This is a genomic window from Salipiger sp. (genome assembly GCF_048261495.1).
GTDB lineage: Bacteria > Pseudomonadota > Alphaproteobacteria > Rhodobacterales > Rhodobacteraceae > Salipiger.
The window spans coordinates 1-55,698 of sequence record NZ_JBLXFX010000008.1 but is presented as its reverse complement, the minus strand read 5'-3'; the positions used below and the strand labels follow the sequence as shown (position 1 = coordinate 55,698).

At 66.0% G+C, this 55,698-nt stretch carries 51 protein-coding genes, 1 tRNA gene and 1 pseudogene (1 of these 53 only partly in view); 30 read left to right on the top strand and 23 right to left on the bottom strand.

The window, feature by feature from the left end; all coding sequences use genetic code 11:
* The 6 genes from ACN0RJ_RS16360 to ACN0RJ_RS16335 form a co-directional block, all read right to left on the bottom strand.
* On the bottom strand, positions 1–2,021 hold the 5' portion of the coding sequence (locus ACN0RJ_RS16360; RefSeq protein ID WP_417724930.1) for a DUF3772 domain-containing protein. Its footprint begins 460 nt before the window's first position; the window shows 2,021 of its 2,481 coding nt (coding positions 1–2,021); the start codon lies at positions 2,019–2,021; its stop codon lies off the left edge, out of view.
* Positions 2,022–2,043: 22 nt separating this feature from the next.
* Positions 2,044–3,078, bottom strand: coding sequence for a cysteine synthase A (locus tag ACN0RJ_RS16355; RefSeq protein ID WP_417721712.1), 1,035 nt, complete (start codon positions 3,076–3,078; stop codon positions 2,044–2,046).
* A gap of 63 nt (positions 3,079–3,141) precedes the next feature.
* The gene (locus tag ACN0RJ_RS16350; protein WP_417724929.1) at positions 3,142–4,263 is read right to left on the bottom strand and encodes an NUDIX domain-containing protein; all 1,122 of its coding nucleotides are present in this window, start codon (positions 4,261–4,263) and stop codon (positions 3,142–3,144) included.
* 5 nt (positions 4,264–4,268) lie between these two features.
* Positions 4,269–4,709 (bottom strand): TrgA family protein, encoded by a 441-nt coding sequence (locus ACN0RJ_RS16345; RefSeq protein WP_417721714.1) that lies wholly within the window; start codon positions 4,707–4,709, stop codon positions 4,269–4,271.
* Between the two features lie 135 nt (positions 4,710–4,844).
* On the bottom strand, positions 4,845–6,266 hold the full coding sequence (locus ACN0RJ_RS16340) for a cryptochrome/photolyase family protein (RefSeq protein WP_417724928.1): 1,422 nt from the start codon (positions 6,264–6,266) through the stop codon (positions 4,845–4,847).
* Positions 6,267–6,312: 46 nt separating this feature from the next.
* Positions 6,313–7,515 carry an aminotransferase class V-fold PLP-dependent enzyme gene (locus ACN0RJ_RS16335; RefSeq protein ID WP_417724927.1) on the bottom strand — a complete coding sequence of 401 codons (1,203 nt, stop codon included), beginning with the start codon at positions 7,513–7,515 and terminating at the stop codon, positions 6,313–6,315.
* Positions 7,516–7,774: 259 nt separating this feature from the next.
* Here ACN0RJ_RS16335 and ACN0RJ_RS16330 point away from each other — a divergent pair, with 259 nt between their 5' ends.
* The 3 genes from ACN0RJ_RS16330 to ACN0RJ_RS16320 all read left to right on the top strand — a co-directional run bounded on the left by ACN0RJ_RS16330 (position 7,775) and on the right by ACN0RJ_RS16320 (position 11,193).
* Positions 7,775–9,871, top strand: coding sequence for a 4Fe-4S binding protein (locus ACN0RJ_RS16330; protein ID WP_417724926.1), 2,097 nt, complete (start codon positions 7,775–7,777; stop codon positions 9,869–9,871).
* Positions 9,868–10,740, top strand: coding sequence for an FAD:protein FMN transferase (locus ACN0RJ_RS16325; RefSeq protein WP_417724925.1), 873 nt, complete (start codon positions 9,868–9,870; stop codon positions 10,738–10,740). The genes ACN0RJ_RS16330 and ACN0RJ_RS16325 overlap by 4 nt, the downstream gene beginning before the upstream one ends.
* 90 nt (positions 10,741–10,830) lie before the next feature.
* Positions 10,831–11,193, top strand: coding sequence for a c-type cytochrome (locus ACN0RJ_RS16320; RefSeq protein WP_417721719.1), 363 nt, complete (start codon positions 10,831–10,833; stop codon positions 11,191–11,193).
* Between the two features lie 75 nt (positions 11,194–11,268).
* On the opposite strand, the gene ACN0RJ_RS16315 is transcribed toward ACN0RJ_RS16320, so the two are convergent.
* The 6 genes from ACN0RJ_RS16315 to pedF all read right to left on the bottom strand — a co-directional run bounded on the left by ACN0RJ_RS16315 (position 11,269) and on the right by pedF (position 17,400).
* Positions 11,269–12,057 carry an FAD binding domain-containing protein gene (locus ACN0RJ_RS16315; protein ID WP_417721720.1) on the bottom strand — a complete coding sequence of 263 codons (789 nt, stop codon included), beginning with the start codon at positions 12,055–12,057 and terminating at the stop codon, positions 11,269–11,271.
* A gap of 97 nt (positions 12,058–12,154) precedes the next feature.
* Complete coding sequence (locus tag ACN0RJ_RS16310) at positions 12,155–14,515, bottom strand: xanthine dehydrogenase family protein molybdopterin-binding subunit (protein ID WP_417724924.1); 2,361 nt, start codon at positions 14,513–14,515, stop codon at positions 12,155–12,157.
* A 95-nt stretch (positions 14,516–14,610) separates the two neighbouring features.
* Positions 14,611–15,096 (bottom strand): (2Fe-2S)-binding protein, encoded by a 486-nt coding sequence (locus ACN0RJ_RS16305; protein ID WP_417721722.1) that lies wholly within the window; start codon positions 15,094–15,096, stop codon positions 14,611–14,613.
* 92 nt (positions 15,097–15,188) lie between these two features.
* Positions 15,189–15,722 carry a CoxG family protein gene (locus tag ACN0RJ_RS16300; protein WP_417721723.1) on the bottom strand — a complete coding sequence of 178 codons (534 nt, stop codon included), beginning with the start codon at positions 15,720–15,722 and terminating at the stop codon, positions 15,189–15,191.
* Positions 15,723–15,808: 86 nt separating this feature from the next.
* Positions 15,809–16,714: a substrate-binding periplasmic protein gene (locus ACN0RJ_RS16295; RefSeq protein ID WP_417721724.1), complete on the bottom strand. Its 906-nt coding sequence runs from the start codon at positions 16,712–16,714 to the stop codon at positions 15,809–15,811.
* Positions 16,715–16,716: 2 nt separating this feature from the next.
* Entirely contained in the window at positions 16,717–17,400 is a 684-nt protein-coding gene (gene pedF, locus ACN0RJ_RS16290) for a cytochrome c-550 PedF (protein WP_417721725.1), read from the bottom strand.
* Positions 17,401–17,572: 172 nt separating this feature from the next.
* Between pedF and ACN0RJ_RS16285 the strand changes: the two genes are divergently transcribed.
* From ACN0RJ_RS16285 to ACN0RJ_RS16260, 6 genes are all read left to right on the top strand, one after another.
* Complete coding sequence (locus ACN0RJ_RS16285) at positions 17,573–18,745, top strand: ABC transporter substrate-binding protein (protein ID WP_417724923.1); 1,173 nt, start codon at positions 17,573–17,575, stop codon at positions 18,743–18,745.
* A 77-nt stretch (positions 18,746–18,822) separates the two neighbouring features.
* On the top strand, positions 18,823–19,785 hold the full coding sequence (locus ACN0RJ_RS16280; RefSeq protein ID WP_417724922.1) for a YVTN family beta-propeller repeat protein: 963 nt from the start codon (positions 18,823–18,825) through the stop codon (positions 19,783–19,785).
* Between the two features lie 124 nt (positions 19,786–19,909).
* On the top strand, positions 19,910–20,626 hold the full coding sequence (locus tag ACN0RJ_RS16275) for an ABC transporter ATP-binding protein (protein WP_417724921.1): 717 nt from the start codon (positions 19,910–19,912) through the stop codon (positions 20,624–20,626).
* Positions 20,623–21,414, top strand: a complete 792-nt coding sequence (locus tag ACN0RJ_RS16270; RefSeq protein WP_417721729.1) for an ABC transporter permease — start codon at positions 20,623–20,625, stop codon at positions 21,412–21,414. The genes ACN0RJ_RS16275 and ACN0RJ_RS16270 overlap by 4 nt, the downstream gene beginning before the upstream one ends.
* Positions 21,415–21,488: 74 nt before the next feature.
* Positions 21,489–22,025, top strand: a complete 537-nt coding sequence (locus ACN0RJ_RS16265; protein WP_417724920.1) for a tetratricopeptide repeat protein — start codon at positions 21,489–21,491, stop codon at positions 22,023–22,025.
* A gap of 633 nt (positions 22,026–22,658) precedes the next feature.
* A complete protein-coding gene (locus tag ACN0RJ_RS16260; protein ID WP_417721731.1) occupies positions 22,659–24,422 on the top strand; it encodes a PQQ-dependent methanol/ethanol family dehydrogenase in 1,764 nt (587 codons plus the stop codon).
* Between the two features lie 304 nt (positions 24,423–24,726).
* Here ACN0RJ_RS16260 and aroB read toward each other — a convergent pair whose 3' ends face one another.
* Together aroB and ACN0RJ_RS16250 are read right to left on the bottom strand one after the other, a co-directional pair.
* Positions 24,727–25,839 (bottom strand): 3-dehydroquinate synthase, encoded by a 1,113-nt coding sequence (gene aroB / locus ACN0RJ_RS16255; RefSeq protein ID WP_417724919.1) that lies wholly within the window; start codon positions 25,837–25,839, stop codon positions 24,727–24,729.
* Positions 25,836–26,411: a shikimate kinase gene (locus ACN0RJ_RS16250; RefSeq protein ID WP_417724918.1), complete on the bottom strand. Its 576-nt coding sequence runs from the start codon at positions 26,409–26,411 to the stop codon at positions 25,836–25,838. The genes aroB and ACN0RJ_RS16250 overlap by 4 nt, the downstream gene beginning before the upstream one ends.
* Positions 26,412–26,507: 96 nt before the next feature.
* Here ACN0RJ_RS16250 and ACN0RJ_RS16245 point away from each other — a divergent pair, with 96 nt between their 5' ends.
* The 4 genes from ACN0RJ_RS16245 to ACN0RJ_RS16230 all read left to right on the top strand — a co-directional run bounded on the left by ACN0RJ_RS16245 (position 26,508) and on the right by ACN0RJ_RS16230 (position 30,537).
* Complete coding sequence (locus tag ACN0RJ_RS16245; RefSeq protein WP_417724917.1) at positions 26,508–26,657, top strand: hypothetical protein; 150 nt, start codon at positions 26,508–26,510, stop codon at positions 26,655–26,657.
* Positions 26,647–28,206: a hypothetical protein gene (locus ACN0RJ_RS16240; protein ID WP_417725039.1), complete on the top strand. Its 1,560-nt coding sequence runs from the start codon at positions 26,647–26,649 to the stop codon at positions 28,204–28,206. Before ACN0RJ_RS16245 ends, ACN0RJ_RS16240 begins: the two co-directional genes overlap by 11 nt.
* Entirely contained in the window at positions 28,203–29,129 is a 927-nt protein-coding gene (locus ACN0RJ_RS16235; protein WP_417721735.1) for a site-specific tyrosine recombinase XerD, read from the top strand. The genes ACN0RJ_RS16240 and ACN0RJ_RS16235 overlap by 4 nt, the downstream gene beginning before the upstream one ends.
* Before the next feature lie 79 nt (positions 29,130–29,208).
* Entirely contained in the window at positions 29,209–30,537 is a 1,329-nt protein-coding gene (locus tag ACN0RJ_RS16230) for an HlyC/CorC family transporter (protein WP_417721736.1), read from the top strand.
* Here the strand turns inward: ACN0RJ_RS16230 and ACN0RJ_RS16225 are convergent.
* Positions 30,494–31,651 (bottom strand): histidine kinase dimerization/phosphoacceptor domain -containing protein, encoded by a 1,158-nt coding sequence (locus tag ACN0RJ_RS16225; RefSeq protein WP_417721737.1) that lies wholly within the window; start codon positions 31,649–31,651, stop codon positions 30,494–30,496. The genes ACN0RJ_RS16230 and ACN0RJ_RS16225 overlap by 44 nt on opposite strands.
* Before the next feature lie 935 nt (positions 31,652–32,586).
* On the opposite strand from ACN0RJ_RS16225, the gene ACN0RJ_RS16220 reads away from it, so the two are divergent.
* Positions 32,587–33,189 carry a nucleotidyltransferase family protein gene (locus tag ACN0RJ_RS16220; protein WP_417721757.1) on the top strand — a complete coding sequence of 201 codons (603 nt, stop codon included), beginning with the start codon at positions 32,587–32,589 and terminating at the stop codon, positions 33,187–33,189.
* Positions 33,190–33,286: 97 nt separating this feature from the next.
* Here the strand turns inward: ACN0RJ_RS16220 and ACN0RJ_RS16215 are convergent, their stop codons facing one another.
* Positions 33,287–35,947, bottom strand: a complete 2,661-nt coding sequence (locus tag ACN0RJ_RS16215) for a Hint domain-containing protein (RefSeq protein ID WP_417724916.1) — start codon at positions 35,945–35,947, stop codon at positions 33,287–33,289.
* A 1,003-nt stretch (positions 35,948–36,950) separates the two neighbouring features.
* Positions 36,951–39,764, bottom strand: a complete 2,814-nt coding sequence (locus tag ACN0RJ_RS16210; protein ID WP_417724915.1) for a TrlF family AAA-like ATPase — start codon at positions 39,762–39,764, stop codon at positions 36,951–36,953.
* Positions 39,765–40,152: 388 nt separating this feature from the next.
* Here ACN0RJ_RS16210 and ACN0RJ_RS16205 point away from each other — a divergent pair.
* From ACN0RJ_RS16205 to ACN0RJ_RS16195, 3 genes and pseudogenes are all read left to right on the top strand, one after another.
* Positions 40,153–41,306, top strand: a protein-coding gene (locus ACN0RJ_RS16205; protein WP_417723142.1) for an IS3 family transposase whose coding sequence is annotated in 2 segments (ribosomal slippage) — positions 40,153–40,405 and positions 40,405–41,306 — 1,155 coding nt in all. Because the reading frame shifts where the segments join, the coding sequence is not laid out codon by codon here.
* A 122-nt stretch (positions 41,307–41,428) separates the two neighbouring features.
* Positions 41,429–41,707, top strand: coding sequence for a hypothetical protein (locus tag ACN0RJ_RS16200; RefSeq protein WP_417724914.1), 279 nt, complete (start codon positions 41,429–41,431; stop codon positions 41,705–41,707).
* Positions 41,707–42,690: pseudogene (locus ACN0RJ_RS16195) on the top strand (recombinase family protein); the annotation flags it as partial. The gene ACN0RJ_RS16200 and the pseudogene ACN0RJ_RS16195, both read left to right, overlap by 1 nt.
* Before the next feature lie 36 nt (positions 42,691–42,726).
* Here the strand turns inward: ACN0RJ_RS16195 and ACN0RJ_RS16190 are convergent.
* On the bottom strand, positions 42,727–43,050 hold the full coding sequence (locus ACN0RJ_RS16190) for a hypothetical protein (RefSeq protein WP_417724913.1): 324 nt from the start codon (positions 43,048–43,050) through the stop codon (positions 42,727–42,729).
* Positions 43,051–43,234: 184 nt separating this feature from the next.
* Positions 43,235–43,318 (bottom strand) — tRNA-Leu (locus ACN0RJ_RS16185).
* 156 nt (positions 43,319–43,474) lie between these two features.
* Between ACN0RJ_RS16185 and ACN0RJ_RS16180 the strand changes: the two genes are divergently transcribed.
* The 6 genes from ACN0RJ_RS16180 to gap all read left to right on the top strand — a co-directional run bounded on the left by ACN0RJ_RS16180 (position 43,475) and on the right by gap (position 47,250).
* Positions 43,475–44,053: a YqaA family protein gene (locus tag ACN0RJ_RS16180; protein ID WP_417721739.1), complete on the top strand. Its 579-nt coding sequence runs from the start codon at positions 43,475–43,477 to the stop codon at positions 44,051–44,053.
* Positions 44,053–44,517, top strand: a complete 465-nt coding sequence (locus ACN0RJ_RS16175; RefSeq protein ID WP_417724912.1) for a disulfide bond formation protein B — start codon at positions 44,053–44,055, stop codon at positions 44,515–44,517. The genes ACN0RJ_RS16180 and ACN0RJ_RS16175 overlap by 1 nt, the downstream gene beginning before the upstream one ends.
* A gap of 381 nt (positions 44,518–44,898) precedes the next feature.
* On the top strand, positions 44,899–45,438 hold the full coding sequence (locus ACN0RJ_RS16170; RefSeq protein ID WP_417724911.1) for a cytochrome b/b6 domain-containing protein: 540 nt from the start codon (positions 44,899–44,901) through the stop codon (positions 45,436–45,438).
* On the top strand, positions 45,435–45,989 hold the full coding sequence (locus ACN0RJ_RS16165; protein WP_417721742.1) for a helix-turn-helix transcriptional regulator: 555 nt from the start codon (positions 45,435–45,437) through the stop codon (positions 45,987–45,989). The genes ACN0RJ_RS16170 and ACN0RJ_RS16165 overlap by 4 nt, the downstream gene beginning before the upstream one ends.
* Positions 45,990–46,021: 32 nt before the next feature.
* Positions 46,022–46,165, top strand: a complete 144-nt coding sequence (locus ACN0RJ_RS16160) for a hypothetical protein (RefSeq protein ID WP_417721743.1) — start codon at positions 46,022–46,024, stop codon at positions 46,163–46,165.
* An 83-nt stretch (positions 46,166–46,248) separates the two neighbouring features.
* The gene (gene gap, locus ACN0RJ_RS16155; protein ID WP_417721744.1) at positions 46,249–47,250 is read left to right on the top strand and encodes a type I glyceraldehyde-3-phosphate dehydrogenase; all 1,002 of its coding nucleotides are present in this window, start codon (positions 46,249–46,251) and stop codon (positions 47,248–47,250) included.
* Positions 47,251–47,304: 54 nt separating this feature from the next.
* Here gap and ACN0RJ_RS16150 read toward each other — a convergent pair whose 3' ends face one another.
* A complete protein-coding gene (locus ACN0RJ_RS16150) occupies positions 47,305–47,571 on the bottom strand; it encodes a hypothetical protein (protein ID WP_417721745.1) in 267 nt (88 codons plus the stop codon).
* A gap of 196 nt (positions 47,572–47,767) precedes the next feature.
* Here ACN0RJ_RS16150 and ACN0RJ_RS16145 point away from each other — a divergent pair, with 196 nt between their 5' ends.
* Entirely contained in the window at positions 47,768–47,938 is a 171-nt protein-coding gene (locus ACN0RJ_RS16145; RefSeq protein ID WP_417721746.1) for a hypothetical protein, read from the top strand.
* A gap of 32 nt (positions 47,939–47,970) precedes the next feature.
* Complete coding sequence (locus tag ACN0RJ_RS16140; protein WP_417721747.1) at positions 47,971–48,117, top strand: glyceraldehyde-3-phosphate dehydrogenase; 147 nt, start codon at positions 47,971–47,973, stop codon at positions 48,115–48,117.
* Positions 48,118–48,120: 3 nt separating this feature from the next.
* Here ACN0RJ_RS16140 and coaD read toward each other — a convergent pair whose 3' ends face one another.
* From coaD to ACN0RJ_RS16125, 3 genes are all read right to left on the bottom strand, one after another.
* On the bottom strand, positions 48,121–48,618 hold the full coding sequence (coaD, locus tag ACN0RJ_RS16135; protein ID WP_417721748.1) for a pantetheine-phosphate adenylyltransferase: 498 nt from the start codon (positions 48,616–48,618) through the stop codon (positions 48,121–48,123).
* 79 nt (positions 48,619–48,697) lie between these two features.
* Positions 48,698–49,132, bottom strand: coding sequence for a CBS domain-containing protein (locus ACN0RJ_RS16130; RefSeq protein ID WP_417721749.1), 435 nt, complete (start codon positions 49,130–49,132; stop codon positions 48,698–48,700).
* Positions 49,133–49,194: 62 nt separating this feature from the next.
* Positions 49,195–50,091: a LysR family transcriptional regulator gene (locus tag ACN0RJ_RS16125; RefSeq protein ID WP_417721750.1), complete on the bottom strand. Its 897-nt coding sequence runs from the start codon at positions 50,089–50,091 to the stop codon at positions 49,195–49,197.
* A 101-nt stretch (positions 50,092–50,192) separates the two neighbouring features.
* Here ACN0RJ_RS16125 and ACN0RJ_RS16120 point away from each other — a divergent pair, with 101 nt between their 5' ends.
* From ACN0RJ_RS16120 to ACN0RJ_RS16100, 5 genes are all read left to right on the top strand, one after another.
* Entirely contained in the window at positions 50,193–51,692 is a 1,500-nt protein-coding gene (locus ACN0RJ_RS16120) for a CoA-acylating methylmalonate-semialdehyde dehydrogenase (protein WP_417724910.1), read from the top strand.
* 240 nt (positions 51,693–51,932) lie between these two features.
* A complete protein-coding gene (locus tag ACN0RJ_RS16115) occupies positions 51,933–52,352 on the top strand; it encodes a hypothetical protein (RefSeq protein ID WP_417721752.1) in 420 nt (139 codons plus the stop codon).
* Positions 52,353–52,518: 166 nt separating this feature from the next.
* Positions 52,519–52,938, top strand: coding sequence for a hypothetical protein (locus tag ACN0RJ_RS16110; protein ID WP_417724909.1), 420 nt, complete (start codon positions 52,519–52,521; stop codon positions 52,936–52,938).
* A gap of 62 nt (positions 52,939–53,000) precedes the next feature.
* Positions 53,001–54,128 (top strand): carboxylate-amine ligase, encoded by a 1,128-nt coding sequence (locus tag ACN0RJ_RS16105; RefSeq protein ID WP_417724908.1) that lies wholly within the window; start codon positions 53,001–53,003, stop codon positions 54,126–54,128.
* Between the two features lie 75 nt (positions 54,129–54,203).
* Positions 54,204–55,343, top strand: coding sequence for a glycosyltransferase (locus ACN0RJ_RS16100; protein ID WP_417724907.1), 1,140 nt, complete (start codon positions 54,204–54,206; stop codon positions 55,341–55,343).
* The last annotated feature ends 355 nt before the right edge of the window (positions 55,344–55,698 follow it).

Here is a 55,698-nt window from a genome sequence, read left to right as displayed (position 1 = left end):
ATGTTGCCCTTGGTGTAATTGGTGACGGTGCCCGAGATGAAATCGGAATTCGGCACGATGACATCGGTGCGGTCGAAGGTCTCGATCCGGGTCGAGCGCACCGAGATGTCCTTGACGATGCCCATGTTCGGGCCGACCTCGATCCAGTCGCCCTCCGAGATCGGGCGTTCGATCAGCAGGATGATGCCGGAGACGAAGTTCGACACGATGTTCTGCAGACCGAAGCCGATGCCGACCGAAAGCGCCCCCGCGACATAGCCGAGCGCGGTGAGGTCGATGCCCGCCGTGGTGATGCCCAGCAGCGCGGCGAGGATGATCCCGGCATAGCCGAGCCCCGAGATGATCGCGTTCTGTCCGCCGATGTCGATCCTGGTGCGCGGCAGGACCGACGAGCGCAGCCCGCCCTGCAGCAGCCGGGTCATCCCGAGGCCGATCAGGAAGACCGCGATCATGGTCAGGAAGCTGGTCGGGGAAATCCGCGTTCCGCCCAGCACGAAGCCTTCGCCGAGCCGGGTCCAGAGTTCGGTAAGGTCCGCGACCCGCGCGCCCCAGATCAGCGCCAGCAACGGCAGCGAGGCAACGGCGAGCAGGAAGGCAGCGAACACCGGCGCGAGACTGTCCGCGCCATCCGCGTCCTTGCCCGTGATCAGGGTGTAGAGGTCGTTGAAGAAGCGTTGCAGCACCAGCACCAGCGCCAGCAGCGCCAGCGTCAGGATCGACGGATAGACCATCGCCTGCCCGACCCGGTCATAGCCGACCACCGACATCGCGGGCCCGGCAAAGGCCACGATCATCGACGCGCGGCCCAGCAGGCGCGCGATCTGCAGCCGGAAGGTCGATCCCTCGAGCAGGGGCGCATCGTCGCCGTCGGCGGGCGCGGCCTCGGGCGGCGTCAGCCGGACGAGGATATGCCCGAGCCGGAACAGCATCATCGCGCAGAGCACCAGCACCGGGAAATCCAGCACCACCCGGGTGCCGTCGCCATAGGCATATTGCTCGGCCATGGTGTCGCCGATCGAGCGCAGCACGAAGAGGAAGGCCAGCACCGTGGCATAGAGCCAGGCTTCGGTCCGCTGACCGGCCGGCAGCGGCAGGGTCGCGATGCTGTCGTCGCGGTTGAAGCTGCGATCCGCCAGCCAGCGGATGATGAGCAGCGTCCCGCCCCAGATCGGCACCATGTCGAGCAGGCGGCTGGCGTTCAGCCCGGCGAGTCCGGTCGCGCGCACCGCGGCGGTCAGGCAGATCAGACCGCTCAGCGGCAGGATGATCCCCCCGAGCGAGACCAGGAACCGCCATACGCCGGTGCCGCGGCGCGTCCGGCGGCGCAGCCGCTCGCCCAGCCGGCGGACCCAGTGCGGCCCGCGCGCCACCAGCAGCAGCGCCATCGCGAGAAGGATCATGATGACGGGCAGGTTCTTGCGCATCTCGGCCTGCGCCGTGGCCGACCCGGCCTTGCGGCGCATCTCGGTCCAGAGCTGTTCGACCGAGCCCAGCACCGCGCGGGCCGCCTCGGGCCAGATCTGCGGGTTGAGCGGCGTCGGCCCCAGCGCCAGCAACTCGTCGGTCTGGCGCGTCCGGATCAGGCCGTCGATCTCGCGCACGAGCCCGTCGGCGCGGGTATAGGCCTCCTGCGCGCGGGTCACGGGGGCCATGAGCTGGTTGAGCTGGCCGTCGAGGTCCGCCCGCCGTGCGGCGATCTCCGGGTCTTCGGTCACCCCCTCCTCTGGCGGCGCGCCGAGCGCGTCGATCTGCGACCGCAGGGTCTGGATGCGCGAGGCATTGGTGCTTTCCGCCCGCAGGAAATTCTCGCGCCAGCCGACGATCTCGGTGCGCAGCGTCTCGAGCGCGGCCTGCGACGCGGCATTGTCGTCGATCACCTGTTCGGCGCGGACGGCGAGCGTGTTCCACTCGCTGTACTGCTCTTCCTCGACCTGCGCCGATAGCGGCGCGGCGAGGAGGACGGCGAACAGGGCCGCGAACAGCCACGCGGCGACGCGGTGCAGGATGGCAGGTCGGATCATCTGGTCGCGCCCTTTTCCGGCGTCATGCGTCTTCGAAGACGCCGGGAATGCTGGCCGGCGCACGGTCGAGCCAGCCGGGAACCGGCAGGTTCCGCGCCTTCAGGAACTCGGGATTGAACAGCTTGGACTGGTAGCGCGTGCCGTAGTCGCAGAGCACCGTGACGATGGTGTGACCCGGCCCCATCTCGCGCGCCATGCGCATCGCGCCCGCCACGTTCACACCGGACGAACCTCCAAGGCAGAGCCCCTCTTCGGCCAGCAGGTCGAAGACCACCGGCAGGGCTTCCTCGTCGGGGATCTGGTAGTTGAAATCCGGGGTGAAGCCTTCGAGGTTGGCGGTGATGCGGCCCTGTCCGATGCCCTCGGTGATCGAGTCGCCCTCGGCCTTGAATTCGCCGCTGGTGTAGAAGCTGTAAAGCGCCGCGCCCATCGGGTCGGCAAGACCGATCTTCACGCCCCTCGGCTGCAGCGCCTCGGCCACCCCCGCCAGCGTTCCGCCCGACCCGACGGCGCAGATGAAGCCGTCGACCTTGCCGCCGGTCTGTTCCCAGATCTCGGGGCCGGTAGTTTCCACATGCGCCTGACGGTTGGCGACGTTGTCGAACTGGTTGGCCCAGATCGCGCCCTTCGACTCGGTGCGGGCCATTTCCTCGGCCAGACGGCCGGAGTATTTCACGTAGTTGTTGGCGTTCCGGTAAGGCGCCGCGGGAACCTGCACCAGTTCCGCCCCGGCAAGGCGGATCATGTCCTTCTTTTCCTGGCTCTGGGTCTCCGGGATCACGATCACGGTGCGGAACCCCATCGAAGCCCCGACCAGCGCCAGCCCGATGCCGGTGTTCCCGGCCGTGCCCTCGACGATGGTGCCGCCTGGGGCGAGCTGCCCCTTGGCGATGGCGTCGCGGATGATGTAGAGCGCCGCGCGATCCTTGACCGACTGGCCGGGGTTCATGAATTCGGCCTTGCCGTAGATCTCGCACCCCGTCGCTTCGCTCGGCCCGCGCAGACGGACAAGCGGAGTGTTACCGATCAGCTGAATCAGGTCTTCGGCCACGCGCATGGAGGCACCTTTCGTCCACGGAACTTCGTTGGCCCCAAGGTTTAGGACGCAGGCTCCGGGAACTCAAGCGCCTGCGCGCAGACCGGCACGCGCCCGCGCGAGCCAGAGCAGCATCATGGCGAGCGGCCCGGCGTTGATCTCGCCGCTGTCGACCAGCGCCATCGCGCGATCGAAGGAGAGCAGGTGGCTGCGGATGTCTTCGTGTTCGGCATCCAGCCCGCCGACTCCGGCCTCGTATGAGGAAAGGTCGGCAAGACCCAGATAACAATGAAAGAACTCGCTGGAATAGCCCGGAGACGCATAGACCCGGACCATCGGCTTCACCTCGCGCAGGGTCAGCCCGGCCTCTTCCACCGCCTCGCGAAGGACACAGGTCTCGGGATCTTCGCCGGCATCGACGAGGCCCGCCACGGGTTCCAGCACCCAGGGCCGCGGATCGCCGCGCAGGATCGGGCCGTAGCGCAGCTGTTCGATCAGAAGGACGTGATCGGTGGCCGGATCGTAGGGCAGCACCAGCGCGGCATCATAGGCGACAAAGCCCTCGCGCCCGATCTCGGGCGATTGCGCACCGTCGAAGCGCCGGTGCCGCATGTCGAAGGCGCGCAGGCGGAAGAACCCCTCGTGACCGGGCCGCTCGCGCAGGATCTCGACACCCTCTTCGGCCGTCGTCGCCATCCGCACCTCCGCCGGGGCCGGGGTCCGCGCCAGTTGCCGCGCCCAGGCCCGCGCAGCGAGATAGGGCCGCAACCCGGCCATGCGCGCCGGTTCGGTCTGGCCGTACTGCGCCATGATGTTGCGCGCGGTGTCCAGCGCCAGCGGGCCCCACTCCTCCAGCCAGCGCGCCTGATCCCAGGGCGGCGCGCCGTCGCCCGGTGCGTCGTCGTGCAGCGCCACCCGGGCCGAGACCAGGTCGCCCCCGCAGCGGACCTCGGTCACCATGCCGTCGGCGTCGGTGCCGTTGAAATAGGCCATGCGCGCGCCGTCCTCGGGGTCGGGATCGAGGATCAGCAGCCCTGCGGCCCCGCCCTCGGGAACGGCACAGAGCGTGCCGGGGTCCAGCGCCCCGCCGCCCGTTCCATAGACCGCGTAGCCCGGCAGCCGCGCCGGCCGCAGATCGGCGGCGCGTCCCAGAACCCGTTCGAGCAAGGGCGGCCAAGCCAATGCGCCGAAGACAAAACGGCGCATCGGCCCTACCTCCAGTGTCTCGAGGTGATCTCGCTCAGGATGCCGGTCGTCAGCGCCCCCGCGATCATCAGGAGGATGAAACCTCCGTTCACGAGCATGCTACCATACCCGACGCCGATTTCGAAGATCGCGCCGAGCGCCTCGACCGGACCGTCATAGCGGTGCCGCATGGCCAGCCGCGTCATCTCGTTCGCAGATTGCAGGAACAGCGCCCAGAAGATCATCGCCACGGTGCCGGTGATGCCGTGAGAGATCGCCGAGGACATGCCCCGACCGGCGCGCGGCCCGATGATGATCCAGCCGCAGAAGAAACCGACGGCGAGGTTCACGAAGTTGAAATAGCCGAAGGCCGTGCTTTCCGGCATCAGCGTGCGCACGTAATCCGATCCGAGCCATCCCAGCCCTGCCATACACAGGGCCGCAACCAGTCTTGCTGCGGTGAACATGTTTCGCTCGGCCTCTTCCCAGGTCTTCCGGTCCGCTTTCGGGGAGTGTTCAATGGCCGGGCGTCGCGCGCAAGATGTCAGAGGCGCTTCGGTGCGATCTTCTAGATGTTGTGTCGTCCGCGAAACAATCCCCGGTCAGAACTCCCGCGCCTCGTAGGCGCCGAGCGCGGCCTTCCGGCCGTCCTCGTGGCTGACGACCGGCTCCGGATAGGGGTCGGAGGCGGAGATCGCCCAGCGTTCCGGGATCGCGTCGAAATAGGCGAGCGCGGTGTCCGGCGGATTGCGCTGGCCCTCCGCGATCCAGCGGCGGCGGTAGGTGCCGTCGGGGTCGAACTTTTCGGCTTGGGTCAGCGGGTTGAAGACGCGGAAATAGGGCGCCGCATCGGGGCCCGATCCGGCCGTCCACTGCCACCCCAACGCATTGGCGGCGGGGTCCCAGTCGACAAGGCAGTCCGCGAACCAGTCGAGACCGATTTTCCAATGGCACATCAGATGCTTGGTCAGATAACTTGCCACGACCATCCGGGCGCGGTTGTGCATCCGTCCGGTCACGTACATCTCGCGCAGACCCGCATCCACCAGCGGGATTCCGGTGCGCGCGCGCTCCCAGGCGATGACCTCGCGACGGCGGCGATCCTCGTTCCAGGGAAACCGGTTCCAGTCGCGCCGCCAGTTGTCGTCCAGCAGGTGCGGCGTGTGCCACATCAGGTGGTAGGCGAATTCGCGCCAGACCAGTTCCTTGAGCCAGGTTTCGGCCCCCGCCTTGCCCGCCTGCCGGGCGCGCAGGCCGGCGTGCCAGCACTGGGCCGGGCTGATTTCGCCGAGGCTGAGGTATTCCGACAGGTTCGAGGTCCCGTTCTCGGCCAGCATGTTGCGCCCGGTCTTGTATCCGTCGATGCCGGAGGCGGCAAAGGCGCCGAGCCGTCCCTGTGCCGCGCACTCTCCCGGCGAGACATGCGCGCGCACCACCGCGGCCCCGCGCCGCATCCGTGCCCCCAGCGCCCAGTCCGAGAGGTCGTCGCTTTCGGGCCAGCGCTCCGGCGCGGTCAGCCGGGCGGGCGCGGGCAGCGGTTCCGCGACCTCACGCCCCTGAACCGCGCGCCAGAAGGGACTGTAAACCTTGTAATAATCCCCCTGCTGGGTGGCGACGCTCCAGGGTTCGAACAACAGGTGTCCGGGCCAGCTCTTCGCCTCCAGCCCCATCTCGCGCAGCGCGCTCTTCACGTCGGTGTCACGCTCGACCGAGGCCGGATCATAGGCGCGCTGCCACCAGACGGTGTCCGCCCCGGTCTCCTCCACCAGGCCGCGCAGCACCTCCTGCGCCGGTCCCGCGCGAAGAACGAGGCGCAATCCCTTGTCCTTCAACGCCTTTGCAAAGATGTCCAGTCCAAGTTCCAGACGCCAGGCCGGTGCCGCCCCAAGGCTGTCCACGGTGTGATCGCGAATGAAGACCGGGATCACCGGCCGCCCCGACGCGGCGGCCTCGTGAAGGGCGGCATGGTCGGTCAGCCGCAGATCGCGGCGTATCCAGAGAATGACGGGCGGTTGGTCTGACATGGAATCCTTCGGCTTTGTTCCCACGGGATACGCAGGCGCGGGCCGATCAGATCACTTTGTCCAGCGCCTCGATCAACCGCGCGACCTCGTCCTCCGAGGTGTAGTGCACGAAGGACAGGCGCAGAACGCCCCGTTCCGGGTCCACGCCCAGAGCCTGCAAGGCCCTGACCGCGTAGAAATCCCCGCCCCCGGCCATGATCCGGTGCTCTGCCAGCGCCGCCGCGACCGGCTCCGCAGGCCTGGCGAGGTCGAGCGCCACGGTGGGTGCCCGCAGCGCCGCGTCGCGCGGGCCGAGAAGGCGGACGGAGTTGCGCTCGCCCAGCCAGTCGAGCAGTGGCTGCAGCAGCGTCGTCTCGCGCGTGCGCATCGCCCCGGCGACCTCTCCCGCCGCGATGCCGTGATGGCGTGCGACGTCCTCCACGTAGTCGACCATCCCGGCACAGGCGGCGATCTGGGCGTGGTCCGGCCCGGCGGGGGTAAAGCGTTTGTAGAGCGCGTCGCCGTTGAAATAATGCCCCTGGTTCGGCAGGGTTTCGGCCAGCGCGCGGCGGATCACCATGATGCCCTGATGCGGGCCGTAGGTCTTGTAGGCCGAGAACAGGTAGATGTCGCAGCCCAGATCCCCGACATCGGGAAAGCCGTGCGGCGCATGGCTGACCCCGTCGACGCAGGTAAAGGCCCCGGCGGCATGGGCAAGCGCGGTGATCTCGGTCACCGGGTTGATTTCGCCCACGACGTTGGAACAATGGGGAAAACACACCAGCCGGACCTTCTCGTCCAGCAGGGGTTCGAGCGCGGCGGGATCGAGATGCCCGGTCTCCGGGTCCATCTTCCATTCGCGGATCTCGATGCCCTCGTCGGCGAGGCGCCGCCAGACGCCGCTGTTGGCCTCGTGATCCTGGTTGGTCACCACGATGGCCTCGCCCGGTTGCATGAACCGGCGGAAGGCCTGCGCCAGCACGTAGGTGTTCTGGCTGGTCGAGGGGCCGAAGCTGACCTCGGCCGTCTCGACGCCGAGCAGACCGGCCAGGCGGCGGCGCGCCTCGTCCATCTCCGCGCCGCCCGCCATCGAGGCGGGAAAGGGCGCGTAGGGTTGAACCTTGCGTTCGCGGTAGAAACGGGTCAGCCGGTCGGTCACCTGGCGGCAGGGATAGGACCCCCCGGCATTCTCGAAGAACGCCCAGCCGTCGAGCGCAGGTTGCGAAAACGCGGGAAACTGCGCGCGAACGAAATCCGGATCCAGCATCATCCCTCTCCTTTCTGGCACGGGCCGTCCGGTCATGGGGCCGTCCGGTCACGGGCGGACAAGAGCGGTGAACGGCGGTGCCGTCAAGCATCCGCTTGCCCGCGGCGGCCCTGTCCTTGCGGCAGCCGCGCGCCCGGTGGAGGTCCGGGGTCGGCGCCATGCCCTGCGACATTGGTCCCGACGCCCCGGGCGTGGCTGCAACCAAGGTCGCATTTCCCCGCGCGCCCGCGCCGCAATAGGCTCCCCCGCGAGGGAGGACGACATGGCGGGACGCATCATCATCGCGGCGCTGGCCTTGCTGCTGGCCTTTGCCGCCCAAGCGGCCCCCCTGTCGCGGGACGAGATCGCCGCCCGCATCACCGCTCCGATGGAACTGGGCGCGGAACTGACCGGAGACGGTGTCTATGCCCTGCTGAATTCCGGCGGCACACAGGTCGGCTACGTGTTCGAGACGGCCCCCCTCGCCCCGCTGCCCGGCTTTTCCGGGGGGCCCATCGACATGCTGGTGGTGCTCGACCTCGAAGGGCGCTTCCTCGACGTGCAACTGCTGCACCACAACGAGCCGATCTTCGTCTCCGGCCTCGGCGAAGCCCCGTTCCGTGCCTTTCTCGAACAATATCAAGGCCATTCCATCAACGAAAGCCTCGTCGTCGGCACCCCCTACGGCGGCGCGGCACAGGGCGGGCAGCTGACCTATCTCGACGGTGTGACCAAGGCCACCGCCTCGGTCCGCATCGCGCATGAAAGCATCCTTGCCGCCGCGCTCAAGGTCGCGCGGGAAAAGATGTCGGGGGTCGCCTCGACGCCCCCCGCCGCGCCGGACCCGGACCACGACGAGGCGCTGACCTTCGAGGATCTGCGCGACGGCGGCATCCTGACACATCACGTCGTCAGCAATGCCGCGTTGCAGTCGCGGTTCGACGGCACGCGCTGGCAGTTCGACGATCCCCAAGCGCTCGCGGAGCCCGACGCGCCCTATCTCGACCTCTGGATCGCCGACCTCGGCCCGCGCTCCATCGCGCGCGCGCTGCTGTCGCCCGACGGGCTGGAGGAACTGGACCGCTTCCGCGCCATCTCGCCGGATGACGAACCGATCCTGATGATCGAAACCGCGCGCCACGGCCTCGTGTCGCCCGACTTCGTGCGCAACACCGCGCCCGACCGGATCGGCGCCGCCCAGGACGGCTACCCGGTTGCCCTGCGCGACGCGGATCTGCTGGTGGACCTGGCCGAGACCGTGCCCGAGGCGCTGCGCGAGGGCACCGCGATGATCCTGCGCACCGACCGGCGTCTCGGGTTCGATCCGGCGTCCCCCTTCACCGTGACCATCGAGGCGGTGCGCGAACACGGCATGTTCCAGCCCGAGATCGGCACCGTCGAACTGACGGTCGAGCACGCGACGCCCGAGCGTTTCTTTTCCCGGCCCGTGCAGGCGCGGCGCCTCGGCCCGTTCGAGGAGGCGGTGCGCAACCGTCGGGGCGATCTGGAAATCCTTGCCGCGGGGCTCGCGGTGCTGATCCCGACGCTGCTGTTCTTCCAGTCCCGCCTGGCGGGTGCGCGCGCCTATCCCGCGATCCGTCTCGGCATTCTGGCGGCCGTGCTCGGCTTTGTCGGCTGGTGGGGGCAGGGTCAGCTTTCCATCGTCACGCCGCTGGCGGTGCTGCAGACGGCGCTGGCCGGGGGAAGTTTCGCCTTCCTTCTCTACGACCCCTTCTCGCTGCTGGTCTGGGTCGCGGCGATCTCGGGGTTCCTGCTCTGGGGGCGCGGGCTGTTCTGCGGCTGGCTCTGCCCCTTCGGCGCGCTTCAGGAATTCGCCCATCACGCCGGCCGCCTGTTGCGCCTGCCGCGATGGGAGCCGTCCCGACTCTGGGACCAGCGCCTCAAGGTGGTGAAATACCTCGCCCTCGCGGGGCTCGTCGCCGTCACCATCCTCAGCCCCGGCCATATGGACAAGGCGGCAGAGATCGAACCCTTCAAGACCGTCATCACCACCTATTTCCTGCGCGAATGGTATTACGCGGCCTATGCGGCCTTCTGGCTGGTGCTGGGGATGGTGACGTTCAAGGGGTTCTGCCGCTACCTCTGCCCGCTCGGGGCGCTCATGGCGATCGGCGGCGCGCTGCGCCTGCGTCGCTGGATTCCGCGCCGGGTGGAATGCGGCTCCCCCTGCCAGCTCTGCCGCGTCAAATGCAACTACGGCGCCATACGGCGCAGCGGCGAGATCCAGTATGACGAATGTTTCCAGTGCCTCGACTGCGTGACGATCCATGACGACACCGCGCAATGCGTGCCGCTGATCCTCAAGTCACGCGCCGCCACGCGCCCGCCGCGTACGGCGGGAGGAGTGCCCGCCGAATGAACCGCCGCCGCTTTCTCAGCCTCTCCGCCGCTTTCGCCTGCGCCCCGCACCTTGCGGTGGCCGATGTCTGGAGCGGGCGCGCGCTCGGCGCGGAGTGCCGCGTCACCCTCACCGGCCCGAGGCAGGAAACCGCCGCGGCGCTTGCGCGAATTCCCGGCATCCTCGCAGGGATCGAGGGGCATTTCAGCCTGTTCGCGCCGGACTCGGATCTGGCGCGACTCAACGCGACCGGGAATCTGGACCGGCCCGCCGCCGCCGTCCGCGCCCTTTTCGACGAGGCGGACCGCGCCCATGCCCTGACCGGCGGCCTTTTCGACCCGACCGTGCAGCCGCTCTGGCAGGCGCTCGCGACGGGCCGGGCGCCCGGCCCGGCCCGCGCACTGATCGGCTGGCACCGTGTCCGCCGCGACGCGGCCCGCATCACCCTCGCGCCCGGTCAGCAACTGACCTTCAACGGCATCGCCCAGGGCTCTGCCAGCGACGCGGTCCGCGCCGATCTCGCATCGCGGGGCTTCACCGGGGCGCTGATCGACATGGGCGAGATCGCGGCGCTGGGCGGGCCGTTCCGCATCGCGCTGGAGGATCCCGCCGCCGGTCCCCTCGGGCAGCTCAGCGTCACCGGAACGGCGCTGGCCACCTCCAGCCCCGGCGCCCTCCGGCTCGGGAAAGAGGCGCATATCCTCGCGCCGGACGGGCGGCGCCCGCTCTGGTCGGCCGTCACCATCGAGGCCGACAGCGCCGCGCGCGCCGATGCGCTTTCCACGGCGGCGGTCTTCATGGAGGCGGGCGCCCTCTCCCGCCTCAAGCACGCGGCGGGCCTGCACCGGATCACCGTCGTCGACCGCGCGGGCAACCTGCGCAGCCTCTGAGCCGTCGGCGTCCCTCCGCCGCCCGGCCTGACGCTGCGGAACGCCGCGCCCGCCCCGCACGTTTCCCCCGCAGCCAACGGGAGTAGACCCATGCACAAGCCCATCCTGACAGCCGCCCTTCTGAGCCTGGCCGGCCCGGCCCTCGCGCAGGACGACACGGACCCGCAAACCGCCTACAACAACCACTGCCGCACCTGCCATTCGCAGGACGAGGGCGACAACCGGCTCGGCCCGAGCCTGCACGCCATCCTCGGCAAGAAGGCCGCCGCCACCGAAGGCTACGCCTTCAGCGACGCGCTCGCCGGGGCGGACATCACCTGGGACGAGGCGACGCTCGACGCCTGGATCGAGAACCCGGACGCGGTCGTCACCGGACACCGGATGAAACCCTATCCCGGCATTTCCGACCCCGGCATCCGCGCCGCCATCATCGAGCAGCTGAGCGACGGCTGACCGAAACCGCAGACAAGGAAAAACCCCCGCCGGCAGCGCCCGCGGGGGTCCTTTCCGTGCAATATACGCGCCCGTTCAGCCCGCGGCGGTCACCGCGCGCTTGGTCATCACGGCGACGAGATGCGCGCGATAGGCGCCCGATCCGTGCAGGTCGCCGATCATGCCGTCTGCCGGCACCGAAAGCCCGTCCAGTGCGGAAGCCGAGAAATCGGAGGACAGCGCCGCCTCGGCCTCGCTCCAGCGGAACACGCCCTCTTCCGAGGCGCCGGTCACGGCGACCTTCACCCCGTCGGCGTATTTCGCCACGAACACCCCGACCAGCGCAAAGCGCGACGCGGGCTGTTCGAACTTCATGTAGGCGGCCTTTTCGGGGATCGGCAGCTTGACGGCGGTGATGATCTCGCCCTCTTCCAGCGCCGTGGTGAACATGCCCTGGAAGTAATCGTCCGCCGCGATCTCGCGGCTGTTGGTGACGATGGTCGCACCGGAGGCCAGCGCCGCCGCCGGATAGCAGGCGGAGGGGTCGTTGTTGGCGAGCGAGCCGCCGATGGTGCCGCGGTTGCGCACCGCAGGGTCACCGATGTTGCCTGCCAGCGCCGCCAGCGCCGGATAGCTCGACGCGGTTTCCGCGGCCACGGTGCCGTGGGTCGTCCCGCCGCCGATGGTCAGCACGCCGCCCTCGGACGACACGCCCTTGAGCTCCTCGATGGCCGTCAGCGACACCAGCGTAGCGGGCGATGCCAGCCGCTGCTTCAGCGAGGGGATCAGCGTCTGACCGCCACCCAGGGCCTGCGCCTCTTCGCCGCCGAGGGCCGTCACCGCATCGGCAACGCTCTTCGGCCTCACGATCTCGAATGAATACATCTCGTTTCCTCCACTGCCGGTTCGAAGCCCCTGCTTCTTCCGGCTGCAAATATCCTCGGGGGGTCCGGGGGGCAGACAGCCCCCCGGTCCGGCATCCTCAAGCGTTGATCGCCGACCAGACGCGATGCGGCGACACCGGCATGTCGATATGCTCCACCTTGTAGCCGCCGGCGTTCAGCGCGTCGAGCACCGCGTTCACTACCGCGGGCGGAGAGCCGATGGCCCCGGCCTCGCCGCAGCCCTTCACCCCGAGCGGGTTGTGGGTGCAGGGCGTGACGCAGGAATGGTCGACCGCGTAGAACGGCACATCCTCGGCCCGCGGCATGGCGTAGTCCATGTAGGACGCGCTCAGCAGCTGACCGTTCTCGTCGTAGACGCAGCTCTCGAGCAGCGCCTGCCCGATGCCCTGGGCGATGCCGCCGTGCACCTGGCCTTCGACGATCATCGGGTTGATGACATTGCCGAAATCGTCCGCCGCGGCAAAGCGCTCGATGGTCACGCGGCCGGTCTCGGGATCGACCTCGACCTCGCAGGCATAGGCCCCCGACGGATAGGTGAAGTTGGCCGGATCGTAGAAGGCCGTCTCCTCCAGTCCCGGCTCGATATCCTCGAGCGGATAGTTGTGCGGCACGTAGGCGGCAAGGGTCACATCCCCCCAGGCCACCGACTTGTCCGTGCCCGCAACCGAGAACTTGCCGTCCTTCAGCTCGATATCGCCTTCCGAGGCTTCCATCATGTGGGCCGCGATCTTCTTGGCCTTGTTGATGATCTTCTCGGTCGCGCGGACCATGGCAGAGCCGCAGACCGCAAGGCTGCGCGACCCGTAGGTGCCCATGCCGAACGGGATCTTCGAGGTGTCGCCGTGCACGATGTCGATCATGCTCTCGTCGATGCCCAGCATCTCGGCCACGACCTGCGGAAACGCCGTCTCGTGGCCCTGGCCGTGGGAATGCGCCCCCACCATGACCGAGATCGAGCCGGTGGCATTCACCCGTACCGTCGCCGCGTCATAGAGACCGGCCCGCGCACCGAGCTGCCCGACGAGGTTCGACGGCGCGATGCCGCAGGCCTCGATGTAGCAGTTGATGCCCATGCCGCGCAGCTTGCCCCTGGCTTCGGACTCGGCCTTGCGGGCGGCAAAGCCCGGACGGTCGATCATCTCTTCGAGCTTGTCCATCGTCGCGATGTAGTTGCCGGTGTCGTATTCCACCGCCACAGGGGTCGCGTAGGGGAACTGCGTGATGAAGTTCTGACGGCGCAGGGCGATCGGGTCGACGCCCAGTTCGCGCGCGGCCTTGTCCACCACCCGTTCGAGCTGGAAGGTCGCCTCCGGGCGGCCCGCGCCGCGGTAGGCGTCCACCGGCACGGTGTTGGTGAAGACGGCCTTGACGTTCACCTGCACCGCCGGCGTGCGGTAGTTGCCCGCCATCAGCGTGCCGTGCAGCCAGGTCGGCGTGCAGGAGGCGAAGGTCGACAGGTAGGCGCCCATGTTGGCGTAGGTGTCGGTGCGCAGACCGATGAAATTGTTCTCCGCGTCCAGCGCCAGCTCGATCTTGCTCACATGGTCGCGGCCATGCGCATCGGACATGAACGCCTCGGACCGGGACGAGGTCCATTTCACCGGGCGGTTGATCTGGCGCGAGGCGAAGGTGACGAAGGCTTCCTCGGCATAGTGGAAGATCTTGGTGCCGAAGCCGCCGCCCACGTCGGGCGCCACGACGCGCAGCTTGTGCTCGGGGATGCCCAGCACGAAGGCGCCCATCAGCAGCCGGATCACGTGCGGGTTCTGCGAGGTGGTGTGCAGCGTGCTCATGTCGTCGGCGCGGCTGTATTCGCCGACCGCGACGCGCGGCTCCATCGGGTTCGCCACGAGGCGGTTGTTCACCAGCTCCAGCGTGGTGACATGGGCGGCCTCGGCAAATGCCTTGTCGATGGCCTCCTGGTCCGAGCCGAACTGCCAGTCGTAGCAGAGGTTGTCGGACAGATCGTCATGGACCCGGGCGGCCCCCTCGGTCAACGCGGCCTTCATGTCGACCACGGCGGGCAGTTCGTCGATGTCGACCACGATGGCCTCGGCGGCATCGCGCGCCTCCTCCAGCGAGTCCGCGACGATCGCGGCGATCGGGTCACCGACGTGACGCACCTTGCCCTGCGCGAGGACGGGGTGCGCGGGTTCCTTCATCGGCTCGCCGTGCTTGTCGGTCACCTGCCAGCCGCAGGGAAGACCGCCGATGCCCTCGAAATCCTTGCCGGTGAAGATGCGCACAACACCGGGCATGCCTTCGGCGGCGCTGGTGTCGATGCCGGTGATGGTCCCGTGTGCCACGTCCGAGCGCAGGAAGTAGCAATAGGTCTGACCGTAGATGTTGATATCGTCGGTATACTTCCCGGCGCCGGTCAGAAACCGCACGTCCTCGCGGCGTTTCTGGCTCGCGCCGATGCCATGATCCTTCGGCATGTCCTCAAATCCTCCCTTGGGGCGACGGGGTCCGGCCCCGCCGTGCAAAACCTGGGTCGGGCGGGGGGAGCCCCCCGCCGGTCACTCCGTCACCGTCACTCGGCCGCGATGCCCGCCACGTCCTGGCCGCTTGCGGCCATTATCGCCTTCACGATGTTGTGGTAGCCCGTGCAGCGGCAGATGTTGCCTTCGAGGTAGTCGCGCACCTCGTGCTCGGTCGGCTTTGGGTTCTCCTTGAGAAGCGCCGCCGCGGTCATCACCATGCCCGGCGTGCAGAAACCGCACTGGAGACCGTGATGATCCTGGAACGCCTGCTGGATCACGTTGAGCGTGCCGTCCGCATTGGCCTGGCCTTCGATCGTGCCGACCTCGGCGCCGTCGCATTCGGCGGCGAACATGGTGCAGCCCTTGACGCTCCTGCCGTTCACGTGGATCACGCAGGCCCCGCATTGCGAGGTGTCACAGCCAACATGCGTGCCGGTCAGGCGGAGTTCGTCCCGAAGGAATTCCGTCATGAGCATGTTGCCCCTGACCTCCTTCGAAACGGCCTTGCCGTTCACTTTCATGGTCACCTTGGTCATAAGGTCCTCCCTGGGTATCCTGTCGTCTTTGTCGTTGTTCACCGGGACGGGCGGCGCCCTGTCCCGGCAGAGTGCTCACGGGACGCGCGGCGTCAGCCCGACACCATGCGCTTGAACCAGCCCTTCTTCTTGCCCTCCTCGGCGGCATCCCCCTCGGCCGCGGGGGCCGCATCGGGATCTGCGGGGCCTTCGACCGCATCCTGGAGGTTGGTAAAGAACTGATCCGCCATCTTCTTGGCAAATCCGTCGATGATGCGCGAGCCCAATTGCGCGAGCTTGCCGCCCACCTTGGCCTCGACATCGTAATGCAGCTGCGTGCGGCCCCCGCCGAGGTCGGTCAGGGTCACGTCGGCCCCGCCCTTGGCAAAGCCGGCGGCGCCGCCCTTGCCCTCGCCGGTGAGGGTCAGGCTGTCGGGTTCGTTGCGGTTCGACAGGGTGACCTGCCCCTTGAAGGTCGCCTTCACCGGGCCGACCTTCTGCACCACCGTCGCCTCGAAACCCTCCTCGGGCGAGCCGGTCATCTCGGTGCAGCCGGGGACGCATTGCTTCAGCACCTCGGGGTCGAGGATCGCCGCCCAGACCACCTCGCGGGGGGCGTTGATCTCGCGGGTATCGCTCAGTTGCATCAGGTTGTTCCTCTCTCCTCGGGCCCACAGTAGCAGTTGGCGCTCGCGGGCATATTAGACCAATGGCGTACCCGTCCGTCGGAGGGTCACCGTTCCGGCATGGCGTGACTCAGCCCGTATGATGCGAAGATTGCCGCGATCCGTCCGTCCTGCAACCCCGCAGATATCGCGTCGTCGACCGCGTAGCCGAGGGCACGATACGCAAAATGCACGCCGACCCCGAGGGTCCAGCGTGCCTTGGCAAGCCCGGCGAGCGGCGGCTCGTGGATCGCGACGCCCTCCCCCCGGCCCCATTCCAGTTGGGCCAGCGGGCCCATCGCGGCCATGACCTCGCCGCTGTTCAGCGCCGCCATCGCCTCGGCCATGGTGGGGTAGCGCCGCACCCCCGCCGCGGTCTGTCCGCCGGCGAAGGAGGTGAGGTAGAAATCCGAGATCGAATCGTTCTCGACCGCGACCGTGTCGAACCGGAAATAGGCCGGCACCGGACCGCCGTCCGGGTACTCGGCCTCGCGATAGGCGATGGCGATGCCCTCTCCGGCATATTGCCCGGTGAACACCACCTGCTCGACCCGGCACTTGAACGCGCTGTCGTAGGGTACGCGCATCATCACGTTCGACACGCTGCCCCCGACCACCGGACCCTTCCAGAGATAGCTGCGCAGGTCGGTGTCGAGCGTCTCGCCCGCGGCGACGAAATCGAAGCGCGGCGCCACGCCGATCTCTCCGGCGATCAGCCGGGCGATCTCCACGTCGACACCGCGCGGCTCGGTGCCCTCCATCCAGGAATACGGCGGGAAATCCTCGTAGACCGCGAAGCGCATGAAGCCGCGGTCCAGGATCGTGTCGAGATCCTGCCCGACCACGTCGCGCCCGGCATTCCGGGGCTTGGGCTGGGGGACGTAATCGGCACAGGGATCCGCCGCAAACCCCGGCGACGGCGCGAGGAGGAGCGCCGCCGCCAGGGCGCCGAGCATGGCGCGCAGGGGGCCCATGCTCAGTGCGCGGCAGAAAGGCCGATGGTCAGCGCCTCGGCCGCATGCCGGGTGCCCTCGGGCGTGCCGTCCAGCAGCGCCGCGGCCCGCGATGCCGCGCTGTCGGCGATCGGCGCCCCCGAGACCGTGGCGATCCCGCCGGCGATCTCGTCCAGCCGCGCCTTCAGCGCCTCGGCATCCCCGTCCCCCGACGCCAGCGTGTCGCGGATCTGCTTCAGCTCGTCGCTGACCTCGGCAAGGCTGTCGTCGTCGGGGCGGGTCTCGACATAGGTGCGGATCGCCCAGGCCGCCTCCTGCCCCAGCAGTTCGCCGAAGGCCGGCATCTTGGTCACGCCGTTCTGCGTGTAGCCGGTGCGGAAGCGCTCCACGAACCACTCGTCGCCGAATTCCTCGGCCTCGAGGAACCGCAGGTCCGGTGCCAGCCCGCCCGAGATCACCTCGAGCCCGTGGCAGCGGGCGCAGTTCTGGTTGTAGCCCGAGGCGCCGATCTTGACGGCCTTGGCCCAGGCCTCCTCGCCCGCCGCTTCGGCGCGATAGGGGTTCTCGGTCAGCCACTCGTCGCCCAGTTCGGGCAGGCCGGCGGTGTCCACGGGCTGCGGCGCGACATCGCCATGGGCCAGCGCCATCCCGGCGGCCATCGTGGCGGCAAGCGTCGTCATAAGGCGCTTCGTGATGGGGTTCGTCATGTGCGTTTCCTCCCGGATCGTTCGCGGTCTCGTCCTCTCCCCCTACCTAGCCGCAGCGCGGCAATGCCCGAAATTGGACTTTCGTGGCGCGGCGGCGGCGCGCGCCTGCACCATGGTCGTATTGAGGTCGCACCCGCACCCCGGCACGGTTCCCACCAGGAGGAGACCACCCATGCTGAAGGCCTGCATCACCGCCGGACTGGCGGCCCTCGTCACCTGCGCGCCCCTCTCCGTTTCGGCGCAAACGGTCGAGATCGCCTGGATCAAACGCCTCCTGACCGCGCCGCCGACCCTGTCGAATCTCGAACCGGTGCCCGAAGACCTCGGCCGCGCCGGGGCCGAGGTGGCGCTGGCGGAAAACGCCACCACCGGGCGCTTCCTCGGACAGGACTGGACGCTGTCGCAGGCCGAGATCCCCCCCGGAGCCGACTTTGCCGGAGCGGTGGCCGCGGCCCTCGCCCGCACCCCCTACGTGATCCTCGACGCGCCCGCCGCCGATGTCACCGCCGCCGCCGACCTGCCGCAGGCGGCCGGGGCGCTGCTCTTCAACAGCTCCGCCCCCGACACGGCGCTGCGCGGCGTCGATTGCCGCGCCAACCTGCTCCACACCCTGCCCTCGCGCGCCATGCTGGCGGATGCGCTCATGCAATTTCTCGTCATGCGCCGGTGGACCGATCTGGTGATGATCGAAGGCACCCTGCCCGGCGACACCGCCTGGGCCGAGGCGCTGCTCGCATCCGCCCACAAGTTCGGCCTCGAGATCCGCGCCCGCAAGCCCTGGGCCTTCGACGCCGACATGCGCCGCAACGCCAGCGATGAAGTGCCCCTCTTCACGCAGGACTTCGGCGACTACGACCTGCTGCTGGTCGCGGACGAGATCAACGACTTCGCCCGCTACCTGCCCTACAACACCTGGCACCCCCGCCCGGTCGCGGGCTCCGAAGGGCTGGTCCCCGCCGCCTGGTCCCCCGCCGTCGAGCAATGGGGCGCGGCACAGCTGCAATCCCGTTTCACCGACGCGACCGGCCGCGCCATGGCCCCGCGCGACTACGCCGCCTGGGCGGCGGTCCGCACCCTCGGCGAAGCGGTCACCCGCACCTCCTCCGCCGACCCCGCGACCCTGCGCGACTACATCCTCGGACCGGAGTTCGAACTGGCCGGTTTCCAGGGTCGTCCGCTGACCTTCCGCGACTGGGACGGTCAGTTGCGCCAGCCGGTCCCGCTCACCACGCGCGGCGCGCTGGTCGCCTCCGCCCCGCTCGACGGCTTCCTGCACCGCACCAACGAACTCGACAGCCTCGGCACCGACCGACCCGAAAGCGCCTGCTCCGCCTTCGGCACCTGACTCCCGGCCTCTTCTGGCCGCAAATATCCCGGGGTCCGGGGCAGCGCCCCGGTCCGGCCCCACCGAAAGGACACCGCATGAGGCGCATCGCATCCCTCGCCGCCCTCCTCCTGGCCTCCGCGGCACAGGCGGACGAGATCTGGATCAGCAACGAAAAGGACAACACCCTGTCGGTGATCGACACCGCGACGCTCGAAGTGACCCGCACCATCCCCACCGGAGAGCGTCCGCGCGGAATCACCTTCAGCCACGACCACAGCCGTCTCTACATCTGCGCCTCCGACAGCGATGCGGTGCAGGTGATGGACCCGGTCTCGGGCGAGATCCTGTTCGACCTGCCCTCCGGCGAGGACCCCGAACAATTCGTCCTGCATCCCGACGACCGCCACCTCTGGATCGCCAACGAGGACGACGCCGTCACCACCGTGGTCGATGTCGAGACCCGCCGCGTCGTCGCGCAGGTCGACGTGGGCATCGAACCCGAGGGCATGGCCGTTTCGCCCGACGGCGCAACCGTCGTGACCACCTCGGAAACCACCAACATGGCGCACTGGATCGACACCGCGACCCAGCAGATCTACGCCAACACACTGGTCGAATCGCGCCCGCGCCATGCCGAATTCGTCAAGCACGGGACCGAACTCTGGGTCTCCTCCGAGATCGGCGGATCGATCACCGTCTTCGACACCGCGACCCGGGCCGAAAAGGCCCGGATCACCTTCGCGATCCCCGACATCCACGCCGACCGCATCCAGCCGGTGGGCTTCGAGCTGACGGCCGACGAATCCCTTGCCTTCGTCGCGCTCGGACCGGCCAACCACGTGGCGGTGGTGAACGCCGAAACCTACGAGGTCGAGGATTACATCCTGGTCGGACGCCGGGTCTGGCACATGGCCTTCGACGGCGACAAGTCGCGGCTCTTCACCACCAACGGCATCTCCGGCGACGTGACCGTCATCGACGTGGCAAGGCGCAAGGCGCTGAAGACCATCAAGGTCGGCCGCTTCCCCTGGGGGGCCGCCTTCCGCCCGACCCCCTGACCGGGGCGCCGCGACGGTTCGTCGAAACACCGCCCCCCCGATCGCCGCGCAACACCGCCATCCGGAGCACTGGTGTCCCCGCCGGACCCGTGTAGGGTGTCCCGACCACAGCTTCCGGGGATCCATGAGCCTCACCGTCGATCATCTCAGCTACGCCTATGGTGCCAAGCAGGCCCTGAAGGATGTGTCCTTCAGCCTTCCGGAAGGCACCTTCGCCGCCCTGCTCGGCCCCAACGGCGCGGGCAAGTCCACGCTCTTCTCGCTGCTCACCCGCCTGTTCACCGCGCCCGACGGCCGGATCGGGATCGCCGGGCACGACCTGTCCCGCGCGCCGCGCGCGGCGCTCGCCCGCATGGGCGTGGTCTTTCAGCAGCCGACGCTCGACCTCGACCTGTCGGTGCGCCAGAACCTCGGCTATTTCGCCGCCCTGCACGGCATCGCCGGGCGCGAGGCGCAGTCCCGTATCGACGCCGCGCTCGACCGGCTCGCCATGCGCGAACGCGCCCGCGAAAAGGCCCGCGACCTCAACGGCGGCCACCGCCGGCGGACCGAGATCGCCCGCGCCCTGCTGCATCGTCCCGACGTTCTGCTGCTCGACGAACCCACGGTAGGGCTCGACGCCGCCTCGCGGACCGCGATCACCGCGCATGTGCACGACCTCGCGCGCGAAACCGGGCTCACCGTGCTCTGGGCCACCCATCTCACCGACGAGGTCATGCCCGACGACCGCCTCCTGCTGTTGCACCGGGGCGAGATCCGCGCCGACGGCATCGCCGCCGACCTGCACGGCGCCCGACCGCTGCGCGACTGGTTTCTCGATCTTACGGGGGCCGAGGCATGAGCATCTGGGTCACCGCCTTCCGCGCCATCACCGCCCGCGAAGCCCTGCGCTTCGTCCATCAGCGCGAACGCTTCCTCGCCGCGCTCGTGCGTCCGCTGGTCTGGCTGCTGGTGTTCGCCGCCGGCTTCCGCGCCGCGCTCGGCCTGTCGATCATTCCGCCCTACCAGACCTACATCACGTACGAGACCTACATCGTCCCGGGGCTCTGCGGCATGATCCTGCTGTTCAACGGCATGCAGTCGTCGCTCTCGCTGGTCTATGACCGCGAGATGGGCTCCATGAGGCTGCTGCTCACCTCGCCATTGCCGCGATGGTTTCTCCTGTTGTCAAAGCTTTGCGGCGCGACCTTCATCTCGCTTCTGCAGGTGGCGGCCTTCCTGGCCGTCGCCGCCGCCTTCGGCATCGTTCTCGAACCGATGGGCTATCTCGCCGTCCTTCCGGCCCTGATGATCGCCGGGCTGATGCTGGGCGCGCTCGGGCTCGCGCTGTCGAGCTTCATCAAGCAGCTCGAAAATTTCGCCGGGGTGATGAACTTCGTGATCTTCCCGATGTTCTTTCTCAGCTCCGCGCTCTATCCCCTTTGGAAGATGCAGGAATCCTCGACCCTTCTCTACGACATCTGCGCCGCGAACCCGTTCACCCATGCGGTCGAACTGATCCGCTTCGCGCTCTACCTGCAACTCAATCTGCCGGCCCTCGGTTGGACGCTCCTTGCGACGGTGATCTTCATGGCCCTGGCGCTTTGGGGCTACGATCCGGCACGCGGCATGGTACGTCGCAAGGGCTGACCCATCTTGCGACCATCCCGGCGATGAAACCGCGACCCATCCGTGTTACCCTCCCCGGAACCCGGAGGAATGCCATGTATCGTCTTGTTCTCGCTGCAACTCTTGCCGCAACGCCCCTCGTCGCCGAAACCGGGGACGACCTCGGCACGCTCAACCCCGACGAGATGACCTGGCAAAGCTTCCTCGACCGCGCCGAACGCGGTGAAACCGGCATGGTGCTCTGTTCGCTCGGCTACGCGCTCACCAAGTCCGGAGATCACGCCAGCGCCCGCACCCTGTTCGAGTCCTGCGCCGAGGCGGGCTATACCGGCTCGATGACATGGATGAGCTACATGGACCAGAACGGCTTCGGCGGAGAGTACAACCCCGATGCCTCGGCCGAATGGGACCGCCGCGCCGCCGCTGCCGGAGACCCGGTGGGCAAGTTCAACTACGGGCTGGACCTCATGCGAGGGTATGGCACCGTGAAGGACGACGCCCGCGGACGCGCACTGGTGGACGAAGCGGCAAGCGCCGGTCTCGCCGTCGCGCAACGGCTTCAGGCGGCGGAATACGACCTCGACGAGGTGACGCCCGACGCCGACAACTGGCGCTTTGCCCCGGCCTTCTAGGCCGCGTCGCCGGCCCCCTCGACCGGGCCTGCAACCGGCCGAGCCGTGACATCAACGCCCCGGGGTCGCCAACTCCGGGGCGTTTTCCGTTCCGTGCCGCCGGTTCCCGCGCCAAGCCGGCGCCAGCGCTCTTCCCGGAGGGGTTTTCCGACAGCCGGACGCCCGAAAATCGGCCCTGTACCCCCGCCGAACGGATCGCGGACTACGACCATCCGACGGCCCCGCCGCCGCCCCTATGACTCGTGCGCCCTACCTCCCGCCGCGTTCCGGCGGCACCGGACGCGCGGCAACAACCGGGGTTCGAAGCGGTCCGGATACTGCAACAAGCGGCGCAGAAGTTCAGTTTAACAAAATGGCGCAAAATATTGATATAATGATGCTTTTAGATAAAACACCCACTCCCTCCCGCGACATCCGCGACATTCCGGAGACCTCCCCGGAGCCCCTCCGGCAGATTGCCCGACCAGTCGGCCTCACGGCTTGCGAATCGCGGGGGCCTGCTGTCAAGGCGGCCCCGGTCGTACGACCCAAGTCCCGTATGGCCCCGGCCCGCTCTCCTTATAGTGATCGGCGGAGGCAATCTCCCGGGCCGCACAGCGCACCCGGATGACACTCGTTCACGGGAGGACAATCATGAACAGATTTATCGCCGCTGCCGTTCTCGGCCTGCTCACGGCCACGGCCGCGCAGGCCCAGGTCACCGAGGACATGCTCGCCAAGGACCGCGAGATGACCAATCAGGTGGTCACCAACGGCATGGGACGCGATCTCCAGCGCTTTTCGCCGCTGACCACGCTCAACAAGGACAACGTCAAGAACCTGATGCCCGCGTGGGCCTTTTCGCTCGGGGGCGAAAAGCAGCGCGGCCAGGAAACCCAGCCGCTGATCTATGACGGCGTGATGTACATCACCGGGTCGTATTCGCGGCTCTACGCGATCGACGTGATGACCGGCGAAGAGCTCTGGCAATACGATGCCCGCCTGCCCGAAGGCATCCTGCCCTGCTGCGACGTGATCAACCGCGGCGCGGCGATCTACGGCGACAAGATCTACTTCGGCACGCTGGACGCCCGGCTCGTCGCGCTGGACCTCAAGACCGGAGACGTGGTCTGGCGGGACAAGATCGCCGACTACAAGGCCGGCTACAGCTACACCGCAGCCCCGCTGATCGTGAACGGGCTGGTGATCACCGGCAACTCCGGCGGTGAATTCGGCATCGTCGGCGAAGTGCAGGCCCGCAACGCCGAAACCGGCGATCTCGTCTGGACCCGCCCGGTGATCGAAGGCCACATGGGCACCCTCAACGGCGAGGAAAGCACCATGACGGGCACGCTCAACGCGACGTGGCCCGGCGACATGTGGAAGACCGGCGGCGGCGCGACCTGGCTCGGCGGCTCCTACGACCAGCGCACGGATACGCTGATCTTCGGCACCGGCAACCCGGCGCCCTGGAACTCCTGGCTTCGCAATGCCGGCACGCCGACCGAGGGCAACACCGGCGACAACCTCTATGCCGCCTCCCGCCTGGGCATCGACCCGGCGACCGGCGACATCAAGTGGCACTTCCAGTCGACCCCGCGCGAGGGCTGGGATTTCGACGGCGTGAACGAGGTCGTGGCCTTCGAGGATGCCGAGGGCAACCAGAAGCTCGCCACCGCCGACCGCAACGGCTTCTTCTACGTGCTGAACGCGGACGGCTCCTTCGTCGACGCCTGGCCCTTCGTGAAGGACATCACCTGGGCCTCGGGCATCGACGACACCGGCCGCCCGATCTACATCGAGGAAGGCCGCCCGGGCGATCCCACCAAGGCAGCAGACGGCGGCAAGGGTGAGGTCGTCTTCTCCTCGCCCTCCTTCCTCGGCGGCAAGAACTGGATGCCGATGGCCTACAGCCAGAACACCGGCCTGTTCTACGTGCCTTCCAACGAATGGGGCATGGACATCTGGAACGAGCCCGTGAGCTACAAGAAGGGCGCCGCCTACCTCGGCTCCGGCTTCACCATCAAGCCGAACTACGAGGATCACATCGGTTCGCTCAAGGCCATCGACCCGGTCACCGGCGAGTGGAAGTGGGAACACAAGAACGACGCCCCGCTCTGGGGTGGCGTGATGACCACCGCCGGCGGCCTGGTGTTCTACGGCACGCCCGAGGGCAAGTTCCTGGCGCTCGACGACGAGACCGGCGAAGAGCTGTGGTCCTTCCAGACCGGCTCCGGCATCGTCGGCCAGCCCGTCACCTGGGACATGGACGGCGAGCAGTATGTCTCGGTCGTCTCCGGCTGGGGCGGCGCGGTTCCGCTCTGGGGCGGCGAAGTGGCCAAGAAGGTCAACTACCTGAACCAGGGCGGCATGGTCTGGACGTTCAAGCTGCCCAAGCAACTCGCAGCCGCGAACTGATCCACCCTCCCGGATCACGACGCAGCACCACCGCCCGATGGAAACGTCGGGCGGTATTTTCGTTTCCGCCCCTTGCCTGCGCGGCACGGTGAGGGGCCAGCCCCTCACACTCCCCGGGATATTTCGAAACCGAAGAAGGAAATACGCGGTTCTCAGGGCGACGGCGGGCACGGGCAAGGAGTCCTGCCCTTCTTCGGTTCGAAAAATATCCCGGGGGAGTCCGCTGAAAGCGGACGGGGGCAGCGCCCCCGCATCGGCGCCGGTGGCCGGGCAGTCCGCCATGGCAAGTTCGGAAACGTCGGGATCAGCGGCCCGACAGCGCGTCCCCGAGCACCGCGAGGACCATTTCCGGAGGCACCTCGGAGGTGACGAAGGCCTGCCCGATGCCGCGGGCGAGGATGAAGCGGATGGCGCCGTCGACGACCTTCTTGTCCTGGCCCATCAGTTCCAGCAGGGTTTCGGCGGAGGGAATCTCTCCGGGGATGTCGGAGAGGTCGGTCTTCATGCCCATGGCCTTCAGATGGGCCCGCAGGCGCGAGGGATCCTCTTGGGGGCAAAGCCCGAGGCGCGAGGAGAGCTCGAAGGCGAGCGCGCAGCCGATGGCGACGCCCTCGCCGTGCAGCAACCGCGAGGAGTATCCGGTGGCGGATTCGAGGGCATGGCAGAAGGTATGACCGAGGTTCAGCAGCGCGCGATCGCCCTGCTCGGTTTCGTCCCGCACGACGATCCCGGCCTTCATCTCGACCGACCGGGTCACCGCATGGGCGAGCGCGGCGCGATCCCGGCCGCGGACCGCCGCGGCATTCGTTTCCAGCCACTCGAAGAAATCGGCATCGCCGAGCAGACCGTATTTCACCACTTCGCCGTAGCCGGCGAGGAAATCGCGTTCGGTCAGCGTGTCGAGAACGCCGATGTCGGCCAGCACCAGCGCGGGCTGGTGAAACGCCCCCACGAGGTTCTTGCCCGCCGGAGAATTGATCCCGGTCTTGCCGCCGACCGAGGAATCCACCTGGGCCAGCAGCGAAGTCGGCACCTGCACGAAGCGCACCCCGCGCCGGAGCACGGCGGCGGCAAAGCCCACGAGGTCGCCGATCACGCCGCCGCCGAGGGCGATCACCACGTCGTTCCGCTCGACCTTCTGCGCGAGGAGCCATTCCACCACGCGCTCGAGCTCGCGCCAGCACTTCGTCGCCTCGCCGGGCGTCAGGGTCAGCGCATGGCAGACGATGCCTTCGGCGTCCAGGGCGGCGCTCAGGCGGTCGAGATGGGCCGCCGCGACGGTCTCGTCGCTGACCACGACCACCCGCCGGCGGCGCAGCAGCGGCGCGACGAGGGCGCCGGCACGGTCCAGCAGCCCTTCCCCGATCACCACGTCATAGGCCCGCTCGCCCAGGGCGACATGCACCTTCGCACTCATTTTTCGGCCTCCATCAGGACGTCCGGGCGTGTCTTGAGCACCCCGATCACCGTGCGCGCCATGGCTTCGACCGACTGGCGGGCACCGGAAGGCACCTTGAGGTCGGCAAGCGCATAGATCGGGACGCGCCGTTCATAGATTTCCGTCAGCGTAGCCAGCGGGTTGTCCGTGCGCAGCAGCGGGCGGGTGGATTTGTGGCGGACCCGGTTCCAGAGCACCGGCAGTTCGGCGTCGAGCCAGACGGCGACGCCCTTGCGGGTGATCATCTCGCGGTTGCCCGGCGCCATGTAGGCGCCTCCCCCCGTCGACAGCACCGCGGGCGTGTCGTCCAGCAGCCGGTCGATGACCTGGGTTTCCTTGCGTCGGAAGAAGGCTTCGCCATCGCGCGAGAAGATCTCCGCGATGCTCATGTTGGCCGCGATTTCGATCTCGGCATCCGAATCGCGGAACGGCACGTTCAGCGCCGTGGCCAAAGCCCGGCCCACGGCGGATTTTCCCGCTCCCATCATGCCGATGAGGACCACGGTTTTTTTCAGTCGCAGCGCCTCAACCCTTGTATCTCGGCCATCCATCGCCAATTCTGCCTCCCGGCGCCGTGAATGACGTGAGTTTGCGAAAAAGGCTAGGTATAAGATGAAAAAAAGGCGCGAGGCAGGAAGACCGGATCTATGGGACGCATTTTCAAATGGCTGCTGATACTGCTGCTTCTGGCAGGAGTCGCGCTGGTGGCATACGCCTATGTCGGGCCCTTCTTCGGGGCCGACTTTTCACCGCCGCAGACCGAGATTCGCCAACCAGTGGACCTTGATGGCAACTGATCGACGGATCCGGGCGGCGCTGCTCGCCATGACCCTTCTCGGCGGGCCGGCTGTTGCGCAGGCGCCGCTCTCGGCCATCGACTGGCTCGATTCGGAACGTCAGACCCGCACCGCCGCTCCGCCGCCGCGCAGCGCGCCGCGCGATGAGCCGCCCGTCGCCACCTCCGGCACCCGTCCCGAGGTCGAGGTGGTGCCGCTGGGCCAGCCCTCGGCGGATGCGGTGGGACTGTTGCCGATGTCGGTGACCGGGCTTCCCCCGGATCTCTGGGCGCGCAGCGAGGCGGCGACCCTGGGCGGACTGATCCGGCGGGTCGATCTCGTGGTGCCCGCCATGTCGGCGCTGATGTTCACCCTGCTGCTGGCCGAGGCGGATGCCCCCGAAGGATCGGGGAGCGGGGCGCCGCTGCTTCTGGCGCGGCTCGACCGGCTGTTCTCGGAAGGCGCCATAGATCCCGGGCTGGCGCTGATCGAACGGGCGCGCGGCGACAGCTCTCCCGAGCTTTACACCCGCTGGCTCGACTTTGCCCTGCTCTCGGGCGGCGAGGAAGCGCCCTGCCTGGCGCTCAAGGCCGACCCGTCGCTGAGCGCCGACCTGGCGGAGCGGATCTATTGCGACGCGCGCACCGGCGACTGGGACCATGCGGTCACCGTCTTCGGCACCGCCCGGGCGCTGGGACAGATCGACGGGCGCGACGGCGAGATCCTGGCGCGCTACCTCGATCCCGCCCTGTCCGACGGCGAGTCCGCCGTGTCGCCCCCCGCGCGCCCGACGCCGCTGGAATTCCGCCTGTTCGAGGCCATGGGCGAGGCGCTGCCCACCCAGCCGCTGCCGCGCCCCTTCGCGGCCTACGATCTGTCGGGCAACAGCGGCTGGCGGGCGCAGGTGCTGGCCGGGGAACGCCTGGCGCGGGCCGGGGCGCTGTCCGACAACCGCCTGCTCGGGCTTTACTCGGACCGCGAACCGGCGGCCTCGGGCGGGGTCTGGGACCGGGTCGAGGCGGTGCAGGACCTGGAGGCGGCCATCGCCTCCGGCCGCGCCGACCTTGCCGGGCCGGCGCTGGTCCGGGCCTGGCCGCAGATGCGCAGCGCCGGGTTGCTGGTGACCTTCTCGCGGCTGTTCGGATCGGATCTCGGCACGCTGGCGCTGTCGGGACGCGCCGCGGAATTCGCCGAACGGGCGCAGCTTCTGTCGTCGGATTACGAAACCGTCGCCCGCGACATGACCCCGCGCACCGATCTGATGCGGGTCATCAAGGCGGTTGCCACCGGCTCCGCCCCCGCGGAGATCCCCGAGGACCCGCGCCTGTCCGCCGTGGCGCGGGCCTGGCAGGACGCCACCATGCCCGACACCCTGTCCGAGCTGCGCAAGGCCGGAAAGCTGGGCGAGGTGATCCTGCGCGCGATGGAGCTTTATGCCTCCGGCGCCGAGGGCAACCACGCCGACATGACCGCCGCGCTCGCCGCGTTCCGCGACGTGTCGCTGGAGGATACGGCCCGCCGTGCCGCCATCCAGTTCCTTATTCTCGGCGACGAAGGTGCGCTGCGATGAAGGATGCCTACTGGATCTCGTCCTTCCTCGAAGCGCAGGCGGCCGAACGCGGCGCGGCGGACAACACCCGCGATGCCTATGCCCGCGATCTGAACGATTTCACCGGCTGGCTCGCGGCGCGGAACCTCGACCTCGCCACCGCGCAGCGGGCCGATGTCGAGGATTATCTCATCCGATGCGAGGCCGAGGGGCTGGCCGTGGCGACACGCGCGCGGCGGCTGTCGTCGATCCGGCAGGTCTATCGCTTTGCCTTCGAGGAAGGCATGCGCGCCGACAATCCCGCCGTGCAGATCGCCGGGCCGGGGCGGCCCAAACGCCTGCCCAAGACCCTCGGCATCGACGAGGTGGACCGCCTGCTGACGGCGGCACAGTCCCACGGGCGCACGGTGCAGGACCGGCTGCGCAACACCTGCCTGATGCAATTGCTCTACGCCACCGGCATGCGGGTGAGCGAACTGGTCACCCTGCCCCTGTCGGCGGCGCGCGGCGATCCCCGGATGCTGCTGATCCGCGGCAAGGGCGGCAAGGAACGCATGGTCCCGCTGTCCCCGCCCGCCCGCGAGGCGCTGGCGGTGTGGCTGGCCGAACGCGACGCCGCAGAGGATCGCGCGCGCATGGCGGGCAAGCCCGCCTCGCCTCAGCTCTTTCCGTCGCGCGGCAAGTCCGGGCATCTCACCCGCCATGCCTTCTACCTGCTCATCAAGGAAATCGCCGTCACCGGCGGCGTCTCGCCCGCCAAGGTCACGCCCCATACGCTGCGCCACGCCTTTGCCACCCACCTGTTGCAGAACGGTGCCGACCTCAGGGCGATCCAGACCTTTCTCGGCCATGCGGACGTTGCGACGACCGAGATCTACACCCATGTTCTCGAAGCGCGGCTGAAGGAACTGGTCTTCGATCACCACCCTCTCGCCAACGACTGACCGGGCGCCCCGCGCGCCACCCTTGAATGACAAGAGCCGGGGCCCCATAACCCGGTCGAACCAACATCAGATCAGGATCATGGACGACATATCGACCGCCCCCCTCGACGCGGCCTTCTGGATCACCTCGGGCGCCATCCTCGTGCTCATCCTCATGTCGGCCTTCTTTTCCGGCTCCGAAACCGCGCTGACCGCCGCATCCCGCGGCAAGCTGCGGGCCGCGGTCGATCGCGGCTCCAAGGGGGCCGAGAAGGCGCTGAGCATCACCGAGGACAGCGAACGGCTGATCGGCTCGGTCCTTCTGGGCAACAACATCGTCAACATCCTCGCCACCTCGCTGGCCACGGCGCTGTTCACCCAGTTGTTGGGCGACAGCGGAGTCGCGGTGGCGACACTGATCATGACGCTGCTGGTGCTGATCTTTGCCGAGGTCCTGCCCAAGACCTACGCCATCACCAACCCCGAGCTTGCCGCCAGCCGCGTCGCCGCGCCGCTGGCGGTCATCATCCTGGTCTTTGCCCCGATCGTGGCGGCGATCCGCGCCTTCGTGCGGCTCATGCTGCGGATCTTCGGCGTCCAGACCGACCCGGACAGCCAGATCCTTGCCGTGCGCGAGGAGATCGCCGGCGCGCTGCAGCTGGGCCATTCCGAGGGCGTGGTGGAAAAGGAGGACCGCGACCGCATTCTCGGCGCGCTGGACCTGTCCGAACGGACGGTCGAGGAAATCATGCTCCACCGCTCCGGGATCGAGGTGATCGACATCGACAACGACCCCCGCGCGATCCTGCAGCAATGCCTTGAAAGCAACCATACCCGCCTGCCGGTCTATCGCGGCGACCAGGAGAACATCATCGGCGTTCTGCACGCCAAGGACCTGCTGCGCGCCATGTACGAATTCATGGCCAAGGCGGGCGACGGCGGCTTCGACGCGCTGGACGACTTCCGCATCGCCAAGGTGATGATGAAGCCCTACTTCGTGCCCGACACCACCACGCTCGCCGACCAGATGCGCAACTTCCTGCGCCTGCACACCCACTTCGCGCTGGTGGTGGACGAATACGGCTCGCTCGAAGGGCTCATCACGCTGGAGGACATCCTCGAGGAGATCGTGGGCGAGATCACCGACGAGCACGACCCCGATGCCGAGGATCAGGTGACGGCGGGCGATGACGGCTGGTACTGGCTCGACGGGTCGATGACGATCCGCGACCTCAACCGCGCGACCGACTGGAGCCTGCCCGACGACGAGGCGAACACCATCGCCGGCCTGGTGATCCACGAAGCGCAGATGATCCCGACCACCGGCCAGAAGTTCAGTTTCCACGGCTTCCGCTTCGAAGTCATGGAGCGCGACCACAACCGCATCACTCGGCTGCGGGTGCGGCCCGTCGTTCATCGTCCTGACTGACGTCCGGCCCCATCGGCAGATCCGCCTCGAGCACGAAACCGTCGGGACCGCGCCCCTGGCTCAGGGTGCCGCCGACCTGCGCGGCCGAGGCCTTCATCAGACGCGCCCCGAGCGAGGTCGAGGCGAGCACGTCCTCGGCGCGGATGTCCTGCACCGTGCCGGAGCCGTTGTCCCGGCAGATCAGCGTCATGCGGTTGGCCCCGGTGCGCTGCACGGAAAACACCAGCTCGGCCCCCTCGCCCTTTCCGGGGAAGGCGTATTTCATCGCGTTGGCGGCAAATTCGTTCACGATCACGCCGACCGCGGCGGCAACCCGTGATTCGACCTCCAGCTTCGGCGAGGCGGTGCGCACCTTCAGCCCCGCCGGCGCCTGCTGCTGCAACAGCGCCGCGACCCGCCCGAGATAGGCGTCCAGCCGCAGGTGGTGCATCTTCGAGGTCATGTTGAGCTCGGCATGCAGTTGCGAGATCGCGTTGACCCGGCGCGCGATCGCATCGAGATATTCCCTGGTCTCCTGCGACTCCGCCTGCGCCCGGTAGAGCCGGATGGTCGAGGCGACGGTCTGCAGCGAATTCTTCACCCGGTGGTCGATCTCGGAGCGCAGCGCCTCCTTCAGCTTCAACGCGCGTTCCAGGTCCAGTTGCCGCACCACCTGCCCGGCCATGACCTCGAGCAGCTTGAGGTGCTCTGGCGGCAGCTTGCGCGGTCGGGTGTCGAGCACGCAGAGCGTCCCGATCGGATGCCCCGAGCGCGTGACCAGCGGCGCACCGGCATAAAAGCGCATGTCCGACAGCAGGCCGCAGCACAGCGGGTTCGACGCGCTGCGCTCGTCCTTGAGCGTGTCCTCGATTTCGAGAATGCCGTTGTTGAGGATCGCATGAGAGCAGATCGACTGGTCGAGCGGCGTTTCCGAGGCTTCGAAGCCGTGATGCGCCTTGAACCACTGGCGGTTCTCGTCGACCAGGCTGATCAGAACGACGGGCACGTCCAGAAGGGTGGCGATGAGTTCGACCATCTCCTCCAGCGCCGGGTCGGGCCCGGAGTCGAGCACGCCGAAGCTGTGAAGCTCGGCGAGCCTTTCGCTCTCGTTTTCCGGCACGCTGGCTTTCACCATCTGGGGTCCTGCTCCACAAGTCTAGAAAGGCACTTCATAAACGGCCCCGGCGCCGCGTCAACGACCCGCATTCATTCCGGGCTGCCGAAGCCGAGGGACGCGGCCAGGTTCGGCCACGGTCACGCACGAACGGTTCCTGCCGCTCGTCACGATCCTTCGGCCCATCTACATGAGCTTGCAAGACAAATTCAATGTATTCGGCACCCCGGGACAATCAATCAAGCGAATGATAGCAGGTTTTTGCGGTTTTGTTCGAACATTAACCGCGTGTTCAGATTTTCATGACGGGGCCGTCGCGAGGCCCGGCGGCTCGCGGGGCGCCGGACGGGCGTCTCGGCGGATATCGGCCGGATTCAATTCAGGGATGTGCGGAAAGTGACCAACGGCACGGCGGGCCGATCGACCCGGCAGAGCGGCCGCGCCGGGGGTCCGGAGGCGAAAACTGGCGCGATGCGGCGGCACGGCGTGTCGGTCACGGTAGGGGAATTGCCCGGAATTTCGCGCCCCGTCGCGATGCGGGTGATGGCGTCCCGTCGCGCGCGGCGACTCTTCGGGGCGGTGGCGGCGGGGGTATCCGCCGGAGATCGCGGCCTTTGAAATCGAACCGGAGTGCTTTTCCTTCGCTTCGAAAGATGTTGAAATCATGCAGAAATGTCGCGGACCTTCAACCGCACCGCGCCGCTGGAGAGGGTGTGAGGCCCGTCGCGGGGAGAACGGCAGGAGCCGATCTTCGTCGGCGGGTCGACGGCCGCGTCGGGGCCCCCTCACTCCGGCCCCGCCCTTGTCGTCGCGCCGATCCCCGGGTAGCCGCTGTGCCCCGGTCGCGGTGCCGGGACGGGTTTGCCCGGCAATATCCGTTCGGCAAGGCAGATTCCCGCGCAACTTTTTGAAGAAAAAAGTGACCACGCGCGACATTGATCCTGTATAAGCGCGCCATGGGAGAAATCGCTGTATTGATTCCCGCAGCCGGCGCGAGCCGCCGTATGCGGGGAACCGACAAGCTTCTGATGGAGGTTGAGGGGCGGGCCCTTCTGCGCCGTCAGGCCGAGGTGGCCCTCGCGGTCGCAGATCACGTGTCCGTCGCCGTGCCCGGGCATGAACACCCCAGGGTTGCCGCGCTTGCCGGTCTGCCGGTCCAGGTGGTCGAAGTACCCGATGCCGATCTCGGCATGTCCTCGGCCCTGCGCCGCGGCGTCGGCATGCTGCCGCCGGGGATGGAGGCCGTGGTGATCCTGCCCGCGGACATGCCGGAAATATCCTCGTGCGACATTGCCGCGGTGATCCGTGCCTTTCGCAACGTCCCCCGCCCGACCCTGCAGCAGGCGACGGCCGAGGACGGGACACCCGGTCATCCGGTGCTGTTCCCGCGCGATTGCTTTTCGGCATTGCTCAACCTGACGGGCGACATGGGGGCCAAGGCGGTTCTGGCCGCCAATGTCCACCGCGTCCGCCAGGTGCCCTTGCCGGACCGCCACGCGCTGACCGATCTCGACACGCCCGAAGCCTGGAGAGCCTGGGAGGCGCGGCTGACCGCCTAGGATCAGCTTCGCGCCGGAAGGCCTTGATCTGAAATGAAAACGGGGCGGTCCCTTCCGCCCCGTTTTCATCGTGCGCGCCGGGGACGCCTCACCCGGATCACCGCGTCAAAAGTTCCGCCTCGTGCCGCTTCAGCGACCGGCGCGCGGCGCCGTAGGCCCTCAGCCCGTCCTGGTGTTCGAGGTCCGGAAACAGCTCCAGGATCTCCTGCCGCTGCGCATTGCCGATGCCCTTCAGCGTGTAGTCCCCCGGCTGGAAACTCTCGGTCCAGGCGCCGTTGGACAACACCACCTCGTGCTGGTCGAACATGAAGTGGATGTAGCTGACCCCCAGCGTGCCGACCTCGTCCACGCCATCGAGCCCGGTGAGGTGCTTTGCCGCCGCCAGCACCTCGCGTTCCTCGAAATAGAGCGAGGTCTTGTCGTTGGCGACGAGGATGCGGTGGTTCGGAGACACCATGAGGTCGTGTTCCGGCAGGTTGTTCCCCAGCGCGCCCTGCTGGATCAGGATCGGCCGCAGGTGCGGCTGGCGCGCAAGCTGGTGGCCGGTAAGATCCTTGCGGCCGACCCAGCGGATTTCCTGGATGCCGTTGTCACGGGTGATGACGCGGTCGCCGATCCCGAGATCCTCGACCATGCGCTCGCCCTGCGGGGTGGCTATCAGGGTGCCGGGGGTGAAGCAGGGAACGACGTTCTCGATATCCTCGAAGGTCATGGTCGAGACGGGCGCGTCCCCCCCGGCCTCGTAGAATTCCACGTAGCCGTCCTCGCGATCCTCCGAGGTGAAGATCACCCGGAGCCTGCCGCCGGTCGGGGCCGAGCCGGTCAGATCCAGCGTATCCCAATCGTTGGGGCGGCCGTCGGCCGCGGTCCCCGCCGGGCCGCTGCCGCCGTCGACCCGGTCGCCCGCGGTGGCCCCGAGGATGGTGTCGCGCCCGTCGCCGCCGTCGATGGTATCCGCGCCCTGCCCGCCGATGAGCGTGTCGTCGCCGTCGCCGCCCGACAGGCTGTCCTCGTCGATGCCGCCGTCGAGTCGGTCGTTCCCCGTACCGCCGAGCAAGGTGTCGTCATCGTCGCCCCCGAACAGCGTGTCGTTGCCGCCGTCCCCCGAGAGCAGATCGCGGTCGTTCAGCGCCTGCGGGTCGCCGGCATCGGGTATCGCCAGCCCTGCGGGTCCGGAACCGACGACCAGGTCGTCGCCGAGACCGCCCGCGATGGTGTCCGACCCGTGCCGCCCGAGCAGCGTGTCGGCCCCCGCATCGCCTGAGATCAGGTCGTCGTCGATGCCGCCGTCGACGAAATCGTTGCCCGCCCCGCCCGAGATGGTGTCGGCGTCGTCCCCGGTCAGGAGGGAATCGTCGCCGTCGCCGCCCTCGACGGAATCCCGCCCGTCATCGGTGTTGGGATCGGACATGAAACCGAGGATGGGAAAGGCCGGATCGTCGGACTCGTAATCCGAAAAGGTGTCGACGCCCGCGATGATCGTGTCGTTGCCCGCGCCGCCGATGACCGTATCCGAGCCCTGCAGGTCGGTGACGTAATCGGCGCCGTCGCCCGCATCGACGAGATCGTTGTCGATGCCGGGGCGGATCACGTCATCCCCACCGCCGCCGAGGATGGTGTCCGCATCGTCTCCGGTATCGATGGTGTCGGCGCCCTCGGTCCCCGTCACGCTGTCTAGGTCGTCGAACGGATCGGGGTCCTGGTCCAGCCCGTCGAAGGGATCGAGCGCCTGCAGATCCGGCCCGACGGGAAAGATGTCGGTGTCGATCCGCTCTCCGGCGGGAACCAGCGTGTCATCGCCCACGGTGATGACGATCCGCGCCGTGTCGCTGCCGCCGTTACCGTCGACCACGGTGTAGGAAAAGCTGTCCTCGCCGGTGAAGCCGGTCACCGGGGTATAGGTCAGGGTGCCGTCGTCGTTGGGGGTGATGGTGCCGTTCACCGGATCGGTGATCGTGGCGATGCGCAGCGGGTCGCCGTCCGGGTCGATGTCGTTGGCGGTGGGATCGAAGGTGACGGCGACGCCGGTCACCGTGGCATAGAGATCGTCGTTGGCGACGGGATCGGAATTGCCGCCCTCTTCCTCGCCCTCCGGGTCGGTGGTCGAAAAGGACAGGTCCGAGATCAGCACCGCCTGGGCGGAGTCTCCGCCGTTGGCATAGACCACCTCGATGCGCGACACCGGCCCGTCGATCGAGACCAGGACCGTGCCGTCCACCCCGGCAAAGGCGGTGAGACCGGTGCCTGTCGCGGAGGCGCCGGCAATGCCGGGGCCCGCGCCGAGCGCGGTCAGGGTGACGTCGACCGGATTGCCCGCGGCGTCATAGGCGAGGATCGTCACGTCGTCCCGGAAGCCCGAGCCGCCCTCGTCCGCGTAGCCGAGATCGCCGAGATCGCTCCCCGGGCCCGCGTCGATGTCGTTGAGCACGAAGCGCAGGTCGCGCACGTCGTCCCCGAAGAGGTCGGAGGTCGCGCGGAAATCGAGCACGGCGGTCGAGGTGGCCGAGGCCGTTCCGCCGCCGGTTCCACCGGAGCCGAACAGCTTCAGGTGGGAATTCGGGTCGATCCCCGAGCCGGCCGGCACATGGCCGTCAAAGCTCACGGTAAAGGCCTGCGCATCGGCGGCCTGCGCGGTGAAGGTGATGTCCACGGCGACCCCGCCGGTGTCGACGCTCGCCGTCACGGCGCCGGGCGCGGTATCGGTCAGGTTGTAGCCATAGGGCCCCAGCGCGCCCCAATCCAGAACCAGATCAGCCATCCGTCAACCCTCTCGCATCAAACCGGCGGCGGCGCATGGTCTGTGCCCGCGTCGCGCATTCACTCGTGGTGCAGGTCTGCGCGGGAGGTCGGAACCGTGCCGCAGACCGCCGGATCGTCTCCGGCGGACGCGCGTGTCCGGTGAAGCGGTGACTTCCCCGGGGCAGGTCTCCACGCATTCCCGCGAATGCCCGGCGATTCGGTGGCCGCCCGGAGGCCTGGTATCCTCGCCCCCCATTCGGGCATGAGCCGGATTTTATGGACCACGCGACCGCGCTCAAAGCGAAATCCGGGAGGCCGGCCGACCGGCGGACCGGCCGGCGGAAAAGTCGAGACAAATTCGAGCCAAGTCCTTCATTCCCCCGCGTCAGGGATTGTTTCCGGAATAAGAGGGGCGCGGCGGCCCCAGATCTGAAATGCATTGCCATCCTCCGGGGCATCCGGACAGAAGTCCTGACAATTCGATAAAATGTCTTTGGTTAGGAAACTGTTAACCGCGACCGGACTTTGCCGTCTTTTCCCGCCCGGCACGGCGCGACCGGCGGCGGTGGCTGTCATGACGCCGGAACCAATCGGCGCTCCCTGCGGTCATTGTCCGTCGCGCGTCGAAAGGACCCGGGGACTGACGCGAATCAGGTGGAACGCATGTGGCGGGACCCCGGCGGAATTGCGCAGCTTTCCGCATTGCCGCCCGCAAAGCGTGCAGCCTCCGACCGAGCCGGAGCGTTACTGCGGATCATGCGGAAATGAATTCACCGACCGAGATGCGCCGGGGCCGATGCGCATCTCGTCTGGTACGCCTAAAGCGACAAAGTTCAAACCCTCTTTTCGATGAACTCCAGCGATGGCAGGCCATACTTGCGACCCTTCCCGCCCGACCTTTCGCAGTGCGCAAGGATGGCGAAGAGTCGGCCTGAACGGGATCAAACTTCACCCGGACGGGGCTGAGTCAGTTTCTTCTGGTCGGCGCAAAATGGTGCATCGACCAGAAAAGCATGGATCGATCAGTAGCCGTATTTGTCTTTACGGTCACCAAAGGCCTTCTTGCCGCCCTCCATCGTTTCCGTAATCTTAAAACAAATATCGGTACTATCGATTGCACCGCAGCAACCCACAGTTCGCATTGCTTCCGGGGCGACATCCATGCCCACAACAAGCTCCGATGAACCGTTTACAACGATGTTAGCGTTATGGCTCGCGAAGAAGATTTGTCGCCTTTGCTTGGCAGAATGAAGTTTGTCTGCAAGTTCCGAAACGATCTTGTTGTCTAGATCACCCTCGGGCTGATCAATCATCAATGGACCACCCGGCTGCTCCAATAGCATGAAAAGTAGCGCAGCCGCACGCTGCCCCTCCGAGGCCTTATCGAAAGAAATTCGACGATCCTGATCACAGTAGAACAGGGATATGGCCGGAGCTGGAACCGCTGTAGCCATCACCTCTACTCGCTGTAGATCAAGCAAGGTTAGAAAGCTAGCAAGAGCTTTATCGGTGACCCCAAGCATATCTGACAGAGCAACGCACTCTGGTGCCCCTCCGGTCGTAGACGCGGACATTTGCCGCCAACGAAGTGCCTCGAAACAATCGTTCAAAATTGCCTCTAGCACGTCCCAAACGCCTTTCGCCGCGATTGCTTCAGATAGTTTTTGATGGCGAGTCGCAGTTTGCGATCCGGTTCTTGCCATTAGGTTGTCCGTAGCCTCGATTAGGCTAACTAGATCACCTTCGAGTTCTACTTCAGCCTCAACTCGGTTGTCAGAGAGCTTTTCGATCATATCCGCCCAATTTTTAGTTTTATCCGCTCTCTCCGTAACGCGCGCCTTGAGGTCGTTGAGGCGCTCCCCAAGTTTCTGGATGCTTGCCTCCGTAGAAGGCATGTCGGCTTTCAGTTCCTCAATTTTCGCATCTAGCGAGCGCAACTCCTCTTTCAGTCGGACGATCTGATCTGTTGCAGCCTTATGTTCGGTTAGCTTTTCCATAACCAGATTACGATCTGTCCGCGCTGCTTCTAAGCTTTGCGACAGTTCCTTTCCGGTGAGCGTAATTTTTTCTGAACTCTTGGCTAGCGTCCCAACTAGAGCGTCCACGCCATCAACAAGCATCTTGGAGAAGTCAGCGTATGCATCCTTGAACCCTTGGGCTTCATCAGTGGACTGAATAAACTTGGGAGACGCTTCTGCTTTTCTCTTTAGATCACCTAGCGCTTCCAAAACTGATTGAGCATGCTTTTCACATGTGACCCGCAATCCATCCTGAGCGACTAGATCATCAAAACGCGAAACCTTCTGTCGATCTTCTTCTGGAAGCTCAGGAAGGTTTTTCTCAAGGGCCTGAATACGCTGAGTCAGAGAACCTTTTTGCATCACTAGCTTATGCAGCTCGGCTTCTGCTTCCCAAGATGCCGATAGTTCTTGAAGCGCAGCCCGTACCTCTCGCTTTCCAACCTCAACCTGACGAGCCATGTTGTCGTCATCTATTTTGAACTGCGGATCGACAAACTGGAGCAAGTCAGACAATTGAGCTTTCTGCTCCGTCTTTTTTCCAATCTCTGAAAGTTCTCCTTGGCTGTAAACAACCCCGGGAAATAACGACCTCAAGTCTTTAAGAGACACTTCTTCTCTACTGCCATCAGGATAGGTAACAACCGGGCTGTAGGAACTCTGCGGACTGCGATGAATTGCGAACTTGGCTCCATCTTGTAGCAAGTCCAACTCGATGGAGGCAGACGGTTTCACCAGCGTATCTTGTATTAGACTTTCTAGGCGGTCTTGTCCGGAATAATCGACTTTCTTGAGATCATGGCAACTCCTCCCAAGCCCAAATGCAATGTATTCCAGGAGAGTGCTTTTCCCACTGCCCCGGCCTCCAATAATGGAGTTTAGCTCCGAACTAGTACTTAGATCAATTTTCTCGAAAATCGCCGACCCGGAAACTCGGACTTCTGTAATCGAAACTGACGTCAAAACCGGTGGAACCAGAGATATTCTCGACCTATGCCCGAGGTAGGCTTGCCTCACCGCCTCAGCAGTAGCGCTAGCCATCTTTATCCAGCAGTTATTTCTGCCCAGCTTTTTATAATCTGCGGAACGGGAATCGGACGTTGGTAAAGGATAAATGAACCTGCTTCCCCAAATGTCCTCTTCACCAGATATGCGACGCCTGTGCTTTCCGCCCAAAGTACTAATACTTTGACCGTTGTCCAAGTACCCACCAACATAGGGCATTCTGGAAAAGTCGGCGTGCATAGCATTTTTAACAACGGTGTGCTGCCCTCCTTCCGAAACATTCGGCAGCACAATGTACCGAGCTTTTAGCTCCGGAATCTGGTCAAGCTTTTCAGATATATCTGGATATAGTAAATCCAGTTGCGTTACCGCTGGTCCCTGCTTGCTCCGGCTATTTTGAGCAGCCTTCACGATACCGATTTTGGACTGCGCTTCCGACAACCATTCGTCTTCGAGGTCAGAATCAAACAGGATTATACATTGAACTCCGCCTCGACAGGTAAGCTCCATACCCGGCAGAAGCCACATATCAACTGATGCGTCTTCTTTTTTTTTGCGCTCTATGGCCTTTCTGACATATGGGACCATTACCATCTCATGGTGATCTGTTACTGCGATTGCCTCTAGTCCACGAGCAATGCATTGGCTCACAAACTCGTTCGCCCAGTCTTGGCGTTGCTGATCCACGTCAGCCATCGAGGCTGGCGTACCATTGAGATCATCGTTCTCGCCAGTAGGCCTCGGTCCCTGCCAGTTCGGATCGCGCGGCGTATGAATCTGAAAATCGCATTTGCGCCAATACGCATAGTTCATGTGGTAACCCAGTTCTTCGTGATGAGGCTAATCGCCCTATAGTGGTAGCCGCAGACTAGGTTCGCGGCGCCGCGTCTGCAATCAGATTGCGGACTACGGCTTATCCTTTGCTAAAAGTGATTCGGTACGAACGGCTGGAAGTCTTGTCAAGCAAATGTGGCACGGCCACGAGACAAAATGTGCTTAAAAAGGCAAGCGCGTCTCCGGCCTGCACATAGGCCTATGATTTCCTTCCCAAAACCACCAACCCGATGTGCTTTAAATCGTAGCAGCGAGGGCAATTAAATGCAGTAAAATCAAAGCTTTACTGAGCTACCCCCCGAAATTCGGACACTGACATAAGCTACGATTTGCAGTCTGCTGATCTTCGACGAGAAGGAGATCAGAGATGTCGAAACGGAAGCAGCACGCGCCTGAGTTCAAGGCGAAGGTCGCGCTGGAAGCCCTGAAAGGCGAGGAGACGGCTGCCGAACTGGCAAGCCGGTTCGGGGTGCATCCGACGATGATCCATCAATGGAAGCGAGCCCTGCTCGAAGGCGCCTCCGGTGTGTTCGAACGCGGGGGCCGCAAGAAGCCGGAGATTGACGAGGAGCAGGTGAAGGAGCTCCACGCCAAGATCGGGGAGCTGGCGGTGGCCAACTCTTTTTTGGAACGAAAGCTGAAGCCCTGGGGCGGGAAGTGAGGCGCGGCATGATCGAGCCTGACCACCTGGATCTGTCGATCGGCCAGCAGTGCAAGTTGCTGTCGATCGCGCGTTCGTCTTTCTACTACACGCCCAAGGGCGAGACCGAACAGAACCTCGGCCTGATGCGGCGGATCGACGAGCAGTTCTTGGAGACGCCGTTCTTCGGTGTCCGGCAAATGACCTGGCACCTGCGCAACGACGGCCACCTAGTGAACGAGAAGCGCATCCGGCGGCTGATGCGCCTGATGGGGCTAGTGCCGATTTACCAGAAGCCCAACACGAGCAGGCCGACGAAGGGCCACAAGACCTATCCCTACCTGCTCAGAGGTCTACGGGTGGAACGCCCGAACCAGGTCTGGTGCTCGGATATCACCTACCTGCCCATGCGGCGCGGGTTCCTATACCTCGTGGCGATCATGGACTGGCATACCCGCAAGGTCCTGTCCTGGCGGATCTCGAACACGCTGGAGGCCGACTTCTGTGTCGAGGCGCTGAACGAGGCCATCCACAAGTTCGGCCCGCCAGAGATAATGAATACGGATCAGGGATCCCAGTTCACGTCCTTTGCCTGGACGGATCGGCTCCGCCGGTCCAGCGTGCGCATATCGATGGATGGGAAGGGCCGTTTCCTCGACAATATCTTCATCGAGAGGCTGTGGCGCACCCTGAAATACGAGTGCGTTTACCTGCATGCCTGGGAGACCGGATCGGAGACGAAAGCGGCGATCCGGAAATGGATGACCTTCTACAACCACCAGCGCCCGCATTCAGCCTTGGGCGGCCAGCCCCCGGCGCTGGTCTACTGGCAGAGAAATGATATCAACCAACCCGATCAGCAGGTGCAACGAGTAGCTTAATTTACGCCAGATCCTGTCCAAGAGATGGGGAGTAGCTCATTACTTCGATAGCAAGTTTAGTTCATGCTTTTCAGCATCAAGGAATTTGACCTTCCCGACACTTGCATTGAAAGGGTTTGAACATGCTTCAAGACGGTTCGAACAATGTCCCGCCCGCCGCAAATAAAAACTGCCGCGCGCTTCTCTCGAAACCAAAGAACACCGGATCGGAAGCCGATCAGCGGTCAGATCTGGAACTCGGGGAAACCATCAGTGCGATCATCGGAGGGTTCATCGACATCGCGTTCGGCTGTTCTGCCACCGACATGGCTCAAAAGGCTGCAAACGAAAACAGTGAACTTTCTCAAACAGCACAGCTCTTCCTTCGCAAACGCACCAAACTCGAAGAGGAAAAGGATTGATGCCTTCGGAATCCAAACAATCAAAATGTAAAATATACACGCGTGTATTTTCGCAAAAACAAGTAAATGAAGGCTCCGGTCTCGGAAGTCAGGAACGCACGTGTCGTGATTACGCAGAAAGACAAGGCTATGAAGTGATTGAAGTTGTGGCTGATGTAATTTCCGGAAGGAAGGCAGAGAGACCGGGAATGCAAACACTACTCCGCTCCTTGCTTGACTTCAAACAAAGTACGGAACGGTGCGTGGTCATTGTCGATGACATTTCACGATTTGCGCGTCAAGTTTCTACTCATACAGCATTGAGGGACAAGATTGTCTCCCTTGGCGCAAAGATCGAAAGCCCAACCATCAAATTCGGCGAAGATGCATCCGGCAAGTTCATGGAACTGATCATGGCTGCTTTCGCAGAGCATGACAGCGCCCACAATGCGGAACGTTCTCGCAGGCGCACTATTTCCAGACTCAAGCTTGGATTCTGGACCTTCTCTTCTCCCCTCGGCTATGACTATGTTAAAGCGCCCGGAGGTGGAAAGCTTCTCGTTCGCCTTGAACCTTTGGCGACACATTTACAGGACGCATTGCAAGGATTCGCTGACGGGCGATTTCAATCCCCGGTTGAAGTTAAGCGGTTCCTTGAGAGCAAACCAGACTTCCCGAACAAAAACAAACGTGGAAAGCTGCATTTCGACCTGATCAAACGAATGCTCACCAACCCCTTGTACGCGGGCCACTTGGAGTACTCGAAATGGGGTGTCCCGTTAACCCAAGCTCAGCACGAACCCCTCATCAGTTATGCCACGTTCTTGATCATTCAGGATCGCCTGAAAGGGCGTGCGACAGCCCCTGCCAGAAAAGACATAAGCGCCGACTTCCCACTGCGAGGTTTTTTGATCTGTGAGGCATGTGGGTATCCGCTGACTGCTTGCTGGGCGCGAAGCCGTAGCGGCAAGAAATACCCCTACTATCTCTGCCAACACCGAGGCTGCTCTGAGAAAGGCAAGTCGATACCGCGTGACGACCTAGAACGACTCTTCGGCGACTTGCTCAAGAAGTTGGTCCCCACTCAGCATACTTTCCAACTCGCGGAGAAGATGTTCACTGCTGCATGGGAGGAACGGCGTCACTCCGTTTTGTCGGAAAGGAAGAGTTGGCTGGCGAAGGTAAAGCGTCATGAAAAGAGCATCGACAGCTTGATCGAGCGCTTGGTTCAAACCAGCGATGAGAAGGTCCAAGCAGCCTATGAAAAGCGCTTGGCCGAATTGCACCAAGAAAGGGCAGTTGCTGAGGAAGCGGCGGCCTGCGTAGCGGCTCCTAGCCACTCTTTCGAAGAAATGTTCGAACACGCGATGGTCTTCCTCTCAAACCCTTATAAAATTTGGGAAAGTGGCCAGCTACAAACGAAGCGGGCGGTGTTGCGAATGGTGTTTTCGGAACCTTTGGTGGTAGGTAGGTTTTCCGGTGTTCAAACCGGAAAAACCACTATACCATTCAAGGCTTTATCGCTCATCCAAACAATGGATGGCAAGCTGGTACCCAAGGCCGGACTCGAACCGGCACGCCTTGCGGCGGGGGATTTTGAATCCCCTGCGTCTACCATTCCGCCACTTGGGCCCTGCGGCTCATTTAGCCAAACCGCCCCGCGCGGTCCAGTGGCAATTCGCGGCGTCCCTGCCCGCACCGGGGGTCACGGGAAATTTGCCCGGCCCCGGGTTGCGCCCCGGCGCGGAGCGTGGTTCCTGACCGAAACCCCTGCAAGCGAGACCGCCGATGCTGCGCCGCCTCTACGACTGGACCATGTCCCTGGCCGACCATCCCCGCGCGCTCCGGGCGCTGGCCGTGGTCGCCTTCATCGAAGCTTCGATCTTTCCGGTTCCGCCCGACGTGCTGATGATCCCGATGGTTCTGGCGCGCCCGAAACGGGCCTGGCTGATCGCGCTGGTGGCGACGGTCGCCTCGGTGCTGGGCGGGGTCCTCGGCTATGCCATCGGGATGTTCTTCTTCGACAGCATCGGACAGCCGATCCTGGCCGCGCTCGGCAAGGCGGATGCGATGGAGGCCTTCAACACCCGGTTCAACGGCGTCGGGTTCTGGGCCGTGCTGATCGCGGGAATCACGCCGTTTCCCTTCAAGGTCATCACCATCATGTCGGGCTGGACGGGAATGCCCTTTGCCGTCTTCCTGACCACGGCCATCATCGCCCGGGCGCTGCGTTTCTTCATCGTGGCCGGCCTGCTCTGGGGCTTCGGGGAACCGATCCGGGATTTCATCGAGCGCCGCCTCGGGCTGGTGTTCATCGCCTTCGTCGTCCTGCTGGTCGGCGGTTTCTACCTAGTGAGGTTCCTGTGATGCTCACGCGCAATCACCTCGTCCTTCTTGCCGCCATGGGATCCGCCGCGCTTCTGCTGGGGGCCTTCGGGTTCCAGTACATCGGCGGGCTCGCGCCCTGCCACCTGTGCCTGCTGCAGCGCTGGCCGCACGCGGCGGCGATCGTCATCGGAGTCGCGGCGGTGGCGATCCGGGGCGCCGCCCTGCCGCTGTTCGGCGCGCTGGCGGCGGCCACGTCGGGCGGCATCGGGATCTACCACACCGGGGTCGAGCGCGGCTGGTGGCCGGGTCCGGACACCTGCACCTCGAGCCCGGTCGGCGGGATGTCCACGGACGATCTGCTGAACCGGATCATGACCGCGCCGATGGTGCGCTGCGACGATGTCGCCTGGGAGATGCTGGGCCTGTCGATGGCAAGCTGGAATGCCCTCGCCTCGGCCGTCCTGGTGCTTTTCTGGCTCCTCGCGGCACGAAAGACCGCCTGAACCAAAGGTCGAGACGGTGCAAATGCACCTTCCGGCCCATGGTTCCCGTTACATTCATCGCTCAGGTCGGTGGCAGAGCGCCGGGCATCGCCCCGCATGATCCAGCCCACCGGAGACCCGAGATGAACCGCCCCCCTTGTACCGCCCTGCCCGCCCCTGCCGCTGCCCCTGCGCCGGGAGCGGGCGCGGCCGCGACGCCCCTCCACACCGCGCATCGGGACCGGACCCGCACGGGGCCTACCGCGGGGCACCACCCCGCCGCTGCGCCCGCCCTCATGACAACCGCGACCGCCTGCTAGGCCCGCATCCGGCGCGGCCCCGACCCGTCAGCGGCCACCTGTCCGCCCGGGTCCGCGCCCCCTTGTTCGAGGAGGTCGGTCCATGACACGACATTTCATCTGGGACCCCCTCGTGCGGGTCTTTCACTGGAGCCTCGCCGCCGGGTTCCTTGCCAATGCGCTGATCACCGATCCCGAGACGGGGCTGCACCGAAGCATCGGGTTCGCCATCGCGGGGATCGTGCTGCTGCGGATCCTCTGGGGGTTCGTCGGGCCGCACTCGGCGCGGTTTGCCAGCTTCCTGCCGACGCGGAACGGCCTGCGCAGGCAGATGACCGACATGGCGACCGGGCGGCGGCGGGTCCACCTGCTGCACACCCCGCTCGGCGCGCTGATGATCTTCAACCTGCTCGCCACGATGTCGGCGCTGGCATTGACCGGCTGGATGTCGACCACCGGCAACCGGTGGGGCGGCGACCCGGTCGAGGAGGTGCACGAGGCCCTGGTGGCCTGGGCTGCGATCTCGGTCGTGCTGCATGTGGGTGCGGTGATCTTCGAAAGCCGCCGCACCGGAGTCAATCTGCCGCGGGCGATGGTGACGGGTGTCAAATCCGTTCCGGATGGTGCAAATATCGAGGCATGAATGCCGATCAAGACAAGCTGACCGAGCGGTCGACACCGCTGGTCGCCCTGATCGCCGTGCAGGTCTTCTGCGCGGCGTTCTTCGTGTGGGACGTGGCGGGCGATGCGGTCGAGCTCGGCTGGCCGCCGCTCGACGCGGAATTCGTGGTCGAAACCTCGGTCGCGCTGTGCCTCATCGCCGCGATGGTGGTCGAGACCCGGGTGCTGATGAGCCTGCTGCGCCGCAAGGCCCACCTGGAGCGGCAGCTCTCGCTGGCGGCCGGGGCCTTTCACGACATCGCCGAGGCGCAGTTCCGCCAGTGGGGCCTGACCCCGTCCGAACAGGACGTGGCCATGCTCATGCTCAAGGGGATGTCGATTCCCGAGATCGCACGGATCCGCGGTTCGGCCGAGGGCACGGTGAAATCCCACCTGAACGGCATCTACCGCAAGGCGGGCGTGACGGGGCGCGGCGCCTTCCTCAGCCTGTTCATCGAGGATCTCATGGCCGCCGCCCCCGCCGTGCCGGCGACGCCGGCAGAGCCCCCGGCGGTCGCCGCACAAGGAAGGTGACAGCGCCGCCGCGCTCTGGCATCAGGACGCGCATGACCAACCGTCTTGCCATCTGGCTCGGAGCCCTGATCGCGATCGCCGTCGCCGTCGACCTGCTGGTCTTCGGCGCGGACCATCTTCTGTTCCTGGCCCGCAAGTTCTTTGCCCTGCTCGACTGGCTAGCCTTCTGGCGCTAATTCGCGCGGGTTCGGTTGACTTGTCGTGGCCAACCTGATTGCGTCTGACCAACTCAGACTCTCGGAACGCGAGGAGATTTTCCATGACCGTCAAAGTTGCCATCAACGGATTCGGACGCATCGGACGCAACGTGCTTCGCGCCATCGTGGAGTCCGGCAGGACCGACATCGAAGTGATCGCGATCAACGATCTGGGGCCGGTGGAAACCAACGCGCATCTGCTTCAGTTCGATTCCGTTCACGGGCGCTTTCCGGCCGAAGTGACCACCGGCGAGGACTGGATCGACGTCGGTCGCGGCAAGATGAAGGTCAGCGCGATGCGCAACCCGGCCGACCTGCCCTGGTCCGACGTGGATGTGGTGATGGAATGCACCGGCATCTTCACCTCCAAGGAAAAGTGCCAGGCGCATCTCGAGAACGGCTCCTCGCGGGTGCTGATTTCGGCCCCCGGCACCAATGCGGACAAGACCATCGTGTTCGGCGTGAACGACGGCGTGCTCACCTCCGAGGACCTGATCGTGTCCAACGCCTCCTGCACGACGAACTGCCTGTCGCCCGTCGCCAAGGTGCTGAACGAGACGGTGGGGATCGAAAAGGGCTTCATGACCACGATCCACAGCTATACCGGCGACCAGCCGACGCTCGACACCATGCACAGCGACCTGTATCGCGCGCGCGCCGCGGCGCTGTCGATGATCCCGACCTCGACCGGCGCGGCCAAGGCCGTGGGCCTGGTGCTGCCGGAACTCAACGGCAAGCTCGACGGCGTGGCGATCCGGGTGCCGACGCCGAACGTCTCGGTCGTCGACCTGACCTTCATCGCCAGGAAGTCCACCACCGTGGACGAGATCAACGCCGCGATCCGAGCCGCCGCCGACGGCCCGCTGAAGGGCATCCTCGGTTATACCGACAAGAAGCTGGTGTCCTCCGACTTCAACCACGATCCGCATTCCTCGGTGTTCCACACCGATCAGACCAAGGTCATGGACGGCACCATGGTCCGCATCCTGACCTGGTACGACAACGAATGGGGCTTCTCGAACCGCATGTCCGACACCGCCGTGGCGATGGGCAAGCTCATCTGAGCGCGGCGGTCACCGTTCGACGATCCGGGGCGGGGCCGCAAGGCTCCGCCCTTTTCAGTCCTCGATCATGCGGCGCGCGGCGGAATAGCCCTGCTGGGCGAGCACATCCGCCACCCGCTCCTTGCCGGAGGCGCGCCCCGCCTGCCACGAGGACGGCAGATAGGACGTGGTGACGGGCACCGGGGGCGGAAACCCCGCGAGCACCCGTGCGCTGTCGGCGGCGGGCGAGGCCCCTGCCGCCGCCCGCACGACGGGCACCCCCGTATCTGACGACGTCGGTCCCGGCCGGATCGGCGAGACGGCGGTATAGCGAATATCCATCCGGTCATCTCCTTCATGTGGATGGGATTAACCATACGCCCGCATGGTTGATATTTCCTTACCGCCCGCCCCCGGACCGCTCCGCCATGCAGAGAATGCAGTGCGGCCTTCGGTTTTCGTCAGTTGTGCTGCGGCGCAGCATGACTAGTTTCAGCGCTAACGGAACCAAGGGAGGGGAGCGGAAAAGGATATGAACATGACGCTGCTGACAACCCTTCGCACCCGCCTCGCCCGGCACGCCCGCTACCGCCGCACGGTGCGGGAACTGCTGGCGCTGCCGCTGGACGTGGCGCTCGATCTCGACATTCACCAAGGCGATGCCCGACGCATCGCAGCCGCGGCCGTCTATGGCCGGACCGGCGCCTGATCCCGGCGCCCCTTTCGCAAGGACCGAAAATCATGTCTATCATCAACAGCTTCCGCCGCCACCGCGCCTACCGCCGCACGCTGAACGAGCTGCGCTCGCTGTCGCTGCGCACCCGTCTCGACTGCGATTTCGCAGGCATCGAGGACCGTATCGCCCGCCGCGCCGTCTACGGCGCCTGAGCGTCAGTCCTTGCCGTAGCGCGTCATCAGCGCTCTGCGGACCGGCGGCGTGACGAACTTGGACACGTCGCCGTCGAGCCGCGCGATCTCCTTGACCAGCTTGGAGGCCACCGCCTGATGCCGGGCCTCGGCCATCAGGAAGACGGTTTCCACCCCGGCGTCGAGCGCCCGGTTCATCCCGACCATCTGGAATTCGTATTCGAAATCCGCAACTGCCCGCAGACCGCGCACGATGACATTGGCGCCGACGTCGCGGGCACAGTGAATCAGCAGATTCTCGAAGGGATGGGCGATCATCTCGGTCCCGGTGTCCTTGGACAGCTGGGCGATTTCGCCCTCGATCATCGCCACGCGCTCCTCGAGCGAGAACAGCGGCCCCTTGTCGCGATTGATCGCCACACCGATGACAAGTCGATCGACCAGCACCGCCGCGCGGCGGATGATGTCGATATGTCCGATGGTGATGGGATCGAACGTGCCGGGATAAAGTCCAATGCGCATGACGGCTTCCGTGCTTCTGATCTTTCCCGCACGCAACAATATTGCGTACGGGAATGCAACCGGAAAGCTGACGGCCGGTTCAGAAGCCCATGATCATGCCCTGGAGCGCGTCCTTCTCCATGGCGAGTTCCGAGATCTGTGCCTTGACCACGTCGCCGATGGTGACGATTCCGGTCATTTCGCCGTCGTCGACCACCGGCATGTGGCGGAACCTGCCGCGGGTCATGCGGGCGAGCACCTCGTTGGTGTCGTCGTCGCTGGAGCAGACCTCGACCTTCTGGGTCATGTACTCCTCGACCGGGCGGGACAGGGATTCGGCCCCGACCTGCCCGAGCTGGCGCACCACGTCCCGTTCCGAGATGATTCCCAGGGCCGTCCTGCCGTCCGACGAAACCACCACGCCGCCGATCCGCTTTTCGGCCAGCAGTTTCGTCAGTTCGGCCACGGTCGTTCCGGGCCTGATCGTGATCACACCGCCTTCGGGCTTGTCCTTGAGAATCTGCTTCACCTGCATTCCGGTCTCCTCATCGCTGCGCGGGGGTCTTGGTCTCAGGGTCGGACCCCTGCGACAATCTGTCAAGCAAGACCTTCGAGTCGCAGCAATTCCCGGCGCACGCCGTCCGCCAATGCATCGGCAAAGCGGTTCAGCCTGTCGAGGCGGCGGTCGTCGGCATGACGGACGAGGTAGAAGCTCCGGGTCAGGCTGATCTCGTCGGTCAGCACGGTCTTCAGCCCCGGCGCGGCGGGCAGCGCGAAATCGTGCACGATGCCCAGCCCCGCCCCCTGCCGCAGCCAATGGAACTGCACCGCGACCGAGTTCGACGCCAGCCGCACCCGGTCGAGCCCGGCATCCGCGAGATAGTCCAGTTCCTTGTCGAAGATCATGTCGGGGATGTAGCCGACGATGCGATGATGCTTCAGGTCCGCCCGGCTGCGGATCGGCGGATGCTGCGCGAGGTAGCTTTCCGAGGCGGCGAGGTGCAGCCGGTAGTCGGTCAGCTTCTGCACCACCAGCCGCCCCGCCGTCGGCGCCGATACCGCGACCGCCATGTCCGCCTCGCGCCGGGACAGGTTCACGACGCGGGGCAGCGCGACGATCTGGAGGTCGAGATCGGGGTTGTCGGCGGAAATCGCCGCGCAGACCTGCGGCAGCAGGAAGTTGGCACAGCCGTCCGGCGCACCGATGCGGATCTGCCCCGAGAGCCCCTCGGTGCTGCCCCGGACCGCCTCCACCGCCTGCCCCAGCGCCTGCTCGGCCTCCTCCGCGTGCCGCATGAGACGCGACCCGCCCTCGGTCAGCGCATAGCCTTGCGGCGATTTCGCGAACAGCGGCTGTCCCAGCCCCTCCTCCAGCCGCGCGATGCGCCGTCCGACGGTCGCCGGGTCGATGCGCAGCAGGCGCCCCGCCTCCGACAGGCTCTCTCCGCGCGCGACGGCAAGGAATATTCGCAAATCATCCCAGTTTCCGACCACCTCACACCCCCATTTATGCAAAACCTTTTTGCCGGATTACCTCTGTTTCCAGAAATTCTGCAAGACTAGAGTGCGCGGGACGCTGTCTAGGAGGATGAGCCATGGAAGAGCTGACACATTTCATCAACGGAAAGCACGTGAAGGGCACCTCGGGCCGGTTCGCGGACGTGATGAACCCCGCCACCGGGGAAATCCAGGCCAAGGTGCCGCTGGCCACCCCGGCCGAGCTGGACGATGCCGTGCAAAAGGCCAAGGCCGCGCAGGTCGCCTGGTCCGCCACCAACCCCCAGCGCCGCGCGCGGGTGATGATGAAGTTCGGCCAGCTCATCAACGAGAACATGGACAAGCTCGCCGAGGCGGTCTCGCGCGAGCACGGCAAGACCCTGCCGGATGCGCGCGGCGACGTGCAGCGCGGGCTCGAGGTGGTCGAGGTCTGCATGGGCGCGCCGCACATGCTCAAGGGTGATTTCACCGATGCGGGCGGCCCCGGCATCGACCTCTATTCCATGCGCCAGCCGCTCGGCGTGGTCGCGGGCATCACGCCGTTCAACTTCCCCGCCATGATCCCGCTCTGGAAGATGGCCGGTGCGCTGGTCTGCGGCAACGCGATGATCCTCAAGCCCTCCGAGCGCGTCCCCACCACCGCGCTGCTGCTGGCCGAGCTGGTGCTCGAAGCCGGTCTGCCCGAAGGCGTCCTGCAGGTGGTGAACGGCGACAAGGAATGCGTCGACGCGATCCTCGACCACGAGGACATCGCGGCGGTGGCCTTTGTCGGCTCCACCCCGATCGCGCAGTACATCTACGGCCGGGCCTGCTCGAACGGCAAGCGCGCCCAGTGCTTCGGCGGTGCCAAGAACCACATGATCATCATGCCGGATGCCGACATGGACAAGGCCGCCGACGCACTGGTCGGTGCGGGCTTCGGCGCTGCCGGCGAACGCTGCATGGCGATCTCCGTCGCGGTGCCGGTCGGTCAGGAAGCCGCCGATGCGCTGGTCGAAAAGCTGGTGCCGCGCGTCGAGAAGCTGAAGGTCGGCCCCTACACCGCGGGCGAGGACGTGGATTACGGCCCCGTCATCACCGCGCAGGCCAAGGCCCGCATCGAAAGCCTCGTGCAGAGCGGCGTGGACCAGGGCGCGAAGCTGCTCGTCGACGGGCGCAACTTCTCGCTGCAGGGCTACGAGGACGGCTTCTTCGTCGGTCCGTCCTACTTCGACAACGTCACGCCGGACATGGACATCTACAAGGAAGAGATCTTCGGCCCGGTGCTGAGCCAGGTCCGCACCGGTTCCTACGAAGAAGCGCTGAAGCTGGTCATGGACAACCCCTACGGCAACGGCACGGCCATCTTCACCGCCGACGGCGACACGGCGCGCGATTTTGCCCACCGGGTCAACGTGGGCATGGTCGGGATCAACTTCCCGATCCCGGTGCCGCTCAGCTACCACACCTTCGGCGGCTGGAAGAAGTCGGGCTTCGGCGATCTCAACCAGTACGGCCCGGATGCCTTCCGCTTCTACACCCGGACCAAGACCGTCACATCGCGCTGGTTCTCCGGCATCAAGGACGGCGGCGAGTTCAACTTCAAGGCGATGGACTGATCCACCGCCCCAGCCGCCCCGAGGCACCTGTTTCGGGGCGGCATCCTCTTCCGGGCCGGACGCGCATCCCCGCGTCCGGCCCGTGTCGTTTCCGCAGGTATGGCCCGTCCCGCGCCGCGTTCCGGTGCATTCCGGGCGCGTTCCGGCGCACAAGCATTGATCGCGCGCCCGTGATGTGGTTTCTGGTGGTCCGGCCTTCGACTAGACTGCGCAACTGTCGGTTGTTCCTCGGAAAATCAGATGCCTGTAAGTTATCGAATTCTTCCCGACCGCGGCCTCGTCTACGTCCGCTACGAAGGCTATGCGCGCCTCGACGACACCTTCGAGGCCTTCGCCCGCTACAGCCGCGACCCGGATGCCCGCCCGGGCCAGAAGCAGTTCGTCGACCTGTCGCGCCTGACCGGCTTCGAGCGCGACTTTGCCCGCCTGATGGAGCTTCAGGCCAACAAGGCGGATGTCTTTCACGGTCATCACGCGCAGACTCTCGTGCTGTACTACGCGCCCACCCCGATCTCGCGCGACATCGCGCGGCACGTGGTGCGCTCCTGGCGCGATGTGCCCTCGGTGATCGCGCTCGTGCAGGACTCCGAAAGCGAGGCCCTCGCCCTGCTCGGATTGTCGGAAACCAGCATCTCGCAACTTGTGGAACGCGCCGATTGATGGCACGTCTGCGGGGCGGTTCGGCCCTCGCGGCCGGCCGGTGTCAGAAGACTTTCGTTCGGTAGAGTGCGTGTTTCAATTACAACCGGTAATTGACCGATCCGTTTCCAGACCTAACCTTGACTGAACGGGTCGCCACGGCGATCCGTCTGCCGAAGGGACGAAAATGCCCGCGACTGTCCGCATCATCTCCAGCCGGAAGGTGGTTTATTTCCGGTATCACGGCCTGGTGACTCCCGAGGAGTGCATGTCGGTGATGTCGCGCGCCGCGAATGCGCCCGAATGCAAACCCGATGACGGCCATCTTGCGGATTTCTCCGCGACCGAGGATTTCGCCGGGGATTTCCACCAGATCCTGCGCATCGTCACCCACAAGTCGGCGCTCGACATGCCCGTCGTGCCCGGAACGCCCTGCGCCATCTATGCCCCGAACGATCTCACCTTCGGCGTCGCGCGCATGTATCAGCAGATCGCCGCCGGGATGCTGGCCTTCGACGTCGCCGTGTTCCGCGACGAGGCCGGCGCGCTGGCCCATCTCGGGGTGCGCGAACCCTCCATCGCCGCCCTCACCGCGCTCGACGGCTGACGCCGGCCTTGCCCGGCCGCCCGGGCTCTGCTTTGCTTGCGCCATGCAACGGGGGGCGTGCCATGGCGGAACCGGAATTCAGCATCGGGATCGAAGAGGAATACCTGCTTGTCGACCTCGACAGCCTGGCCCTGTCCGAAGCGCCCGAAGCCCTGATGGAGGCCTGCGTGGCGGACCTCGGCGAACAGGTCAGCCCGGAATTCCTGCAATGCCAGATCGAGATCGGCACCCGCCCCTGCCCCGACATCGCCAGCGCCCGCGAGGATCTGAAGCGCCTGCGCGCCACCGTCGCGCGCCATGCACGGCGCCACAACCTCGCGCCCATCGCCGCCTCCTGCCATCCCTTCGCCGACTGGAAAAGCCAGCACCACACCGACAAGGACCGCTACAACGACCTGCGCCGCGATCTCGCCGGGGTGGTGCAGCGGCTGCTGATCTGCGGGATGCACGTGCATGTCGGCCTCGGTGACGACCAACTGCGCGCCGACCTCATGCGGCAGGCGAGCTATTTCCTGCCGCATCTGCTGGCGCTCTCCACCTCTTCGCCGTTCTGGCAGGGCCAGGACACCGGGCTGGCCAGCTACCGCATCTCGATCTTCGACAACCTCCCCCGCACCGGTCTGCCGCCGCAATTCACCAACTGGCAGGATTTCGAGCGCTCCGTGCAGGCGCTCGTCGATCTCGGCGTGATCGAGGACGCCTCCAAGATCTGGTGGGACCTGCGCCCCTCGGCGCGCTTCCCGACCCTCGAAACCCGGATCATGGACGTGCAGCCCCGCCTCGAGGACGCGCTGATGCTCGCGGCGCTGAACCAGTGCCTGCTGCGGATGCTCTGGCGCCTGCGCCGCCTGAACCAGCGCTGGCGCATCTACGAGAACTTCCTCATCAGCGAAAACCGCTGGCGCGCGCAGCGCTACGGCATCACCGAGGGGCTGATCGATTTCGGCGCCGCCGCGATCCAGCCCTTCCCCCAGCTGGTCGAGGAACTGATCGGCCTGCTCTGGGAGGATGCGCAGGCGCTCGGCTGCCTGCCCGAGGTCGAACGCACCCGGATGGTGGTGGAAACCGGCACCTCGGCCAGCCGCCAGCGCGCGGTGCGCCGGGCGGCCGAGGATGCGGGCCGGGACGGCGATGCGCAGATGCGCTCGGTCGTCTCCCACCTGGTCGAGGAATTCCACGACGGTCTCTGAGCCGCCCCGCCCTTGCACCGCGCCGCCCTCGCGGGCACAAGGGCCGCGCAGAGGCGCAGCCGCGAAAGAGAGCCCATGAAGACCTGCATCGTCACCAGCGACTACTTCGTTCAGGGCGAAACCTTCATCAACCGTCATATCGAACACATGTTCGGCGGCGACACCTGCATTCTCTGCGGCCGCTTCAACGGCAAGGATCCGCTGGGCAAGCCGCTGTTCGAACGCCGCGCGCCGCTCTCCGTCGCCGACAGGCTGCGCGCGCCCCTCGCCATGGGCTGGAACGCGCTGGTCGAGGGCACCGGGCGGCTGCCCTTCGGCGACAATGCCCGCGCCCTCGAAGCCTGGCTGCGCGCCGAAAGGGTCGAGGTCATCCTCGCCGAATTCGGCACCCAGGCGCTGGTCGTGGCGCAACTGGCCAACCGCATGGGCCTGCCGGTCTTCAGCTATTTCCGCGGCACGGATGCCTCCCGCGCCCTGCGCTCGGCGCAGCGCGTGCGCTCCTACAAGCGCATGATGCCGAGGCTCGACGGCGTGTTCTCGGTTTCGCAATTCCTGCTCGACAACCTGGCGCGCCACGGCGTGAGCCACCCGAACGCCCACGTGGTACCCTCCGGCGTCGACATCCGCCGTTTCACCCCCGGCCCCAAGCGCCCCGGCTCCTTCCTCGCCGTCGGCCGCATGGTGGAAAAGAAGGCGCCCCGCGTCACCCTGCGTGCCTTCGCGGCGGCCGCGCGCGGCCGCGAGGCGCATCTCACCTTCATCGGCGACGGCCCGCTGCTCGACCCCTGCCGCGCCCTGGCCCGGGACCTCGGCGTCGCGGATCAGGTCACCTTCGCCGGCGCCCTCCCCCATGACGCGGTCCGCGCCGCCCTCGCCGAGACCGAGATCTTCCTGCAGCATTCCGTCACCGCCAGGGACGGCAATACCGAGGGCCTGCCGACCGCCATCCAGGAGGCGCTGTCGGCCGGATGCATTCCGGTCTCGACCTGGCACGCCGGGATTCCCGAAGCGGTCGAGGATGGCGTCAACGGCCTTCTCGTCCCGGAATGGGACGAAGCCGCCTTCGCCGACCGCATCGCGCGGCTTCTCGACATGAGCGATCGCGGCCCGATGACCGAGGCCGCCCGCCGCACCGCGATCGCGAAATTCGACAACGCCGTCCTGCTGGACAAGGTCGAAACCATCCTGCGCGACAGCGTCGCCGCCCGGAGCTGACCCCGCCTTCACCGGTTTGCAAATATCCCGGGGGGCCGCCGAAGGCGGCGGGGGCAGCGCCCCCTCCCGCGCCGTCCCACGGTACATACCTCCGCCAGCACGCATCTCCCGCCGCCCGCAGGCGTTTTCCCCCGTCAAACCCGCCTCGCCCCGCACCCCGCCCTTGCATCGCATCCCGTTCTCGGCAATGTTATGAACAAATGTTCAATTCCGACGAGAGACGGGGAGGGTCAGATGGATTTTGATTTGAGCGAGGAGCAGGTTTCGATATTCGGGATGTGCCGTGAGTTCGGGTCTGCGCGGATTGCGCCGTTTGCGCGGGATTGGGAGCGGGCGGGGACGATTCCGCGGGAAC

What these genes read in the sequence shown, in the direction of transcription:
- ACN0RJ_RS16355 (WP_417721712.1), bottom strand. Translation starts at nt 3,078, where the DNA reads ATGCGCGTGGCCGAAGACCTGATTCAGCTGATCGGTAACACTCCGCTT.
- ACN0RJ_RS16350 (WP_417724929.1), bottom strand. Translation starts at nt 4,263, where the DNA reads ATGCGCCGTTTTGTCTTCGGCGCATTGGCTTGGCCGCCCTTGCTCGAA.
- ACN0RJ_RS16345 (WP_417721714.1), bottom strand. Translation starts at nt 4,709, where the DNA reads ATGTTCACCGCAGCAAGACTGGTTGCGGCCCTGTGTATGGCAGGGCTG.
- ACN0RJ_RS16340 (WP_417724928.1), bottom strand. Translation starts at nt 6,266, where the DNA reads ATGTCAGACCAACCGCCCGTCATTCTCTGGATACGCCGCGATCTGCGG.
- ACN0RJ_RS16335 (WP_417724927.1), bottom strand. Translation starts at nt 7,515, where the DNA reads ATGATGCTGGATCCGGATTTCGTTCGCGCGCAGTTTCCCGCGTTTTCG.
- ACN0RJ_RS16330 (WP_417724926.1), top strand. Translation starts at nt 7,775, where the DNA reads ATGGCGGGACGCATCATCATCGCGGCGCTGGCCTTGCTGCTGGCCTTT.
- ACN0RJ_RS16325 (WP_417724925.1), top strand. Translation starts at nt 9,868, where the DNA reads ATGAACCGCCGCCGCTTTCTCAGCCTCTCCGCCGCTTTCGCCTGCGCC.
- ACN0RJ_RS16320 (WP_417721719.1), top strand. Translation starts at nt 10,831, where the DNA reads ATGCACAAGCCCATCCTGACAGCCGCCCTTCTGAGCCTGGCCGGCCCG.
- ACN0RJ_RS16315 (WP_417721720.1), bottom strand. Translation starts at nt 12,057, where the DNA reads ATGTATTCATTCGAGATCGTGAGGCCGAAGAGCGTTGCCGATGCGGTG.
- ACN0RJ_RS16310 (WP_417724924.1), bottom strand. Translation starts at nt 14,515, where the DNA reads ATGCCGAAGGATCATGGCATCGGCGCGAGCCAGAAACGCCGCGAGGAC.
- ACN0RJ_RS16305 (WP_417721722.1), bottom strand. Translation starts at nt 15,096, where the DNA reads ATGACCAAGGTGACCATGAAAGTGAACGGCAAGGCCGTTTCGAAGGAG.
- ACN0RJ_RS16300 (WP_417721723.1), bottom strand. Translation starts at nt 15,722, where the DNA reads ATGCAACTGAGCGATACCCGCGAGATCAACGCCCCCCGCGAGGTGGTC.
- ACN0RJ_RS16295 (WP_417721724.1), bottom strand. Translation starts at nt 16,714, where the DNA reads ATGGGCCCCCTGCGCGCCATGCTCGGCGCCCTGGCGGCGGCGCTCCTC.
- pedF (WP_417721725.1), bottom strand. Translation starts at nt 17,400, where the DNA reads ATGACGAACCCCATCACGAAGCGCCTTATGACGACGCTTGCCGCCACG.
- ACN0RJ_RS16285 (WP_417724923.1), top strand. Translation starts at nt 17,573, where the DNA reads ATGCTGAAGGCCTGCATCACCGCCGGACTGGCGGCCCTCGTCACCTGC.
- ACN0RJ_RS16280 (WP_417724922.1), top strand. Translation starts at nt 18,823, where the DNA reads ATGAGGCGCATCGCATCCCTCGCCGCCCTCCTCCTGGCCTCCGCGGCA.
- ACN0RJ_RS16275 (WP_417724921.1), top strand. Translation starts at nt 19,910, where the DNA reads ATGAGCCTCACCGTCGATCATCTCAGCTACGCCTATGGTGCCAAGCAG.
- ACN0RJ_RS16270 (WP_417721729.1), top strand. Translation starts at nt 20,623, where the DNA reads ATGAGCATCTGGGTCACCGCCTTCCGCGCCATCACCGCCCGCGAAGCC.
- ACN0RJ_RS16265 (WP_417724920.1), top strand. Translation starts at nt 21,489, where the DNA reads ATGTATCGTCTTGTTCTCGCTGCAACTCTTGCCGCAACGCCCCTCGTC.
- ACN0RJ_RS16260 (WP_417721731.1), top strand. Translation starts at nt 22,659, where the DNA reads ATGAACAGATTTATCGCCGCTGCCGTTCTCGGCCTGCTCACGGCCACG.
- aroB (WP_417724919.1), bottom strand. Translation starts at nt 25,839, where the DNA reads ATGAGTGCGAAGGTGCATGTCGCCCTGGGCGAGCGGGCCTATGACGTG.
- ACN0RJ_RS16250 (WP_417724918.1), bottom strand. Translation starts at nt 26,411, where the DNA reads ATGGATGGCCGAGATACAAGGGTTGAGGCGCTGCGACTGAAAAAAACC.
- ACN0RJ_RS16245 (WP_417724917.1), top strand. Translation starts at nt 26,508, where the DNA reads ATGGGACGCATTTTCAAATGGCTGCTGATACTGCTGCTTCTGGCAGGA.
- ACN0RJ_RS16240 (WP_417725039.1), top strand. Translation starts at nt 26,647, where the DNA reads ATGGCAACTGATCGACGGATCCGGGCGGCGCTGCTCGCCATGACCCTT.
- ACN0RJ_RS16235 (WP_417721735.1), top strand. Translation starts at nt 28,203, where the DNA reads ATGAAGGATGCCTACTGGATCTCGTCCTTCCTCGAAGCGCAGGCGGCC.
- ACN0RJ_RS16230 (WP_417721736.1), top strand. Translation starts at nt 29,209, where the DNA reads ATGGACGACATATCGACCGCCCCCCTCGACGCGGCCTTCTGGATCACC.
- ACN0RJ_RS16225 (WP_417721737.1), bottom strand. Translation starts at nt 31,651, where the DNA reads ATGGTGAAAGCCAGCGTGCCGGAAAACGAGAGCGAAAGGCTCGCCGAG.
- ACN0RJ_RS16220 (WP_417721757.1), top strand. Translation starts at nt 32,587, where the DNA reads ATGGGAGAAATCGCTGTATTGATTCCCGCAGCCGGCGCGAGCCGCCGT.
- ACN0RJ_RS16215 (WP_417724916.1), bottom strand. Translation starts at nt 35,947, where the DNA reads ATGGCTGATCTGGTTCTGGATTGGGGCGCGCTGGGGCCCTATGGCTAC.
- ACN0RJ_RS16210 (WP_417724915.1), bottom strand. Translation starts at nt 39,764, where the DNA reads ATGAACTATGCGTATTGGCGCAAATGCGATTTTCAGATTCATACGCCG.
- ACN0RJ_RS16200 (WP_417724914.1), top strand. Translation starts at nt 41,429, where the DNA reads ATGCTTCAAGACGGTTCGAACAATGTCCCGCCCGCCGCAAATAAAAAC.
- ACN0RJ_RS16180 (WP_417721739.1), top strand. Translation starts at nt 43,475, where the DNA reads ATGCTGCGCCGCCTCTACGACTGGACCATGTCCCTGGCCGACCATCCC.
- ACN0RJ_RS16175 (WP_417724912.1), top strand. Translation starts at nt 44,053, where the DNA reads ATGCTCACGCGCAATCACCTCGTCCTTCTTGCCGCCATGGGATCCGCC.
- ACN0RJ_RS16170 (WP_417724911.1), top strand. Translation starts at nt 44,899, where the DNA reads ATGACACGACATTTCATCTGGGACCCCCTCGTGCGGGTCTTTCACTGG.
- ACN0RJ_RS16165 (WP_417721742.1), top strand. Translation starts at nt 45,435, where the DNA reads ATGAATGCCGATCAAGACAAGCTGACCGAGCGGTCGACACCGCTGGTC.
- ACN0RJ_RS16160 (WP_417721743.1), top strand. Translation starts at nt 46,022, where the DNA reads ATGACCAACCGTCTTGCCATCTGGCTCGGAGCCCTGATCGCGATCGCC.
- gap (WP_417721744.1), top strand. Translation starts at nt 46,249, where the DNA reads ATGACCGTCAAAGTTGCCATCAACGGATTCGGACGCATCGGACGCAAC.
- ACN0RJ_RS16150 (WP_417721745.1), bottom strand. Translation starts at nt 47,571, where the DNA reads ATGGATATTCGCTATACCGCCGTCTCGCCGATCCGGCCGGGACCGACG.
- ACN0RJ_RS16145 (WP_417721746.1), top strand. Translation starts at nt 47,768, where the DNA reads ATGACGCTGCTGACAACCCTTCGCACCCGCCTCGCCCGGCACGCCCGC.
- ACN0RJ_RS16140 (WP_417721747.1), top strand. Translation starts at nt 47,971, where the DNA reads ATGTCTATCATCAACAGCTTCCGCCGCCACCGCGCCTACCGCCGCACG.
- coaD (WP_417721748.1), bottom strand. Translation starts at nt 48,618, where the DNA reads ATGCGCATTGGACTTTATCCCGGCACGTTCGATCCCATCACCATCGGA.
- ACN0RJ_RS16130 (WP_417721749.1), bottom strand. Translation starts at nt 49,132, where the DNA reads ATGCAGGTGAAGCAGATTCTCAAGGACAAGCCCGAAGGCGGTGTGATC.
- ACN0RJ_RS16120 (WP_417724910.1), top strand. Translation starts at nt 50,193, where the DNA reads ATGGAAGAGCTGACACATTTCATCAACGGAAAGCACGTGAAGGGCACC.
- ACN0RJ_RS16115 (WP_417721752.1), top strand. Translation starts at nt 51,933, where the DNA reads ATGCCTGTAAGTTATCGAATTCTTCCCGACCGCGGCCTCGTCTACGTC.
- ACN0RJ_RS16110 (WP_417724909.1), top strand. Translation starts at nt 52,519, where the DNA reads ATGCCCGCGACTGTCCGCATCATCTCCAGCCGGAAGGTGGTTTATTTC.
- ACN0RJ_RS16105 (WP_417724908.1), top strand. Translation starts at nt 53,001, where the DNA reads ATGGCGGAACCGGAATTCAGCATCGGGATCGAAGAGGAATACCTGCTT.
- ACN0RJ_RS16100 (WP_417724907.1), top strand. Translation starts at nt 54,204, where the DNA reads ATGAAGACCTGCATCGTCACCAGCGACTACTTCGTTCAGGGCGAAACC.